48 protein-coding genes (1 of these 48 only partly in view) are annotated in these 57,025 nt (G+C 63.5%); 13 read left to right on the top strand and 35 right to left on the bottom strand.

The features are described 5' to 3' along the window. The 3 genes from B0919_RS15130 to B0919_RS15140 form a co-directional block, all read right to left on the bottom strand. A protein-coding gene (locus B0919_RS15130) for an FAD-dependent oxidoreductase (RefSeq protein ID WP_078013124.1) crosses the window boundary here: on the bottom strand, nt 1-230 show its 5' portion. 1,327 nt of this gene lie to the left of the window's left edge; the window shows 230 of its 1,557 coding nt (coding positions 1-230); the start codon lies at nt 228-230; its stop codon lies off the left edge, out of view. Between the two features lie 84 nt (nt 231-314). Beyond that, nucleotides 315-4,976: a PAS domain S-box protein gene (locus tag B0919_RS15135; protein WP_078013125.1), complete on the bottom strand. Its 4,662-nt coding sequence runs from the start codon at nt 4,974-4,976 to the stop codon at nt 315-317. Between the two features lie 189 nt (nt 4,977-5,165). After that, nucleotides 5,166-8,234: a CheR family methyltransferase gene (locus B0919_RS15140; protein ID WP_139362156.1), complete on the bottom strand. Its 3,069-nt coding sequence runs from the start codon at nt 8,232-8,234 to the stop codon at nt 5,166-5,168. 248 nt (nt 8,235-8,482) lie between these two features. On the opposite strand from B0919_RS15140, the gene B0919_RS15145 reads away from it, so the two are divergent. Then, nucleotides 8,483-9,532: a chemotaxis protein CheB gene (locus tag B0919_RS15145; protein WP_176133064.1), complete on the top strand. Its 1,050-nt coding sequence runs from the start codon at nt 8,483-8,485 to the stop codon at nt 9,530-9,532. A gap of 224 nt (nt 9,533-9,756) precedes the next feature. On the opposite strand, the gene B0919_RS15150 is transcribed toward B0919_RS15145, so the two are convergent. Continuing rightward, nucleotides 9,757-10,404, bottom strand: coding sequence for a response regulator (locus B0919_RS15150; RefSeq protein WP_078013128.1), 648 nt, complete (start codon nt 10,402-10,404; stop codon nt 9,757-9,759). Between the two features lie 309 nt (nt 10,405-10,713). Here B0919_RS15150 and B0919_RS15155 point away from each other — a divergent pair, with 309 nt between their 5' ends. After that, on the top strand, nt 10,714-11,034 hold the full coding sequence (locus tag B0919_RS15155) for an STAS domain-containing protein (RefSeq protein WP_078013129.1): 321 nt from the start codon (nt 10,714-10,716) through the stop codon (nt 11,032-11,034). A gap of 195 nt (nt 11,035-11,229) precedes the next feature. Next, the gene (locus B0919_RS15160) at nt 11,230-11,529 is read left to right on the top strand and encodes a KGG domain-containing protein (protein WP_078013130.1); all 300 of its coding nucleotides are present in this window, start codon (nt 11,230-11,232) and stop codon (nt 11,527-11,529) included. A gap of 140 nt (nt 11,530-11,669) precedes the next feature. On the opposite strand, the gene B0919_RS15165 is transcribed toward B0919_RS15160, so the two are convergent. From B0919_RS15165 to B0919_RS15175, 3 genes are all read right to left on the bottom strand, one after another. Continuing rightward, entirely contained in the window at nt 11,670-12,563 is an 894-nt protein-coding gene (locus B0919_RS15165; protein WP_078013131.1) for a cyanophycinase, read from the bottom strand. Nucleotides 12,564-13,038: 475 nt separating this feature from the next. Continuing rightward, the gene (locus B0919_RS15170) at nt 13,039-13,587 is read right to left on the bottom strand and encodes a hypothetical protein (protein WP_078013132.1); all 549 of its coding nucleotides are present in this window, start codon (nt 13,585-13,587) and stop codon (nt 13,039-13,041) included. A 32-nt stretch (nt 13,588-13,619) separates the two neighbouring features. After that, the gene (locus tag B0919_RS15175) at nt 13,620-14,063 is read right to left on the bottom strand and encodes a RidA family protein (protein ID WP_078013133.1); all 444 of its coding nucleotides are present in this window, start codon (nt 14,061-14,063) and stop codon (nt 13,620-13,622) included. Between the two features lie 100 nt (nt 14,064-14,163). On the opposite strand from B0919_RS15175, the gene B0919_RS15180 reads away from it, so the two are divergent. After that, nucleotides 14,164-14,961, top strand: a complete 798-nt coding sequence (locus B0919_RS15180) for an energy transducer TonB (protein WP_078013134.1) — start codon at nt 14,164-14,166, stop codon at nt 14,959-14,961. 85 nt (nt 14,962-15,046) lie between these two features. Next, nucleotides 15,047-16,591: a DNA integrity scanning protein DisA nucleotide-binding domain protein gene (locus B0919_RS15185; RefSeq protein WP_078013135.1), complete on the top strand. Its 1,545-nt coding sequence runs from the start codon at nt 15,047-15,049 to the stop codon at nt 16,589-16,591. A gap of 226 nt (nt 16,592-16,817) precedes the next feature. On the opposite strand, the gene B0919_RS15190 is transcribed toward B0919_RS15185, so the two are convergent. Both B0919_RS15190 and B0919_RS15195 read right to left on the bottom strand, forming a co-directional pair. Further along, nucleotides 16,818-17,822: an MBL fold metallo-hydrolase gene (locus B0919_RS15190; protein ID WP_078013136.1), complete on the bottom strand. Its 1,005-nt coding sequence runs from the start codon at nt 17,820-17,822 to the stop codon at nt 16,818-16,820. A gap of 75 nt (nt 17,823-17,897) precedes the next feature. Next, nucleotides 17,898-18,416 (bottom strand): DUF4442 domain-containing protein, encoded by a 519-nt coding sequence (locus B0919_RS15195; protein WP_078013137.1) that lies wholly within the window; start codon nt 18,414-18,416, stop codon nt 17,898-17,900. Between the two features lie 127 nt (nt 18,417-18,543). Here B0919_RS15195 and B0919_RS15200 point away from each other — a divergent pair, with 127 nt between their 5' ends. Continuing rightward, entirely contained in the window at nt 18,544-19,053 is a 510-nt protein-coding gene (locus B0919_RS15200) for a hypothetical protein (protein ID WP_078013138.1), read from the top strand. 2 nt (nt 19,054-19,055) lie between these two features. Here B0919_RS15200 and B0919_RS15205 read toward each other — a convergent pair whose 3' ends face one another. The 4 genes from B0919_RS15205 to B0919_RS15220 all read right to left on the bottom strand — a co-directional run bounded on the left by B0919_RS15205 (nt 19,056) and on the right by B0919_RS15220 (nt 22,412). After that, a complete protein-coding gene (locus B0919_RS15205; protein ID WP_254846590.1) occupies nt 19,056-19,538 on the bottom strand; it encodes a PPC domain-containing DNA-binding protein in 483 nt (160 codons plus the stop codon). 195 nt (nt 19,539-19,733) lie between these two features. After that, entirely contained in the window at nt 19,734-20,978 is a 1,245-nt protein-coding gene (locus B0919_RS15210; RefSeq protein ID WP_139362157.1) for a hypothetical protein, read from the bottom strand. 21 nt (nt 20,979-20,999) lie between these two features. Continuing rightward, nucleotides 21,000-21,755 carry a hypothetical protein gene (locus B0919_RS15215; RefSeq protein WP_078013141.1) on the bottom strand — a complete coding sequence of 252 codons (756 nt, stop codon included), beginning with the start codon at nt 21,753-21,755 and terminating at the stop codon, nt 21,000-21,002. 93 nt (nt 21,756-21,848) lie between these two features. After that, on the bottom strand, nt 21,849-22,412 hold the full coding sequence (locus tag B0919_RS15220; protein ID WP_078013142.1) for an RNA polymerase sigma factor: 564 nt from the start codon (nt 22,410-22,412) through the stop codon (nt 21,849-21,851). A gap of 213 nt (nt 22,413-22,625) precedes the next feature. Here B0919_RS15220 and B0919_RS15225 point away from each other — a divergent pair, with 213 nt between their 5' ends. Further along, nucleotides 22,626-23,351, top strand: a complete 726-nt coding sequence (locus B0919_RS15225; protein ID WP_078013143.1) for an FkbM family methyltransferase — start codon at nt 22,626-22,628, stop codon at nt 23,349-23,351. Nucleotides 23,352-23,362: 11 nt separating this feature from the next. Beyond that, nucleotides 23,363-23,923: a hypothetical protein gene (locus B0919_RS15230; RefSeq protein WP_078013144.1), complete on the top strand. Its 561-nt coding sequence runs from the start codon at nt 23,363-23,365 to the stop codon at nt 23,921-23,923. Between the two features lie 55 nt (nt 23,924-23,978). Here B0919_RS15230 and B0919_RS15235 read toward each other — a convergent pair whose 3' ends face one another. From B0919_RS15235 to B0919_RS15245, 3 genes are all read right to left on the bottom strand, one after another. Beyond that, entirely contained in the window at nt 23,979-25,577 is a 1,599-nt protein-coding gene (locus tag B0919_RS15235; protein ID WP_078013145.1) for an aldehyde dehydrogenase family protein, read from the bottom strand. Nucleotides 25,578-25,751: 174 nt separating this feature from the next. After that, nucleotides 25,752-29,336, bottom strand: coding sequence for a pectinesterase family protein (locus B0919_RS15240; protein WP_078013146.1), 3,585 nt, complete (start codon nt 29,334-29,336; stop codon nt 25,752-25,754). Between the two features lie 55 nt (nt 29,337-29,391). Next, nucleotides 29,392-31,140, bottom strand: coding sequence for a T9SS type A sorting domain-containing protein (locus B0919_RS15245; protein WP_078013147.1), 1,749 nt, complete (start codon nt 31,138-31,140; stop codon nt 29,392-29,394). 148 nt (nt 31,141-31,288) lie between these two features. Here B0919_RS15245 and B0919_RS25315 point away from each other — a divergent pair, with 148 nt between their 5' ends. Beyond that, the gene (locus B0919_RS25315) at nt 31,289-31,429 is read left to right on the top strand and encodes a hypothetical protein (RefSeq protein ID WP_176133065.1); all 141 of its coding nucleotides are present in this window, start codon (nt 31,289-31,291) and stop codon (nt 31,427-31,429) included. Nucleotides 31,430-31,434: 5 nt separating this feature from the next. On the opposite strand, the gene B0919_RS15250 is transcribed toward B0919_RS25315, so the two are convergent. From B0919_RS15250 to B0919_RS15320, 17 genes are all read right to left on the bottom strand, one after another. Continuing rightward, nucleotides 31,435-32,940, bottom strand: a complete 1,506-nt coding sequence (locus tag B0919_RS15250) for a Do family serine endopeptidase (protein ID WP_254846591.1) — start codon at nt 32,938-32,940, stop codon at nt 31,435-31,437. A gap of 202 nt (nt 32,941-33,142) precedes the next feature. Beyond that, nucleotides 33,143-33,586, bottom strand: a complete 444-nt coding sequence (locus B0919_RS15255) for an Hsp20/alpha crystallin family protein (protein ID WP_176133066.1) — start codon at nt 33,584-33,586, stop codon at nt 33,143-33,145. 411 nt (nt 33,587-33,997) lie between these two features. Further along, complete coding sequence (locus B0919_RS15260; protein ID WP_139362158.1) at nt 33,998-34,810, bottom strand: hypothetical protein; 813 nt, start codon at nt 34,808-34,810, stop codon at nt 33,998-34,000. 23 nt (nt 34,811-34,833) lie between these two features. Then, nucleotides 34,834-36,033: a M20 family metallopeptidase gene (locus tag B0919_RS15265; RefSeq protein WP_078013150.1), complete on the bottom strand. Its 1,200-nt coding sequence runs from the start codon at nt 36,031-36,033 to the stop codon at nt 34,834-34,836. A 221-nt stretch (nt 36,034-36,254) separates the two neighbouring features. Next, nucleotides 36,255-36,560, bottom strand: coding sequence for a hypothetical protein (locus tag B0919_RS24800; protein ID WP_139362159.1), 306 nt, complete (start codon nt 36,558-36,560; stop codon nt 36,255-36,257). Nucleotides 36,561-36,736: 176 nt separating this feature from the next. Beyond that, the gene (locus B0919_RS15270) at nt 36,737-37,132 is read right to left on the bottom strand and encodes a hypothetical protein (protein WP_078013151.1); all 396 of its coding nucleotides are present in this window, start codon (nt 37,130-37,132) and stop codon (nt 36,737-36,739) included. Nucleotides 37,133-37,136: 4 nt separating this feature from the next. After that, nucleotides 37,137-37,697: a sporulation protein gene (locus tag B0919_RS15275; protein ID WP_139362160.1), complete on the bottom strand. Its 561-nt coding sequence runs from the start codon at nt 37,695-37,697 to the stop codon at nt 37,137-37,139. After that, a complete protein-coding gene (gene deoC / locus B0919_RS15280) occupies nt 37,678-38,376 on the bottom strand; it encodes a deoxyribose-phosphate aldolase (RefSeq protein ID WP_078013153.1) in 699 nt (232 codons plus the stop codon). The genes B0919_RS15275 and deoC overlap by 20 nt, the downstream gene beginning before the upstream one ends. A gap of 226 nt (nt 38,377-38,602) precedes the next feature. Next, on the bottom strand, nt 38,603-42,004 hold the full coding sequence (secA, locus tag B0919_RS15285; RefSeq protein ID WP_078013154.1) for a preprotein translocase subunit SecA: 3,402 nt from the start codon (nt 42,002-42,004) through the stop codon (nt 38,603-38,605). A gap of 208 nt (nt 42,005-42,212) precedes the next feature. After that, nucleotides 42,213-43,124 carry a dTDP-4-dehydrorhamnose reductase gene (rfbD, locus tag B0919_RS25515; RefSeq protein ID WP_217701035.1) on the bottom strand — a complete coding sequence of 304 codons (912 nt, stop codon included), beginning with the start codon at nt 43,122-43,124 and terminating at the stop codon, nt 42,213-42,215. A gap of 11 nt (nt 43,125-43,135) precedes the next feature. Then, the gene (locus B0919_RS25520; RefSeq protein ID WP_217701036.1) at nt 43,136-44,425 is read right to left on the bottom strand and encodes a family 1 glycosylhydrolase; all 1,290 of its coding nucleotides are present in this window, start codon (nt 44,423-44,425) and stop codon (nt 43,136-43,138) included. A gap of 66 nt (nt 44,426-44,491) precedes the next feature. Next, nucleotides 44,492-45,679 (bottom strand): UDP-galactopyranose mutase, encoded by a 1,188-nt coding sequence (glf, locus tag B0919_RS15295; RefSeq protein WP_078013155.1) that lies wholly within the window; start codon nt 45,677-45,679, stop codon nt 44,492-44,494. A gap of 74 nt (nt 45,680-45,753) precedes the next feature. Then, entirely contained in the window at nt 45,754-46,989 is a 1,236-nt protein-coding gene (locus B0919_RS15300; RefSeq protein ID WP_078013156.1) for a glycosyltransferase family 1 protein, read from the bottom strand. 177 nt (nt 46,990-47,166) lie between these two features. After that, on the bottom strand, nt 47,167-47,694 hold the full coding sequence (locus B0919_RS15305; protein ID WP_078013157.1) for a GNAT family N-acetyltransferase: 528 nt from the start codon (nt 47,692-47,694) through the stop codon (nt 47,167-47,169). A 3-nt stretch (nt 47,695-47,697) separates the two neighbouring features. Further along, nucleotides 47,698-48,486, bottom strand: coding sequence for a diaminopimelate epimerase (dapF, locus tag B0919_RS15310; protein ID WP_078013158.1), 789 nt, complete (start codon nt 48,484-48,486; stop codon nt 47,698-47,700). 21 nt (nt 48,487-48,507) lie between these two features. After that, nucleotides 48,508-48,990 carry a DinB family protein gene (locus B0919_RS15315; RefSeq protein WP_078013159.1) on the bottom strand — a complete coding sequence of 161 codons (483 nt, stop codon included), beginning with the start codon at nt 48,988-48,990 and terminating at the stop codon, nt 48,508-48,510. A 24-nt stretch (nt 48,991-49,014) separates the two neighbouring features. Beyond that, nucleotides 49,015-49,266 (bottom strand): hypothetical protein, encoded by a 252-nt coding sequence (locus tag B0919_RS15320; protein ID WP_139362161.1) that lies wholly within the window; start codon nt 49,264-49,266, stop codon nt 49,015-49,017. Nucleotides 49,267-49,465: 199 nt separating this feature from the next. On the opposite strand from B0919_RS15320, the gene B0919_RS15325 reads away from it, so the two are divergent. The 3 genes from B0919_RS15325 to B0919_RS15335 all read left to right on the top strand — a co-directional run bounded on the left by B0919_RS15325 (nt 49,466) and on the right by B0919_RS15335 (nt 52,579). Then, entirely contained in the window at nt 49,466-50,359 is an 894-nt protein-coding gene (locus B0919_RS15325; RefSeq protein ID WP_078013161.1) for a class I SAM-dependent methyltransferase, read from the top strand. Nucleotides 50,360-50,456: 97 nt separating this feature from the next. Further along, nucleotides 50,457-51,410: a phosphatase gene (locus B0919_RS15330; RefSeq protein ID WP_254846592.1), complete on the top strand. Its 954-nt coding sequence runs from the start codon at nt 50,457-50,459 to the stop codon at nt 51,408-51,410. Nucleotides 51,411-51,517: 107 nt separating this feature from the next. Beyond that, the gene (locus B0919_RS15335; protein WP_078013162.1) at nt 51,518-52,579 is read left to right on the top strand and encodes an Ldh family oxidoreductase; all 1,062 of its coding nucleotides are present in this window, start codon (nt 51,518-51,520) and stop codon (nt 52,577-52,579) included. 106 nt (nt 52,580-52,685) lie between these two features. Here the strand turns inward: B0919_RS15335 and B0919_RS15340 are convergent, their stop codons facing one another. Next, nucleotides 52,686-53,528 carry a murein L,D-transpeptidase catalytic domain family protein gene (locus B0919_RS15340; RefSeq protein WP_078013163.1) on the bottom strand — a complete coding sequence of 281 codons (843 nt, stop codon included), beginning with the start codon at nt 53,526-53,528 and terminating at the stop codon, nt 52,686-52,688. Nucleotides 53,529-53,766: 238 nt separating this feature from the next. Here B0919_RS15340 and B0919_RS15345 point away from each other — a divergent pair, with 238 nt between their 5' ends. Beyond that, a complete protein-coding gene (locus B0919_RS15345) occupies nt 53,767-56,142 on the top strand; it encodes an alpha-amylase family glycosyl hydrolase (RefSeq protein ID WP_078013164.1) in 2,376 nt (791 codons plus the stop codon). A gap of 70 nt (nt 56,143-56,212) precedes the next feature. Here the strand turns inward: B0919_RS15345 and B0919_RS15350 are convergent, their stop codons facing one another. Then, nucleotides 56,213-56,866 (bottom strand): murein L,D-transpeptidase catalytic domain family protein, encoded by a 654-nt coding sequence (locus tag B0919_RS15350; protein WP_176133067.1) that lies wholly within the window; start codon nt 56,864-56,866, stop codon nt 56,213-56,215. Nucleotides 56,867-57,025 lie beyond the last annotated feature (159 nt).

The following is a 57,025-nucleotide window of genomic DNA, read 5'->3' on the forward strand; positions in this document are numbered from 1 at the left end:
TGCGCGGTGGTGCGGCCCGTTTCGCCCGACAGGATTTCGCCGTCTTCGAGCACCACCACGCTGCGGCCTTCGCGCGTGAGCAGGTAGGCCGTGGTGAGCCCGGCCAGCCCGGCACCCACCACCACCACGTCGGCGCTGGTGTTGTCGGTGAGCGGGGCAAAGGAAGGACGTTCAGCAGTGGCCAGCCACGAGGTTGTGTTGGCGCCGGAAGTTTGGTCAGGAGTCTGCATAGGCCGCGAGGAATTGGGTGAACGGCTTTTGCTTACGCCCGGCGGCGCGGCAGGTTCGTACGGCCGAGCTTGCCGGCCAGGGCCTTAACTCCCCTGGCCGGCTTCCGTGCCCAGCGGCAGCTCGATGACGATGGTGGTGCCGCGCCCCTGCATGGAGCGAATGGTGAGCTGCCCGCCCAGCAAACTCACGCGGTTGCGGATGCCCGTCAGGCCAATGCCGCCGCGCTTGCGGGTGGCCTCTTCCACGTCGAAGCCCACGCCGTCGTCCTCCACGCTCACGTGCAGCTGGTCGTCCTGCTGCTCCACGTATATGAAGGCCTCGCGGGCCTCGGCGTGCTTGATGACGTTGTTGAGCAACTCCTGCACGATGCGGTACACGGCCGTTTCGAGCAGACGCGCCAGGCCCGGCGGCAGCTCGCCCACGTTCAGGTGCACGTTCAGATTCTGCTTCGGGATGCGCTTGCAGAGCTCTTCCAAGGCCGTTTTCAGGCCAAAGTCCTCCAGGATGTTGGGCGTCAGCTCAAAGGAAATGGTGCGCGTGGCCTTGATGCCCTCGTTGAGCAGGCCCAGCGCGGCGGCGCGGTGCGCTTCTTCCACGGGCTGGTTGTAGAGGTGCAGCTTGGCCGCGTACAGCAGCTGGCCCACGCCGTTGTGCAGGGCCTCGGCAATGCGCTTCCGCTCGTCTTCCTGGGTGTGCATGATGGCGCTGAGCACCTCCTTCTCCCGCTGCAGCCGCAGCTTGGTGGCCTCTTCCATCAGGCGGTTGCGCTCGGTCACGTCGCGGATGACGCCGAGTACCCCGGCCACGGCCCCGGCCGCGTCGCGCAGGGGCACGAAGGCCGCGTCGAAGAAGCCCTCGCGCCGGCTGAAGGGAATGTTGTAGTAGGTCTGGGCCTCGCCGTCGAGCGTGCGCCGCAGAATGTCGCGGTAGCGCTGCTTATCGGCCACCGCCACCGCCTCGAAGATGTTGTGCCCGAGCACGGCGGCGCGCGCCACGTGCAGGTACTGCTCCATCAGGTAGTTCCACTCCGTCACGCGCAGATCGGTATCAAACACCATGATGCCCTCCTGGATGTTGGACACCAGCCCGTGTAGGAAGGCCGCGTCGGCGGCCAGCTTGGCGTTGGCCTGGTGCGTGTCGGTCACGTCGATGCCGAAGAGCACGCCCGTTTCCCGCTCCTCGTCGAAGAAGCCGTAGTTCTGGAAGTACACCTGCTCGCCGTCGCGGCGCGGCGGCTCGCCCACAAACTGCACCTTCTCCCCCATCAGCAGCCGCTGAATGTAGTCGGTGAGCTGCGGCCAGGCCTCGAACACGTTGCGGCCGTTCAGGGCGTTGTCGGCCACGCCAAGGCGGCGCAGGCCCGCGCCCACCACTTCCTGCAGGGTGCCGTCGGTGCCGATGCGCGAGAGTACCACGGGCATGGTGCTCAGGATGTGCTCGAGCAGGCGGTTTTTGTAGCCCAGCTCTTCCTGAGCCATGCGGCGCTCGGTCACGTCGCGGATGAGGCCGGCCAGGCGCTGGGGCTGGCCGGCGTCGTCGTACTGCACCTGCCCGCTGGCGGCCACGTAGCGCGTGGTGCCATCGGCCCACTGAATGCGGTGCTCCAGCTCGAAGGGCACGGCCTGGCGGATGGAGTGCGTGAGGGCCTCGGTGACGGCCGCCGCATCGGCCGGGTACAGCGCGTCGCGGATGGAATTGAAGCTCTGGCGACGGTCTTCGTAGGAGCGGCCGAAGATGGCCTGGGTGCGCTCGTCCCAAAACAGCTCATCGTTCTCGAAGCTCCACTCGAACACGCCGGTGGCGGTGGACTCCAGCGCCAGCCGCAGGCGCTCCTCGCTTTCGCGCAGGCGCTGCTCGGCCAAGATGCTTTCGGTCACGTCGCGGGCCACGCCGGCCACGCGGCTGGGGCGGTTCCGGTCGTCGTAGAGGCCCTGCCCGCTGATGCGCACGTGGCGCCACATGCCATCGGCAGGGCGCTGCACGCGCACGTTCAGGGAAAAGGCCAGGTGATTCTGCAGGCTGAGCCGGATTTGGGTTACCGCGCCGGGCAGGTCCTCGGGGTGCACGCGCTGGCTGAGCTCGGGGGCCGGGTAGCGCCCGGCGCCGGCCGCAAAGCCGAAGATTTCGGCCGTGCGCGCGTCGATGGTGACTTCGTGGGAGGCCGGCTCCCAGAGGCCCACGCCCATGTTGGCCGCGTTCAGGGCTGCGCGCAGCTGCTCCTCGCTCTCGCGCAGGCGCTGCTCGGCCAGGTGGCGCTCGGTCACGTCGCGCACCACGCCGCTCATGCGCACGGTGGTGCCATCCTCGCTGGCCATGAGCTGGCCGCTGGCGGCGATGTGGCGGATGGTGCCGCCGGGGTGCTGCACGCGCACTTCCACGTCGAGGGGCACGTTGCCGGTGGCGGCGTGCCACAGCGCGGTGCTGGCCAGCTCCACGTCGGGCGGATACACCACGTTCATCAGCTCGTCGAAGGTCAGCTCGCCGTTCTCCGGGGCTACGCCCAACATCTGACAGGCGCGCTTGTCCACGTAGAAGCGCTGGGTGTTGAAGTCCCAGATGCCGATGCCCATGTCGGCGGCCTCAATGGCATTTTTCAGGCGCGTTTCGCTTTCCTGCAGGCGCTGCTCGGCCAGCTTGGCGTCGGTCACGTCGTTCATCACCCCGGTGCGGCGCACGTACTGGCCGGTGACGTCGGGCAGGGGCGCGGCCACCGTTACCACGTGGCGCAGCTCGCCGTCGGGCCGCACCAGCCGGAACTCCACCTGCCGGGGCGAGGTGTCGGCTTGCTCGCTGGTGAGGGCCCCGAGCACCCGCGCCAGGTCGTCGGGGTGAATATTGGCCGCCACTTGGTCCAGCGGGATGGGGTTCTGCGTGTAGGGCCAGCCGTACATCTCGTGGATACGCTCGTCGAACAGGGCTGTGCCGTCGGACAGGTCCCACTCGCCCACGCCCAGGTGCGCGGCCTGCACGGCGTGGCGCAGGCGCTCCTCGCTCTGCTGCAGGCGCAGGCGCGAAAGGCGGCGCTCCGTCACGTCGCGCACCACGCCGGCGGCCTGGGTAAGCTGCCCGTGCTCGTCGGTAATCATCTGCCCGGCGGCCCGCACGTAGCGCACGGTGCCGTCGGCCCACAGCAGGCGAAAATCGGCGGAGAAGGGCTCCTTGGTTTCGCCGCAGCGCTGCAGGGTGCTGGTCAGCCCGTCGTAGTCGTCGGGGTGGGTGCAGGCAATGACGTCGTTGACGCTGAGCTGCACTTCCTCGGCCGGGTACCCGTAGATTTCGGCGGCGCGGGCGTCGAGGCGCACGGTCCAGCTCACAAAGTTCCACACGGCCAGGCCCATGCGGGCGGCGCTCATGGCCGAGCTGAACTGCTTCTGGCTTTCCTGCAGGCGCGTAACCATGCGCTGCTGCTCCGTCACGTCGCGCCACACGATGTGCATCAGGGGGGGCTGCTCGGCCACGGTGATGGGCGTGAGCACGGCCTCCACCCAGATGGGGCGGCCGTCGAAGTGCTCCATCTGGGCCATGCAGCGGAACGAGCCCTCGCGCAGGGCGGCGGCCGTGTTTTCGGCAAACCACTCGGCGGTGCGGCGGCCGTTGGGCTGCACCTCGGGCGTGCGTACCCAGGCCGGCTGGCCCAGCAGCTGCTCCCGGCTGGTGGCCCCGAGCAGGCGCAGGGCGGCCGCGTTGCAGTCGATGTAGGTGGTGCCCTGCATGAGCAGGGTGGCGTCGGTGCTCTGCTCGAAGATGGTGCGGAAGCGCGTTTCGCTTTCGCGCAGGCGCTGATCGAGCTGCTTCTGCTCGGTGATGTCGCGCCATACGGCGTGCATCAGCACCTCGCCCTCCACGCGCATGGGCGTGAGCACCACCTCCTGCCAGATGGCCGCGCCCGCAAAGCTCCGGCGCAGCCACTCGAAGCGGTAGGAGCCCCGGCGCTGGGCGGTGTCCTGGGCTTCGCGCATGCACTCGGCCGAGCGGGTGCCGTTGGGCTGGTACTCGGGGGTGAGCAGCAGCACCGACTCGCCCACCACCTGCTCGCGGCGGGCGGCGCCGAGCATGGCCAGGGCCGCGCGGTTGCAGTCGACAAAAACGGCGTCGCGCACGAGCACGGCTGCGTCGGCTGATTCCTCGAAGAGGGCCCGAAACTTCTGCTCGCTGGCGGCCAGCTTGCTGATGGCCTGGCGCCGGGCGGTGTCGTCGAAGAGGGCCAGGCGGCACTGATTCGCGCCCAGCTCCGCTTTCAGGCGCACGCCTTCGAGCAAAGCAAAGAAGGTGCTGCCGTCGGGGCGCTGCAGCTCCAGCTCGTGGCTCTGGGGCACATCGGAGGTGAGCACGCGCTGCAGAAAGGCGTAGAAGTGCGCCCGCTCGTCGCCGATGGGCACGAACTGGGCAAAGCGCCGGCTGAGCAGGTGGCTCCGCGGCGTGCCCAAAAACTGGCTGGCGCGCAGGTTGATCTGCACTATGGTGCCCAGCGCATCGAGGGTGCAGTAGCCGATGGGGGCAAACTCGAACAAGTCGACAAACTGCTGGTGCAGCACTTCGCGCTCGGCCTGGGTGGAGAGCAGCTCCTCGTACTGCATTTCCAGCTCGATCTGGTGCACCTGCAGGTCCTGCACCAGCCGGCGTACGTCGGCGGGCGTGAGGTTGGCCACGTCGGCCGTGACGAGGTTGCGGCGGTCCTCGGCCTTGGCGCGCAGCTCGTCCATGCGGCGGCGCAGGGCGTCTTCTTCGGCGGGAGTCTGCTCCATAGCGCGTCGGGGAAGTCGGGAAATGGGCCAGACGACGTGCGGCGGCGCGTCAGGTGGTTAAAGATACTGGATTAAAGCTGGGCAAGCCCGGACAAAAACAAGCTCCCCGGCCCTGTATACGAGGGCTCAGGCAAGTAACTGCGGCAGTAGCCTGGCAGCGTCCGGGCGGTAAGTGAGCCGGCGGCCCGGCTATTCGTCAATCCGCGTGACGCCCAGCAGCAGCTGGCCCGTGCGGGTGCCGCCGCTGACGATGTGGCGGCCGTAGAGCTGCAGGCGCCGCGGGCCCAGGCCGGGCAGGCGGGTGTGCACCGCCAGGTCGTCGAAGCCTTCGCCGGTTTCCAGGGTGTGGCGCAGGGCCTGCTGCAGCTCGGGCAGCTGCCAGGCCCCGCGGCTGAGCTGGGCCAGCGGTAGCCCCCTGGCCTGGTCGATATCGACCTGGAACACTTGGCCGAAGGCCCGGTTGAGGGCGAGTACCCGCCAGTCGCGGTCGAGCACCAGCAGCGGGTCGCGCAGGTTCTCGATGATGCTTTCGGCCAGGGCGCTGCTGGCCTGCAGCTGCTGCTCCAGGTTCTTGAGGGCGGTGATGTCGATGAAGGTGATGACGGCCCCGCTGATGTAGTTATCGAGGGTGCGGTAGGGCAGAATGCGCATGGCAAACCACTCGCCGCTGTGGGTCTGGATGTTCGTCTCGATGCTCACCAGGCGGCTGAGCACCTGGCGCACGTCGTCGACCAAGCCCTGGTAGCGCAGGTTGGAGGCGAAGTGCGTGAGGGGCCGGCCCAGGTCGGTGGGCAGCAGGCTGATGATGCGCGACACCGGCGGGGTGAAGCGCTTGATGCACATGTCGTTATCGAGGAAGATGGTGGCAATGTCGGTGGCATCGAGCAGGTTCTTCATGTCGTTGGCCGCCTGGCTTAGCTCCTCTGTCTTGCTCAGGTACTGCACGTTCAGGGTCATCAGCTCCTCGTTCAGGCTCTGCATTTCCTCCTTGTTGGTCATGGCCTCCTCGTTGGTGCTCTGCAGCTCCTCGTTGGCCGATTGCAGCTCCTCGTTGGTGCTCTTGAGCTCCTCCAGGGAGGATTCCATTTCCTCCACCGTGGTTTGCAGCCGGTTCTTGGTGTACTGCAGCTCCTTTTCCAGGGCGGCCACCACCGAGTCGCGGGTGAGGCTTTCCGGCTGCGGCCCCTGCTTGCGCTGCCGGCGCGAGGTGGGCATGTCCTCGAAAGCCACCAGCAGCAGGCCGGCCAAATCGTCGGGCGCGTCGAGGTACTTCACCGTGAGGCGCACCAGCTGAAAGCCGCCCTCCACGCGCAGCTTCACGTTGTCGACCACCACGTCCTCGTGGTGCAGGTGGGCGCGGTGCACGGCCCCGCTCAGCTCGAAGCCCATTTCCTCGCGGGCCATTTCGAACACGTTCATGCCGCCCAGGCCGGGGGCCGGCTCCAGGTAGCGCCCGGTGCGCCCGTTCACGAACAGGATTTCGCCCTTCTGATTTATCACCACCGCCGGCGGCGTGAAGGTGCGCAGCAGCATTTTCTGGATCAGGGTCACAAACTGGCTTTCCTTGCGCGGCGGGGTGGTGTGCATGGCGGGCGGGGTGCTGATGATGGGCGCCGTGGTGGCCCGGTGCGAAAGCGAAAACGAGAAGTTGGAGATGCGCGCCAGCGAGTAGGCTACGTCGTTGCGGCGCGAGATTTTCCACTTCATGTCCAGCGGCGTAAACAGCGACTGGAAGCCCGTCATGTTCTCGGAGGGGCCGAGGAACAGCAGGCCCTCGGGGTTCAGGGCGTAGTGAAACACGGGCAGCAGGTTGCGCTGCAGCTCGCTGCTGAGGTAGATGAGCAGGTTGCGGCACACCAGCAGGTCCAGCTTGATGAAGGGCGCGTCCTTGTTGATGTTGTGCAGGGCGAAGACGACCACGTCGCGCACGTCCTTGCGGATCTGGTAGCCGCCCTCCACCTTGGTGAAGAAGCGCTGCAGCCGCGCCGGGCTCACGTCGGCCTCGATGTTGGGGGGGTACACCCCGGCCCGCGCGTAGTCGATGGCGTCGCTGTTGATGTCGGTGGCAAAAATCTGCAGCTTCAGGTACTTGGCCGGCAGCTCATCGAGGCACTCCTGCAGCACCATGGCCAGGGTGTAGGCCTCCTCGCCGGTGGAGCAGCCGGGGGCCCACACCCGCACCAGCGCATCCACGGGCTTGTCGCGCAGCAGCGGCAGCAGGTAGCTTTTCAGCGCGTCGAAGGCCTCGAAGTCCCGGAAAAACTTGGTCACCCCGATGAGCAGCTCCTTGAACAGCAGCTCCACCTCGTGGGCGTTTTCCTGCAGCAGGCGCACGTACTGGGCAAAGTCGCGGATCTGGTGCGCGTTCATGCGCCGGTCGATGCGCCGGAACACGGTGTTGCGCTTGTAGAGGGAGAAGTCGTGCCCGGTCTGGGTGCGGATCAGCAGGAAGATCTTCTGCAGCGCGTTGGTGGGCTTACTGTCGCTGACGCGGCTGGCGGCATTGGGGCGCTCCTGCGGCGGCTGGCGCACGTATTCCAGCAGCTTGGCCGGCAGCTCCTCGGCCGGCAGCACGAAATCGACAAACTCGGTGGCCACGGCGGCGCGGGGCATGGCGTCGTACTCGGCCGAGAGCGGGTCCTGTGCCATGATCATCCCGAAGTTTTCCATCACCATCTTCAGGCCCACCGCCCCGTCGGAGCCCATGCCGGAGAGGATGACAGCCACGGCGCGCGCGCGCGCGTCCTTGGCCAGGCTCTGCAGAAAATAGTCGATGGGCAGGCGGTGGCCCGGGGCCTGGCCCGGCGGCAGCAGCAGCAGCTGCCCGCTGAGCAGGCTCAGGTCGCGGTCGGGCGGCAGCACGTACACCGTGTTGGGCTGCAGGCGCATCCCGTCCTCGATTTCGTACACCAGCATGTTGGTGAACTGCTGCACCACCTCGGGCAGGTGACTGCGCTGCCCGTGCATCAGGTGCACCACCACCACGAAGGCCATGTCGGAAACCGCCGGCATGTGCTGAAAAAACCGCTCCAGGGCCTCGATGGAGCCTGCCGAGCCGCACAGCGCCACGATGGGAAACCGCTCCGCCGCCTGGGGCAAGGTGACCAGCAGGGCGCCGGCGTATTCTTCGCTCAGGCTGTCGTCGTCCTGGGTGATGAGCGGCTCCGAGGCCGCGGGCCCCTGGCCGGGGCCGGGCAGGGCCGGGCCGTTGGGGTCCGGGAGTTGGTCGGGGGCTGAATCGGGAGCGGAGTGGGCCATGGCACGCAAAAAGGACCAGCCGGTAAGCAGGGCCGCGAAAAGGGGTAAGCTGAAGTAGGAGCCCGGCAGCAACCACAGGCACTCCTTCAAAGGTACTTTCTTGGCCACGAAGTTGGCGCGGGGCAGGCGGGCAGATGATTTGCGGGGCTGCAGCAGCTACTTTTCCCGGACCACGTATAGAAGAATGGCCGCCGGCTTTTGCCGCGCTCCGGCGCCCACAGTTGCTTCTTACCTCCTTCCTTCTTCCTGTGGACGTACACCCCAGCATCATCGTCATCGGCACCTCGGCCGGGGGCATGCCCGCCCTGACGCGCCTGGTGGCCCAGCTGCCCGCCGGGCTGCCCGCGGCGGTGCTCGTGGTGCAGCACCTGGCCGTCGATTCGTCGGGCGAGTTTCTGGTGGCGCGCCTGGCTCAGCACACCGCGCTCCGGTGCCACCTCGGCACGCATCACCAGCACCTGCAGCCCGGGCACCTGTACCTGGCCCCGGCCGACCGCCACATGCTCGTTAAGGGTGAGCACCTGCTCATCACCAAGGGCCCGCACGAAAACCACTACCGCCCAGCCGCCGACGCGCTGTTTCGCTCCGCGGCGGCCTCGCACGGCGGCCGCGTCATCGGCGTGGTGCTCACGGGCATGCTCCACGACGGCACGGCCGGGCTGGACTTTATCCGGCGGGCCGGCGGCACCACGGTGGTGCAGGACCCGCACGATGCCGAATTCCCGAGCATGCCCGAAAGCGCCCTGCGCAACGTCTCGGTCGATTACAAGGTCCGCCTCGACGAGATGGGGGCGCTGCTGCTGCAGCTGGTGCAACGCCAGCACGCGGCCCCGACGAACATTCCCGACGACATTATTTTGGAAGCCTCAATTGCGGAACGCGTGGTGGGAACGGTAGAAGATGTTAATCAGCTCGGGCACCAGGTGCCCATGACCTGCCCCGACTGCGGGGGCAACCTCTGGGAAATGGCGCACGGCGAGGTACACCGCTACCGCTGCCACACCGGGCACACCTTCACGGCCGCCGCCCTGCTCGACTCTACCCAGCACCAACTGGAAGAAAGCATGTGGGTGGCCCTGCGCATGCTGGAGGAGCGCAAAAACCTGCTCAACAACATGGCCTCCCGCGGCGAGGCGCCGGGCGCCAAGCTGCAGGAACAGCGCGTGGAAGAGCTGAAAACGCACATCGACCGGCTACGGCAGTTTCTGCTCAACGGCTCCATCGGTGGCCCCCGCACCCATGAGCGCAACACCACGGTGCAGGATGGCCCCACGGAACAAGGCAACGGGCTGCAGTAAGGCGCCAGTCACCGAAGCAGCCGCTATGGCGCTGGGCTACGTCTGAAAAGTCGTTTGAAACCCACTGACCGTCATGCTTCGACTGCGCTCAGCATGACGGTCAGTGGGTTTTCAGCCATGCGGGAAGAGACAAGGTCCTTTTCGGACACGGCCCGATACCAGCGCGGCCCCGGCTACTGATAGCCGGGGCCGCGCTGGTATCGGGCCGGTAAGTTCTGTGCAGCTCAGGCCAGCAGGCCGTTTTCCATGGCGTACTTGATGAGCGCGGCCGTGTTTTTGGCCTGGGTTTTCTCGATGATGTTCTGCCGGTGCGTCTCGATGGTACGCTTGCTGGTGAAGAGCTTGTCGGCAATTTCGGCGTTGGTGAGGCCCTCGGCAATGAGCTTGAGCACCTCGGTTTCGCGGTTGGAGAGGTCGGAGGGCCGCTTGGCGCCCGGCGGCGGGCTCACCGGGCCCTGCACCAGCTTATTCAGCATACCGATGCCGACTTCGGTGCACAGGAAGGCCTTGCCGCCCGCCACCATCCGAATGGCGTGCACGATTTCCTCCTTGCTGGCATTCTTGAGCACGTAGCCCAGCGCACCGGCTTCCAGCACCTGGTGCACGTATTTCTCGTGGTCGAGCATGCTCAGGATGAGGATACGCACGTCGGGGAACTGGGCGCGCAGCAGCGGAATGGCCTCGAACCCGGACATTTCGGGCATGTTCAGGTCCATCAGCACCACGTCGGCCGGCGTATCGGGGAGCGTATCCAGCAGCTCGCGGCCGTTGCGCGCCTGGCCCACCACCTGAAAATCAGGTATGTCGGCTAGCAGGGCCTGAATACCATCGCGGATGATGGTGTGGTCGTCAACGAGCATCAGGCGAATCATAGGCACAGGTAGTTAAGAGTCAGCGAACGGCTATGCGGGTTCAACATTAACGCCAAACATTGGCGAATGGCCTGCCTGCGGCGAAGATTCAGCAGTTGCACGGAACATGGTTTGTCAAATTACGGACCAGTCAGTATTTATACCTAGCCGGTAAAATAGGGGTTTACCCGGGGCGCGGGTTCAGATAAGCTCGGTAATTTTGATGTACCCCGTTGCACAAAACTCAGCCAACAAAGTGTAAATTGGCCGTTATCAGCTTTTTGTGCTGCGCGAGTATTTCCTGCCCCTCTCTCCACTACCACTGAAAACATGCTTAACAACCCCTCCTCACCCCAGGTAACTGGCGCCGTGCACTTCGATGTCAACGTCGCCGACCCCGTGCAGCTGGCCCGCCGCCTTACCCGCACCGCCCCCGCTCACCAGCCGCCCGTGCTGCTCATCGACTGCCGCGACGTGGCCTGCCTGCGCACCCGCGGCGTGGGCCACTTTGTGGCGCTGCTGCTGCTCATCCAGCGCACGGGCGCCCGCCTGCTGCTCCAAAATGTGGGCACGCCGCTGGCCCAACTGCTGCGCCTGCTCCGCCTCGACGACGCCTTCGGCGTGGGCCGCGCCGCCCGCGTATCCGCCTAAGCTCGGCGCCTCCCTATTTGTACGTACTCTCCCGAACCTAAACAGGCGAGGCTCATCCGTACAAAGGCGTAAAATGACTTATTCCGACATTTTTTAGGCCGATTACCTCGGCTTTTATTCCCACCCAGCCGTTAGAGCCGGGAGGGAAACGCAGCTTCTCGTTCTCCTTTCCACAACCAACCATCTTTTTTAGCTATGGCAGCGAACAACCAAAACACGCGCGGCGGCTCATCGGCCCAACACGCACAAGCCGGCCGCATGGGCGCCGAAGCCCGCAACACCCAACAAAGCAGCAACCAGAGCCGCACGCAGAGCAACACCAGCAAGCGCGGCTTTGCTTCCATGGACCCGGAAGAGCAGCGCCGCATCGCCTCGGAAGGCGGCAAGGCCTCGCACGCCAGCGGCCGCGGCCACGAGTGGACCTCCGCCGAAGCCCGCGAAGCCGGCCGCAAGGGCGGCCAGAGCAGCAACCGCACCAAGGCTCAGCAGAAGTAACCGCCCGCTAACGGGTGTATCCAGATTGCTCCACCAGGCAACCTTACCCCTACGGTTCACTTGCTGAGCTATGAAAACAGACGGCCCCCGGAGACTACTCTCCGGGGGCCGTTTTGCTTGGGGCGCGCAGCGCCGGGCGGTTAGGAGTACATCTGCTCCAGCACCGGAATGACGTAGCGCTGCCCGCGGGCCAGCAGGTGCAGGTGCAGGTCGCGGATAGAAAACACTTCGCCGGGCTTGATTTCGTGGATGGTGTTGCCGTTGCAGTGCAGCCCGTCTACCACCACAACCAGGCCGTTGCCCACCACTTCTATGTCCTTGCCGTTGGTCACCACGATGCCCGTGTCCTCTTCCAGCCCAATGCCGATGCAGCCGGGGTTGGTGGCAATGATCTGGGCCATGCGCACGATGCGCCCGCGCTTCACAAAGTGCGTATCGATGGCCACGTCGTGCATGAACTGCAGGCCGGTGGTGATGTGGATTTCGTCTTTCTGGTAGCCGGCGTCGTTGCGGCCCTGGTAAATCATGGGCGTCGACATGGCGGCCGCTCCCGCGCTGGTCCCGCCGATAACGAAGTGGCTTTCGGTGTAGCGCTGCTTGATGCGCTTCAGAAATTCCGTGCCACCCAGAATGGCGGTGAGGCGCAGCTGGTCGCCGCCGGTAAACATCATCCCGGCCGCTTCATCGAGCAGGCGCAGGTTTTCCTCGGTGTCTACCTCGTCGCGGGAGCGGATGTCGAGCACTTCCACCCGCTTCAGGCCCAGGTCGGTGAACACCTTCACGTAGTCCTGACCCGATTCCACGGGCTCTTCCGAGGCCGTCGGAATTACCAGTACCGGCCCGTCGCCGCGCAGCTCGTCCACGAAGCGCTGTAGTATGATGTCGGAGGCAAACTCGTCGTATTCGCTTTCTTCCTGGGACTTCTTGTTAACGTCCTTTTGCTCGTGGCCGCCGATGGCAATAAGCACCCCTTTGGGCGGGGGGCAGCTGCTGGCCCCGCTGTGCGACGAGGAGCCTTTTTCTCCGTTTGACATCCTGGATTTCTTCTTGGTAGGCATACCTGATTATGGCAGATGTGTAGCGGCAGTAATTAGTACGCCCATTGGCGGGGCGCGGATGTAAGCCGCCGGCACTTCTGTTCTACGCTAAGCCCACGTATTTAGTCAGCTAATAATTTGTACTCAACGAGTTATTTACCGGCGCGAGGCAACGAAATAACGCCTGACAATTTAATCGGATATAAAAATTACGTGTTTTAACCACGCGGTATTTCCGTATTTACCACTGCCCACCGCCAGCCGCTTGCACGTTAAAGACAGCGAGTCCGATGCCCTTTCATCGAGTTGCGGCGGGGTACTACTCCTTACCTCAAGGGGCATCCGGGCTAAGCCTGCGGCCTTGTGCCAGGGCTTCCCGCCGTGGGTTGTGGGTACTCGTCATGGTACCAAACAAAAGACAGGGCCCCGGCACTATGCTGGTGGCCCTGCTTTGTTTTCTGGCGGCTACGATTCAGCAACCCGGATAATAGCTCAGCCGCTCGTAATCCTCTCGTTCAAGCTTCAGGACTTGCATACGGCCGCTGGTTAGTTCAGCCCGAGTAAAATAGCAGCGAAAAGCATCATCTACTGCTTGGCCTGCAAGGCGCGGAAACACATTACCGCCGCCGTTGGGATGCCGTTTGCCCAAGTTCTGATACGTAGAGTTGCAGACAAAATACCGCATCTTCTTGGTGCGCTCTGCGGTAAGCTTTTGGGCCTGCAGAAATTCAGCTAACCGCTTTTTTTCCTCTTCGCTCAGATGAGGATTATCGGTTACGAAGTGCTTTATCTCCGCCGGCACTGACGGATCAAATATCAAAAACTTACTGATCCGACAGAGGTAGCGCATCGAGCCGTTGCGGTTACGAGCCACGATGTAGCGAACCATCCGGTACTTGTAAGTATCACTGGCGGGAAACTCATAGACTCGGTGGTTCTGCAAGGAGTCCTCGCCGCCTTGATTACCAGGCACTGATATGACTAACTCATTTTCTTCTAATTCCAGGGTAGCTAGGCACATGTTGTAGCAGTTAAGTTGAGCCTTATGACATTCTACCGCTCCCCTACCCAGGCCACGCACTTCAGCTCGATGGCAATGGGCGTGGGCAGGCAGTTGATTTCGACGGTGGTGCGGCAGGGCTGGTTGGTGGCGAAATACTGGGCGTACAGGCGGTTGTAGGTGGCGAAGTCGTCCTTCATGTTGGTCAGGAACACGGTCACGTCCACCAGGTCTTCCCAGCGGGCCCCGGCCTCCTCCACGATGTAGCGCACGTTCTGAAACACGGCGTGGCACTGGCTTTCGAAGTCGTAGCGCAGGATGTTGCCGTCCTCGTCCAGCTCCACGCCGGGAATGGCTTTCTGCCCGCGCTGGCGCGGGCCCACGCCCGAGAGGAAAAGCAGGTTGCCCACGCGGCGGGCATGCGGGTAGAGGCCCACTGGCTCGGGGGCGCGCGAAGAGTTCAGGGCCGACGGATCGGTAGTGGCGGGAGAGGTCATGGGCCGAAAATAGCCGCTTTTTCCTAGCTTCGGCTGAACCAGTACGCCGCGTGGTCCGGTTGTTGAGAGCAGGCCCGCGCTTCACCTTACGCTGCTTTCTATGCTCCGCTCCGCACGCCTGGCCCTCGTAGTGGCCGCCCTCGGCCTGGCCGCCGCCCCCGCTGCCGAGGCGCAGAAAACCAAGCTGAAGTACCCCAAGCAGTCGGCACCCGACGTGTACGACGCCACCGAAAAGCCCGCCGAACCAGTGGGCGGCGCGCAAGCGTACGCCGATTACCTCGGCGACAAGCTCAACTACCCCACCGCCGCGCTGCGGGCCGGCGTGCAAGGCACCGTGGAAATTACCATGGTGGTAGAAAAAACCGGCGCTACCTCCAACTGGCAGGTGACCAAAAGCCTCTCGCCCGAGTGCGACGCCGAGGCCCTGCGGCTGGTAAAAGCCGGCCCGCGCTGGAAACCCGCCGAGCACAAGGGCGGCGTGGTGCGCCAGCGCGTGACCTTGCCCGTTACATTCCAGATTCCGGCCGGTAGCGAAGGCGCCAGCGCCGCCACCCAGCCCGGGGCCGCCCCGGCCGCCGACGCCGGCCCCCAAACCGTGTCGCCCGATGAGCCGGCCCGCCCCGTCGGCGGCACCGATGCGTGGTTTGAGTGGGTACAGAAGGAGCAGAAGTACCCGGCCCAGGCCCGGCAGCGCAAGGTGGAAGGCAAGGTGCTGATGGAGTTTTTCATCGAGAAAGACGGCTCGCTTTCCAACATCAAACCCGTTAAGCGTCTGGGCTCTGGCCTCGATGAAGAAGCCATCCGCATCGTAAAAGCCAGCCCAAAATGGGAGCCGGCAAAATATAAGGGGCAGCCTATCCGTCAGAAGATGGTACTACCCATCCTCTTTCAGCTTTAGGTAGTCCCTGCTCGCTGTATTCGCCGAAACATTTCGGGGCGCGGCGGGTACTTGTAGCACCATTCCGCCCCTATACCGCCGCGCCATGTTCAGCCCCCTGCCCGTCGTCTCGCCGCACGCCATCATTGTGCCGGCAGCCGCCGAATATACCATCTGGCCTTATCAGCACCGCTTTCAGCAGGCGGCCCAGCACATGGCGGAGGGCATTTTCGACGACCTCGACGCCGAGTTGCAGCCCCAGGTGCTGCTCATCGGCATTCCGCTGGAGGGCGGCGCGGCCGTGTGCCTGGAGCCCGACACCTGCGGCCTGCCGCCGGAGGCTTTCAACGGCGTGGTGGCGCGCGGGCAGTACCTGCGCCGCACTGAGTCGGATACCTGGCCTTCGCGCGAGGGCGACACAGCCGAAATCCGGCGGCGGCGGCACGAGTTCAAGGGCATCAAAATGGCCGTGCAGGAAGTGCTCGACGAGCTGACGCCCCGCAACGGCGCCCGGCGCTCCTTCTCGGGCTGGCCGGTGCTCATCGGCGACTTTTTCGTGGTGACGGTGCTGCAGGTGCGCCGCAAGGCCCTGCGCCACCACCCCGCCCTGAAGCCTTACCGCTACTACACCGACGGCCGCCCGCTGGCTTCCTCGCTGATCGAAGCCGCCATTGCGCGCTTCAACGAGGAATGCATCAAGGCCCTCACGGAGCCTGAGCCCGGCGCCGGCCTGCTCACCCGCCCGCGCGACACCGACGAAATCGTGCGCGGCGCCGGCAAGTTTCTGATGGACACGCCCGCCCAGGCCTTGGGCCTCGACCCGGCCGGGGCCAAGCTGTTCAACGTGCTGAACACGGTGTCATCCTTGCGCTACGAGGGTACGGCCGGCGTGGGCCAGATGGTGCTGGCCCGCCGCGGCCACCCCAACGTGCAGGAAATCTTTGCCCTCACCTGCCCCACCCCGCTCAGCGACTACCGCGCCGTGCGCAAGCTTTTGCAGATGTCGACGGCCGACGTGAGCCTGCTCTCCGACGGCGAAAACGTGTACGCCCTGGGCCGCACCGTGGGCCAGTACGACGCCAGCCGCGAGGATATGTTCATCATCAGCTTCCTGCACCACTATGTGTGGGAGCTGCGCCACGACGGACAGGTGCTGGTGCGCTCCTCGTACGGGCAGCCCAGCCTGCCGCAGTCGCGCCTGAGCCGCTCGGAGTTTCGGCGGGGCCTGCGCCACACCTTCGGGGTGAACGAACCTGAGAAAGTAGAGCGCCTCTGGGACGTGCTGCTCGAAGCCAGCCGCCAGAAGCACGGCACGCTGGTGGTCATCACCACCGAAGCCCTGGCCGAAGCCGACCGCCTGAAGCTGCAGTGCACGCTCATCGAGCCGGTGCCGCTCACGCCGCTTATCACGCGCTTGGTCACCGCCATCGATGGGGCCGTGCTCATCGACCCGGAGGCGTACTGCTATTCCATCGGCGTGATTCTGGACGGCAAGGCCTCGGGCCGGGGCTCCAGCACCCGCGGGGCCCGCTACAACTCCGCCCTGCGCTACGTGGAAAGCTCGCCCTACCCCTGCATGGCCATTGTGGTCAGTGAAGACGGTCTGGTCGACATCCTGACCAAGGACACGCTGCCAAACCGACACGAGTAAGCAGCCTCCGAAGCGGAGAGTGTGCGGCGGATTTAGACTCAGGTACTGCCCGATCCGCCGTCCGCTCACCGCAGCCTCTCTACCGCTTCGTCTGCTACTGTTCAACGAAGCGGTAGAGAGGCTGCGGCGAGGCTCAGCATGACCGACCGTTCTGGAGTTTTCAGATACGTCCTGGCAGCATTTCTGGCGCCATCCACGCACGCTCTTAGCGCCCGCTGCTACCCGGCTACCGCTCCCACCAGCGGGAACTGAAGCCCGTAGGTGCTACCTCTGTAGGCGCGCCAGGCGTGGGCAGCAGTAACGAAATGCCCGCATCCTCGGCCAACCGCTGGACCTGCTCTACCGGCTCGCGCCAGCTGTGGAAAGCCAGGTTGAACGTGCCCCAGTGCAACGGCAACATTACCCGCCCCTGCAGTGCCCGATGCGTCGCCAGAGCGTGCGCGGGGCCCATGTGAATATCCGGCCAGTTAGCGCCGTACGCCCCGATTTCCAGCATCGTCAGGTCGAAAGGGCCGTATGTGGCACCGATTTCGGCAAAAACGGCCGGCATCGGGCCGGAGTCGCCACCGAAGAACACGCGGTGCCGGGGCCCCTGCAGCACGTAAGCTGCCCACAGCGTTTCGTTGCGGTTGGTGATGCCCCGCCCGGCAAAGTGCCGCGCCGGTACCGCCGTGATGGTCATATCAGCTGCCAGCGGTACCGAATCGGTCCAGTTCAGCTCGTGAATCAGGGGCGGGGCAAACCCGGCACCGGCAAAGTACCGGCCCACGCCCAGCGGGCAGAACACCGGCACGGTAGGCTGTAGGCGAGCCAGCTGGCGCAGGGTGGCCGGGTCGAGGTGGTCGTAATGGTCGTGCGACTGCACAATGGCGTCGAGCGGCGGCAAATCGGCCAGGGCCAGCGGCACCGGAAAAAAGCGTTTGCCAAAGCCCAAGGGCATGGGCGAGGCGTACGGGGCCCACATGGGGTCGGTGAGGATGCGGCGGCCATCAAGCTCTAGCAATACCGTGGAGTGGCCCAGCCACGTCACGCGCAGGCCGCTGGGCGGGGGCGTCCGGTACGCGGCCGTATCGCCGCGAAACGGCGGCAGGGCTGGCTTGGGCACCCGCTCCTCGGGACCAGTGAGCAGCTGACGCAGCGTGGAAAAGGTGCTACCTTCCAGGCCAACGGCCGTGGGTACAGGATTGACAAACTTGAGGCCGTCGCGGCGGGCGCGCTGAAGCAGAGACATGGCAGCGGATGTGGTAAAACGCAAGTAGCCGGGCTACTCACGCGCTGACGCTCAAGCTACCGAAATACTTTGCCGCTAGGCCCGGTTTTTAGCCCGAAACGACCACGTGATGTGAAACACGGCCACCACATCGCCGCTGGCGTCGCGGCCGGTGCTGGTGGCGCGTACGGTGCGGCCCTCGCCGGTGGCCCGGCTTTCGGCAATGGCCTGCGCAATGACCTCACCGTCGGTGCACTCGAAGGCTACGCGCGTCACGGCTTTCTTGTGAAACGAGGCCTCCATACCCACAACCAGCATGGACACGGGCGCGCCGGTGCTGGTGTGCATCATGGCCAGCACGCCGGAAGCCATTTCGGCGGCCATGCTCTGGCAGGCGAAGTAGATGCTGCGGAAGGGATTCTTAGTGAGAAACTTAAACGGAACCGTAACCGTGGCCGCGCCAAACGAAAGCTGCTGCACGCGCACGCCGGCCAGACCGGCTGCCGGCAACTGGCTCAGCAGGAACACCCGCTGCTTAAGCGGATCGAGCAGACGGCGCCGGAAAGCGGCCAGCTGCGGAGTATCGGCGGGGGCGTTGGCGGCGGGTTGGGACATGGCAGTAGCGCAGGAAGGATGAGGCGGCCTAAAGTAGCGGAAATAGTCGGCATGCCGACTACCTTATTCCCGCGTTCCGCATTTTGCGTTACCTTTCGTGGAGCTGCTGTTCCTTAGTTCCTTGCCGATGTTTTCCTTGTTTCGCTCCAAATCCGCGGCGGTTGATACAGCGCTGGTAGATCAGCTGATTGCTTTCGTGCGCGGCACGGGCCTGGAGGTACGCGAAGCTCCTACCCCCGCTGATACCTTTTTGCCGGGCCTACTGATTGAGCAGGGCCAGTTGGTGGTCGACCGTCGCCGGCTGCGCTATCCTGGCGACATTCTGCACGAGGCTGGCCACCTGGCTGTGGTGCCCGCGGCCGAGCGGGCCGGTTTGGGCAGCAACATCGCGCATTACCGCACCGAGAGCGAGGCGCAAGGCGACGAAATTGCTGCGCAACTCTGGAGCTACGCCGCCATCCTGGCTATTGGCCTGCCCGCCACCGTGGTATTTCACTCCGAGGGCTACCACGGGCACAGCGAATGGCTGACGGGCTCTTACGCAAGCGGCGTGTATCCAGGCTTGCCGCTGCTGGTGTGGATGGGCCTGACGACTGCCGAGAGCTTTCCGCAAATGACGCGCTGGCTGCGGGCCTGAGGCTACTTACCGGGCTTGCGCCGGGCTGCAGGCTTCTGCGGCACCGCCGGGTACACGGTCAATTCGCGGTAGCCAAACGTGGGGTCTTCTTCGCGCCGAAACTCTACATCTTCCAACACGCCCAGCACTATTTCGGCCGTGGTGTACACCAGGTTGCCATCGAGCAGGTGGCCGCCAATGGTACGCCCGGTGGAATCGGCCACGGACAGGTGCAGGTGGCTACCGCTTTCGGCCAGCGTACCCACCAGCGACACGATTTCGAAGTGGCCGCGGTACACGGTCGGTCCTTCCTGATTGGCTAGGCGCAGCGTTAGCTGCGTGAGGCTGCCGACGCAGGTGAGCACGGCCGCGGCGCGTAAGTGCTGGGCCTGCACCACGGCGATGAGCTGCTGCCGCAGGTCCTGGCCCGGCTTCAGGCGTAGCGTGAGCGTGTGCATGCGCGAGGGCTGAACGGCGACGGAGGGCACTACAGGCGGGGTACTCATGGAAGACGATTGGGCCCGGGCGGCGCCCGCAACTAACAACGCAGCGGCCAGTAACAAAAAACGCATGGGCCAAAGATAGCCGCTGCTACCTGCTCCAAAACCAGAAAAAGCCGGTTGCAGCCGGCTTTTTCCCTTCACTCCGGTCCTCCCCATCGTTGCAGCGATGCTCGGTCCGGCAAAATCGTATGGGTAGCGTTAGCGGTTGAAGCTCACGCTGCTGTAACGGGTTTTGATGTTCACGTTGCCGGCCGGTCGGGCCTGCACCGCTCCGTATTGGCCCTGCATTTCGGTAAGCGAAGGGCTGCTTTCCTCGCTGCGCACCTTCACCAGCCGCTTATCAATCAGCAGCTTGCCGTTGGCTGAGTTCACGTCGAAGTTGAAGCCCGCGTTGTCGGGGAAATTCAGCAGGATGGTGCTGTACCCGCCGTCGAGGTTGATGCGGCGGAAGTTCGGGCCGGTGGTGCGCACCTCGAAGGCGGGGCAGTATTGCACCTTCATGTCGAGCTGCTCGGCCACTTTATCGATGCTGAAGCGCGAGTAGCCGGTGGAGCCTTGCAGGGTGTACACGGTGCCCACGTTCACGTCGCCGTACTTGCTGGCCACGGCCAGGCTCTGCACCGTACCCAGGTCGATGTCGGAACCGTTGTTGCGCAAATCCACCGTCTGGCCTTCTTCCAGGCGCAGGCGTGAATGGTTGGCCTCGATGGTGGCCTGCCGGGCATACTGCACGGCGGCGGCCCCGTTGTTGATGCGCACGCTGTTGCGCGGGCCTTCCAAGCGGCCGGTGCGCAGGCTACCGTAGCACACGCTCAGGTCGGCGGCGCCGGCCAGGTCGCCGGTCACGCTCACGTCCCCGAAGGAATTTTTCACCTTCAGCGGCGTATTGGCCGGCATCCAGATGGTGTAGTTGATTTCGTAGAGACGCTGGCGGCCCCAGCACTCCCGCGGCATCTGGCCTAGCTTGGTCTGCATCAGTACGCCGCCCTCGGGGGCCGGTTGCTCCTGCAGCAGCACCTGGATCATGTCCAGCAGTTGCTGGGCCTTGCCGTCCTCGTCGGCGCGGGCCACGATGTCCACCTCGGCTTTGATTTCACGGCGGCTCCAGGTGTTGATCTGCACGCGGCCGTAGCGCGTGTCCACCGTGAGCGGGCGGCCGTTGGCTGCTTTGAAGGAGCGGGTAATCCGGCGCGTCTTTTCCGCCGCCAGCGTACTGCTGCTTGGCTCGGGTTGGGCGGTGGTCTGCTGCCCGTCCTGCTGCTGTTGCTGGAAGCGCGGATCGGTGGTCTGGTCCCAGTAATAGTCGGCCTCGGGGCAAGGCTGCGCGTACCTACCGGCCGGCTGGGCGACGCGGCGCTGGGCCGCGGCCGGACCCACTGCAGCAGCCAGCAGCGCTGACAGCGTCAGCGCGCCGTGCATCAGGTGACGAATAGGGGAAGACATAGCGGGTGGGAAAAGCAAGGGTTACTTGTCTTCGGCGAGCGTGTAGGCGTCGTCGTGGTACTGCCGGATCTGCTCGCGGGTGCGCAGCTGCTGATTCAGAATATCCAGGCGGATTTGCAGGTTGCGGTTCATGGCATCGAGCACGGCGTCCGGATCGGGGTTCTGGTACAGCTCGGTGCGCAGCTGCCGGTAGGTGGAGTCCAGGGCTACCAGTTCCTGCTTCCAGTCGGCGGCCTTGGGCATGGTGCCGGGAACCGCGGCGGCGTCCACCTGCTTCAGTTCGTGCTGTTTTTCCACGATTTGCGAGGCGTAGTAGGCCTCCATACGGCGCACGGCCCCGGCCAGGCGGCGGGCCGCCGCGTTGCTCGATACGGGCATGGCGTCGGGCGAGCCGAGCATATCGGCTACGGCTGCGGGCTGCTGCTGCAGCGCGGTGGAGAGTTCCGTGGCGGCCACCGGCGCCGAAGCGGCGGTTTGGTCGGCACGGCGCAGGCCGTAGCCGCCGGCTACCAGCAGCAGGGCTACCGCAGCGGCCGCGGCGTAGCGCTGCCAGCCGAAAATGGAGGTGGCGGGGGCGCTGCCTTCGGGAACAATAGTAGTGGAGGCGGGTGCAACAACCGGGTTCAGCGGCAAGACGTGGGTGGGCGTCTCGTCCTCGTCGGCCGGCGCATCCAGGCGGGCTTCGATGGCGTCCCAGAGGTCGGGGCGCGGCTCGAAGGCGTCGAAGTCGGCGCGGTGGCGCTCGACAAAGGCCTCAAGTCCGGAGTTGGGTTTCATAACAGTCATGATCTTTCGCACGGGGCTTCCCGCGGCCGGAGCGCTGATTGGGTGGGGCGCTGCCAAGGGGCCGCTACTGATGAAATTCGGTAATTACAGTCCTTGCTCGTGGGCCAGCTCCAATAGCTTTTTGCGGGCCCGGCTGTACTGCGACTTGGAGGTGGATTCGGTGATGCCGAGGATGGTGGCTATTTCGCCGTGGTCGTAGCCTTCGAGCAGGTACAGGGTCAGCACGAGGCGGTAGCCGTCGGGCAGCTCCTGAATGCAGCGGCGCAGCACGTCGGCCCGCCACTGTACGTCGTCCTGCTCGCCGGGGGTTACGGCGTCTTCCGAGGCGGCGCCGTCGTGCTGCTCGGCCAGGGGCACCAGCTGCAGGCGGCGGTTGCGCAGGCAATTGATGCTCTTGTTGATGACGATGCGCTTGAGCCACGAGCCGAACGAGGAGTCGCCCTTGTAGGTGTGCAGTTCGCGGAAGGCGCTCAAGAACGACTCCTGGAGCACGTCTTCGGCCTCGGCGTAGTCGCCGGTGATGCGCAGCGAGGCGTTGAACATGGCTTTGGCGTAGCGCTTGTAAATCTCGGCCTGGGCGCGCCGGTCGCCGAGGCGGCAGCGCTCCACCAGCGGAGCATTGATATCAACGTAAGCAACGGCTTCCATAGGCGCAGCAGTTGGAGAGGTCAGCGAATCACTAACGGTGGAGGGGGGCGGATAAAGTTCAGACATCGGCGGCAGATTTTCTACTCCTCTGACCATTAGCACCTCAAAGACCCGGGCCCTTATAGCAGGGTTGCACGGCAGGCCAACACCGCAGAAGCGGCGGCTTTTTACCAACTTTAGAGCCGTTTTGCTTTTGCCCCCTGCCGCCCGGCCATGAAAGAAGTGCTCAAAGCCATTATCAAGCGTCTGCCCATCGCCTTTACCAAGAATCAGCAGTACGACGAGCAGACCCGCGCCGTGATTAAGCGCGTGTGCCGCCCCGAGTCGACGTGCATCGACATCGGCTGCCACAAGGGCGAGGTGCTGGACCTGATGCTGGCCGCGGCTCCGCAAGGGCGTCATTTCGGCTTTGAGCCCCTCCCCGACCTATACGCCGAGTTGAAGCGTCGCTACGCCGACACGGGCAAGGCCCAGATCCTGAATGTAGCGCTGAGCAACGCTACCGGCACGGCTACTTTCAACTACGTCATCAGCAACCCCGCCTACAGCGGCCTGCAGAAGCGCACCTACGACAAGCCCGACGAGCAGGACACCACCATCGAGGTGCAGACCGATTTGATGGACCGCGTCATTGCCGACACCCAGCGCGTGGATCTGATTAAAATCGACGTGGAAGGCGCCGAGCTGCAGGTACTGGAAGGCGCCGTGGAAACGCTGCGCCGCACGCGGCCAGTTGTCATCTTCGAGCACGGCCTGGGCGCCGCCGACTGCTACGGCACCCGCCCCGAGCAGGTGTACGACCTGCTGACGGAGAAGGCCGGCCTGCGCGTATCGCTGATGAAGCGCTGGCTGCGTCAGGAGGCGCCGTTTACCCGTCAGGAGTTCGTGCAGCAGTTCGAGCAGGGCAAGAACTATTATTTCATTGCCTACCCGGCCTAACTATCCTAGACATGAACCGTGTATTTCGCGCGGCTACGCTGATGGCAATGCTCCTGGGCGCAGGCCTGAGTAGCTGCAACAAAATCGACTTTGGCCCCGACGAGGGCTACACCGAGAAGGACTCGTCCAACCAAAGCACCGGCGCGGTGGATAACTCCGACTGGACCAGTGACAAAGACTGGAAGAAGGAGGAAAAAGAGCTGTTCAAGGATAGCGGCGTAGATTTGAGCCAAGGCCAGCAGGGCGGTGTGGGCACCCTTAGCTTCTACCCCAATGCCTGCGCAAGCGTCGGGGCTTTTACCATCCAGAGCGTGTCCGTTCCCCTGCCGCCGGTGTTACCGCTGCCGCCGGTGTACTCGCTGCACGGCCGCCTGGCCGTTGTTGATAAAAAGTACCAGGTCCTCTCCTCTTCAAACTTCGAGCTGCAAACCGACCGGCCCCTAATGCTCCGCCTCGACTTCAGCGACGGCAAGTTCAAATCCGGCACGCTGTACCGCATGTACTACATCCTGTACGACGACAGCAAAACGCTTTTCCTGAAAGGCCACGGCGACATCAAGATTAAGAAATAAGAAAACGCCCCGCAGCTAGTAGCCGCGGGGCGTTTTGCTTAGGCATCGGCCCGGCTTAGATATCGAATTTGATGCCTTGCGCCAGCGGCAGCGCGGTGCCGTAGTTCATGGTGTTGGTTTGCCGGCGCATGTACACTTTCCAGGCATCAGAGCCGGATTCGCGGCCGCCACCGGTTTCCTTTTCACCGCCGAAGGCCCCGCCGATTTCGGCGCCCGAGGTGCCGATGTTCACGTTGGCAATGCCGCAGTCGGAGCCGGTCTGCGAGAGGAAGGCTTCCGTCTCGCGCATGTTCAGCGAGAAGATGGCCGAGGACAGGCCCTGGCGCACGCCGTTTTGCAGCTCAATGGCATTGTCGACCGTGCCCGAGTACTTAATCAGGTACAGGATGGGCGCGAAGGTTTCTTCCTGCACGGTGTGGTAGTCATTCCGAGCCTCTACCAGGGCGGGCTGCACGTAGGTGCCCGTTTCGTAGCCCGGACCGCTGAGCACCTCACCGCCGGTGAGCAGCGTGCCGCCTTCCTGCTGCACGGCTTCCAGCGCCTTGGTGAAGCCCTGCACGGCGTCGGTGTCGATGAGCGGGCCGACGAGGTTGCCCTCCTGCAGCGGGTGACCAACCGGCAGCTTGGGGTAGGCCGAAAGCAAGCGCTGCTTCACGTCCTCGTACACATCTTCGTGCACGATGAGGCGGCGCGTGGTGGTGCAGCGCTGGCCCGCGGTGCCCACGGCCCCGAAGAGCACGGCGCGGATGGCCATGTCGAGGTCGGCGTGGGGAGTGATGATGATGGCGTTGTTGCCGCCCAGCTCCAGCAGGGCCTTGCCGAGGCGGGCCCCCACCACGGCGCCTACTTTCTTGCCCATGCGCGTGGAGCCCGTGGCCGATACCAGCGCCACGCGCTCATCGGCGGCCATCAGCCCACCGATTTCCGCGTCGCCCACGATGACGTTGAACACGCCTTCGGGCAGCTCGTTTTCGCGCAGCACGTCCTTGATGATGTGCTGCACGGCTACGGCCACCAGCGGGGTTTTCTCCGAGGGCTTCCAGATGCTCACGTCGCCGCACACGGCCGCGAGCATGGCGTTCCAGCTCCACACGGCCACGGGGAAGTTGAAGGCCGAAATGATGCCTACCAACCCCAGCGGGTGGTACTGCTCGTACATGCGGTGCGCCGGACGCTCGGAGTGCATCGTCAGGCCGTGCAACTGGCGCGAGAGGCCCACGGCAAAGTCGCAGATGTCAATCATTTCCTGCACTTCGCCCAGACCTTCCTGCAGGATTTTGCCCATTTCGTAGCTCACCAGCTTGCCCAGCGGCTCCTTGTACTCGCGCAGCTTGTTGCCGATCTGGCGCACGATTTCGCCGCGCTTGGGCGCGGGCACCAGGCGCCAGGTTTTGAAGGCCTCCTGCGCCGTGATGACTACCTGCTCGTAGTCCTGGGCCGTGGCCATGCGCACCTGAGCAATGAGCTTGCCGTCGGTAGGCGACGAGATGCGGCGTACCTGCCCGTTATCAGCGCCGCCCCACTGCAAACCGGTGCTGTAGGCCGCGTTGGTGTCCTGAATGCCCAGCTCGCGCAGCACCTCACGGATGCCGTGATGGTCGTGGTCCTGTACGTCGGTGCCGGTGGCGGTAGCTTCTTCGATGGCTAGTTTCATGGGTGGGAGTATTGGGGGATGAAAGCAAGGCACTTGCCGGATGGCAAAGCTAGCGAATTAGGTGAGTGGGCGCGTGCCGCCGCGCAGCCGGTGCCCAGGCCGTAAATACAAAACCCGCCCCGCTGGCCAAGCCAACGGAGCGGGTTTTGGGTAAGCCCAATCGGCCGAAGCCTTTTACTGGCGCACGATGCGGCGCGTGTCGGTGCCGCCCTCCGTAACGGCGCGCAGCACGTACACGCCGGCGGGCAGCTGGCGCAGATCAAGCGCCTGCCGCGTGGTGCCCGCTGCCACAGTGCGGCGCGCTACCACCTGGCCCACGGCGTTGAGCACGGTCAGCTCCACGGCTTTGTGGTAGCCGCTCAGCTCCAGCGTGAGCTGGCCATCGGGCGTGGGGTTGGGGTACACCGTCAGCGAGGAGCTGGCCAGCGGCTTGCTGGTGGCCGTCACCGTCAGCGTAACCGACGCCTGCGAGGCGCAGCCGCCAGCGCCCGTCACCACTACGGTGTAGGCGCCGGGTTGCGTGTTGCCGTTGGCCGTGTAGGTCTGGCCCGTAGCGCCGCTGATGGCCGTACCATTCAGGTACCACTGATTACCCGTAGCCGACGAGCTGGTCACGACTACCACGCCGGGCGTGGTATAGGCTACGCTCACCGTCGGCCGTACCGGTGTTGGGTTAATCGTTACCGTGGCGGTGCTCGTCACGGCGGCGCACGCGCCGCTGGCGGCCACCGTGTTGGTCACGGTGTAGGTACCAGCGGTGGAAGTGCTCAGGTTGATGGCACCCGTAGCAGCGTCAATGGTCAATCCTGTGGTCGAGGAGAAGGCACCAGCCGTGGCACCCGTAGTCAGCGCAGGCGTTACCGTGCCGGTGGTGCCCGCGCAGTAAGAGGCAGTGGCCGGGTAGCTGAAACCAGCCGTAGCCGGCGCCGTGATGGTTACGGTAAACGTGCCCGTAACGGCCGCGCACGCGCCGCTGGCCGCTACCGTATTCGTCACGGTGTAAGTGCCCGGCGTGCTCAGGCTCGGCGAGATGATGCCGGTCAGCGCGTTGATGACCAGGCCCGAAGTCGAGGAGAACATGCCGGTGCTGGCGCCCGACGCCATGACCGGTGCCACAGCGGTAATCTGCGAGGTGCAGTAGCTGGCACTGGGGTAGCTCAAGCCGGCCGTAGCGGGGGCCGTGATGGTCACCGTGGCCGTGCTGCTGCAGGTAGCACCGGCGGTGTAGGTCACGGTGTAGGTGCCGGGCGTCGAGGCGGCCAGGTTGATGGCGCCCGTGGTGGCATCCAGAGTCAGGCCCGTGGTCGAGGCGAAGGTACCGCCCGTGGTGCCCGTTACCGTGGGCGTGGGGTTGGTGCCTGATTGACAGAACGCGGCGGGCGCGTAGCTGAAGGCAGCGTTGCAGGCCACCGGCGTTACGTCCTCGCCCTTGAACATCACGTCCTTGAGCAGGGCGTAGCGGCCCGGGCTGCTGGTGCCCGCACCGAAGTACACGCGTACCGTCAGCGTTTGGCCTGCGGTCAGGGTGAGGCCGCTGGTGCCGGTGCTCAACGGGAAACGGTACACCGTGGTGGGTCCGCCGGTCTGGTTGTTCAGAATGACGGGCGCATTGAAGGCGCCGTAGTTGGCGGCCGGCAGAGAAGCCGAACCGACTTTGCCGCCCGTGGGAATGTTGGTGGAGTCAGCCGTGGTGAAGCCCGTGAGCGAGGTCACCAGCGCCATGCGGCCGTTGGAAGAGTTGTAGAAGGCGGCCGTCATCTGCAGCGTATCGAGGCGCAGCGTGCGCCCGGCCGCGGCCGTGATGGTAAACTGCTCGTAGAAGCGGCGGTCGAGGCTGGCGCCCACCGTTACCGGGGCCGCCGGCGTGGCCGCCGTCGACCAGGAGCCGGCCGCAATCGGGGCCGAGGCCTGCCCGAACTTGCTGGAGTAGCCGCGGATGGCCGCTACCGTGGAAGCATCCGATACGGCCAGACGGTGCAACAAGGTGGTGCTGGGCACTACGCCCGCCGCGCGCACGGCGGCGCTGTCCTGGGCCGACAGCTTGAAGGGCCACCACTGCAGCGGCGCCGTCACCACCTGCATGGCATTGGTCTTGGTGCCCGTCACAGTTACTGCTACGGCGGTAGCGCCAGCGCTGGTGTGGGTGATATCACCGGAGTAGGTCCCGACGGCGGCGGCATTCAGCCGCACGCTGATGGTGGTAGCGCCCAGCGTGTTGTTGGCCGGCGTCAGCACCAGCGGGGCGGCGCTGGTGTACCAGTTCGTGCCGTTGTTGGCCGATACTTCGTAGCCCGCGGGCGGCGTCACGGTCACGTTGTCGGTCAGGTTCACGCCCGACAACGTGTAGGTCTGCACGGCCGAAGCCCCCACCTGATACTGGGCAAATGCCCCCAGGCTGGCCGGAGCCGTAACGGTGGGCACGCTCGATACCTGAATAGTTTCGGTGGTGTGCGTGGTCAGGCCGTTTTTGGAGGCACGCAGGTAGTAGTAATACGCCGTGCCGGCGGCCGGCAGCGCGTCGGTGGTCTGGAAGTTGACGAGCGAGTCGGTGGCAGCCGTCGTCTCGTAGACTTTGCTGAAAGTTGTGTTATCCGAGGAGCGGAACAGCTCGTACTTGATCTGCTCCATGGCCCAGCTGATGTTCCAGCTGATGCTGCTCTGCGAAGCGCCCTTCACGGCGCGGAAGTTCGATACGGCAATGTCCGGCGTGGTCGTGGTGCAGAAGCCCGTGGCCACGGCGCAGGGGTCCCAGGTGCCGAAGAGGTTGGTGCGCGAATACGCCACCGTATCGGCCGCCGCCAGCTGCCGCGACCAGCTCACGCGCTGCGTGGTGGGCATCAGGTTGCCGCTGAAGTATTTGCTCTGGAATTCGGCGTAGGTAATCAGGCTGGTGTTGGTGCCCGCGTCCCAGGTTGTCCATCCGGCCGGCTGCAGCAGCCCCGCGCCCACCGTGCTGCTGATGAACACGGTTTTGTTGGCCGCCAGCGGCGAGGAGCCGGTGGAGTTTTGCCAGGGCCGGCCCAGGAAATACTGCGTGCCGCCGGTATTGGCCGGCAGCTTGGTTTTCTTGAACACGTAGCCGAAAGTCTGGCCTGCGGGCGTGTTGGCGGCGGTGATAAACGAGCTGCCGGTGCTGGTACGCGCCTTGGCGTACACCACGCAGTTCTCAAACAAGGCCACCGACGAGCCGAAGATGAAGTCGACGTTGCCGTCGATGTAGCAGTCCTTGAAGTAGTGGCGCGGCGTACCGTTGCCCTTGGTGTACACCGTATCCTGGTTGCCCAGGAAGCGGCAGTTCTTAAACGCTGCGCGGTCGGCATTCACCAGCACCGCCACGGCCTGCGAGCCGTCGCCGAAGGAGTTTTCGAAGGTGATGTTCAGGGCCGAAAAGTCGTCGGCGCTGATGCTGAAGCTGGCCGAGTTCTGCGTGCCCAGCGTGCCGCCGCCCTGCGCCGGCGTGCTAGCGCCGTCGTCGTAGGTCAGAATGGTGTTGGCCACGCTCTCCCCTACGAGTTGCAGGAAGGGCTTGGAGCTGGGCACGGAGATTTTCTCCTTGTAGCGGCCGTTCTTGATGAAGATGGTGTAGGTCGCGGTGCGCCCAGAAGGCGCCGCGTTGATGGCAGCCTGCACCGTGGTAAAGTTGCCGCTGCCGTCTTTGGCCACCACCGCATCGTAGGCGAAGGCGCGGCCGCCGAGCAAGCTCAGCAGCATCAGACAACAAAGGGTGAGCCAGGCTCGGGGGGTAAACAAGTGGGGCATAGAGTGGGAATGAGTAGTGGGAAAGCGGAAGCAGAGTAAAGAGGGCGGCAGTGAATTACTGCCGCCCGATGCGCGTGGTCAAGTGCGTGGCCCCGTCGGCGTAGCGCAGCAGGTAGCTGCCCGGTGCCAGCGTAGCCGTCGAGAGCTGCGTTTCCACGGTGCCGGGCGTTACGGCCACGGTGTGCACCACCTGGCCCAGGGAGTTGTACACCTGCACCAGGGCGCCGCGCTGCGCTGCCGGGTGCACCAGCGTCAGCTGATCGGAGGTTGGGTTCGGGTAAGCCTGTAGCGCGGCCACGGCGGGCGTGGCGGCGGGCGTAGCGGCCAGCACCACGGCGCTGGTCAGGCTGTTGAGGTACTCTTCCAGCGCGGTGTAGCCCGAGGACCCGCGGGTGGCGCGGTCAGCAGCGTTGTTAGGGTCCAGGCCACGAGCCGTTTCCCAGGTGTCGGGCATGCCGTCGTGGTCGGTGTCGGTGGGCGCGGGCAGTGAGTTCAGCACCGGCCAGGCGGCCTGCGAGGTGCTGTAGGGCGTGCCGTGCGCGTAGCCGCCCTGCACGTCGATGAGGCTGCCGGTGCGGTTTATCACGTCCTGCACGATGCGCTGGTCCAGCGCATCACGCGTGGGAAGCACGCAGCCGGCGCGCTGTAGCACGGCGGTGTAGGCATCCTGCGCGCTCTGGGTGTTGATAGCGGGCAGCGGGAAGGGCGCCGTCACTTTGGCTACGGCCGTGTCGGCCCGGGTGCCGCCATTCATCACCACGCCCAGCCAGTTGCGGTTGGTCACGGCAGGCGAGCTTTCCACGTAGTTGCCGGCGAGGTAAAACTTGCCGTAGGGCAGCACCGGCGAGGAATTTTGCTTGTAGGGCGTCAGCACTTCGGCGCGCACCGGCACCCCGCCCGACGAGCCCGTGCCCGTGTTCGGGCCGTACTTGTAGTAGTTGTTGACGATGTTGTAATTGCCGCCCTCGCCGCCGTTCACGTTGTAGCTGGCCCAGTTGTAGACGACGTTGTTGCGGAAGTCGGCGTTTTCCTGGCCGGCGGTGTTGGGCGAGAGGTTGCGGCTGCCGTCGAAGCGGGGCATGCGGCCGCGCATGTGGGCCAGCAGATTGTGATGAAACGAAGCCGTGCGCCCACCCCAGATGCCGCCGTAGGCGTGCCGCTCGTAGTCGGAGTCGCCCGTTTCGAAGTGGTAGGAGTAGTCCAGCGGCTCGCTGATGATGTTCCACTGCAGCGTGGTGCTGTCGCCGCGGTACACTGTGCACGCCTCGTCCGACGACCAGCTCATCGTGCAGTGGTCCACCATGATGTTTTTGCGGCCCAGCCCGCCGAAGGCGTCGCCGTCGCCGCTGCCGTTCACCTTGCCTTTGTCCTGGTTTTTGTCGCCCAGGCGGCAGCGGATGAAGCGAATGATGACGTTGTCGGCGCTGACGGTAACCGGGAAATCAGCCAGGCAGATACCGTCGCCGGGCGCCGTCTGGCCGGCAATGGTGGTATTGGCCCGCGTGATGCGCAGCTCGGAAGTCAAGTGAATGGTACCGGACACCCGAAACACCACCGTGCGGTACGCAGCGGCCGTGGTCAGGGCGTAACGCAGGGAGCCGGGCTGGCCGTCGTCGTTGAGGTCGGTGACTTCAAATACCGTGGTAGGCGTGGTGGCCGTGCCGCGGCCCCCGGAAGTAAACCGGCCGGCACCTTCGGCACCGGGAAACGAAATCAACTGTGCCTGGGCACCGGCGGTCAGCAACAGAAAGGATGCTGCCAGAGCGCCATGCCGGGCAACGCGAGCCAGGTAAAAAGAGGCCATAAAGGGGTAAGCAGTTGGGTGGGAATCCTTTCGGCAATGTGCTTGCCGGTCAGAGGGCTACCCCCTGCCGGCAGCGCACAATAAGCCGAACGTCCACGATGTTAGGCGGTTCCCGCTCCGCTTCTGGCTTCCTTCCTATTCTTTATTTGTGCAAACGTTGTCGGCAACGTTGCCGGAAACCATTCCCGCAGCGCCCTTTGCCAGCTTATTGAGGCTAGCAAACAGCGGCTTCGCCATCAACAAAAAAGCCCCCGCTGAACAGCGGGGGCTTTTGCTTGCGCAGAGCTAGTCCAATTAGTCGGCCTGCCCGATGGGGTAGTACGCCTTGCGGCCGTCGGGGTACACGCCTTCTACCAGCGCGCCCTGGCTTTGCTTGGCGGCCTCCAGGTAACGCTTCACGTCCTGGGGCTTGCTCACCTTGTTCTTGTCGATGCGGGTGATGATGAACCCGTCGCCGATGCCGGTTTCGCGGAAGTTGGAGCTGCGCACGTCGCTGATTTTGGCGCCGCCGTCGAGGTCCAGCTTGTTCATTTCCTGCCGGCTCAGCGGCGCAAACTTGGCGCCTTCGTACTCGATGGCCGCGGCCGTTTCCTCGCGCACAATATCGGTAGTACCCGAGGCGTTACGCAGCGTAGCGCTGGCCGTGCGGCGGTCGTCGCCGCGCAGGTAGCTCACCTTAATCTTGTCGCCGGGGCGGAAGCGGGCCACCTGCTCCTGCAGCTGCGAGGAGGTGTTCACCTTCACCCCGTTGATTTCGGTGATGATGTCGCCTTCCTTCAGGCCGGCTTCGGCGGCGGCGCTGGTTTTGCCCATGCCCACCACGTACACGCCATCCAGCGTCTTGAGCTTCTTCTCCGAGGCCAGTGTGGCGTCCACTTCGCGGATGTTCACGCCCAGCAGGGCGCGCTGCACTACTTTATACTTCAGCAGGTCGTCGATTACCTTGCTCACGATGGAGGAGGGCACCGCAAACGAGTAGCCTTCAAACGAGCCCGTGTGCGAAGCAATGGCCGAGTTGATGCCGATCAGGTCCCCGTTCAGGTTCACCAGGGCACCGCCCGAGTTGCCGGGGTTCACCACCGCGTCGGTCTGCAGAAACGACTCAATACCCATGCGGTCCTCGCGGGCCAAGATGTTGATATTACGCCCCTTGGCGGAAATGATGCCGGCCGTAACGGTCGAGTTCAGGTTGAAGGGGTTGCCCACGGCCAGTACCCACTCCCCTACTTTCACGTTGTCGGAGTTGCCGTAACGCACGTAGGGCAGGTTGTCGGCATTGACCTTCAGCAGGGCCAGGTCGGTGGTGGGGTCGGCGCCCACCAGCGTCGCGGAGTACTTGCGCTTGTCGTCGAGCACGACCTCAATCTTGTCGGCCTTGTCGATAACGTGGTTGTTGGTGACGATGTAGCCGTTGGCGGCGATAATCACCCCCGAGCCCGAGCCTACCTGCGGCCCCGACTGCTGCCGGCGCATGCCGCCATCGAAGTCGTCGCCGAAGAACTGGCGTAAGAACGGGTCCATGCGAATCTGGTCGTTCTGCGCCATTTTCGGCGCGTATTCGGTCATTACGTGCACTACGGCCGGCGTCACGGCCGATGCGGCGGCCACGAAGTTCAAGCCCTCAGGCACGTTGTAAGTAGAGTTACGCAGCGCGCTGGTGTAACGCACGTTGGGGTCGGCGGCCACGGCCTGCGGCGCATCGGTGCGCGCGGGTTCCAGCAGCTTGTACCCTCCCACGGCCACGCTCCCGCCCAGTACGGCGGAGCCAAGGAGGCCGAGCATCATTTGTTTGGCTTGCATGGGTATGATAAAGGAGAAAAGAGGTGTGAGACCGAGGTTAAAGTACGAAGTCTTTCGTGAAGGTGCAATGAACCAACGCGGGCTTTAACGCTAGATACCCACTTGGCCATATACCGTTGCATCGCACGGCTAGTATAGCAACACGCGCGCCAACAAAAAAGGCACCACATAGAGGTGCCTTTTTTGCAGTCCGGACTGACAGCTAGCGCACTTCGATCAAGCGCTTGGCCGTCTTCTCGGTGTCGAAGGGGAGCGTCAGGCGCAACACCCCGTCGGTGAGGTTGGCCTCGATGGCGTTGTGGTTAACGTTGTCGGGCAGGCGGAATTTGCGCGAGAACGTGCCGTAGCTAGACTCAGCACGGCGCACTTTCACGGCGTTTTCGCCTTCCATGACGGGGGCTTTCCGCTCGCCGCTCACGGTGAGAGTGCCTTCGTGCACATCGATGGTCAGCGCATCTTTGAGCACGCCCGGCAGCGTCAGTTGCAACTCAAAGCCGTTGGCGGTTTCGAGCACGTCGGCGGCGGGCAGGAAGCCGGTATTAGCGGCCGTGAAGCCGGGCAGGGTATCGTTAAACAACTGGTTGAACACAGCGTCGAAGGGACGTACAGCGCGGCGGGCCGGCAGGGTGTTGAACAAGGTTGCCATGATGTTATTACGTTTGGTTGGTTTCGATTTCAGAGGAGGTCCTGCATTCAGCGGGACGACTACCCTATTATCAATTTCGTACCAATCACCAGAATAAGACATAATGACACAAATCAATTAAACAACTGCTTAAATCAATTCATGCCTTCTGTCAAAAGCTCACATTAAAGCCCTACAGCAGTGTTTAAGCCACCAAATAACAACTGACAAAATAACATTAAAAGCACTACAACACTCAACAATTGCCTGTCATCATCAAGTCGTTTAGGCGAATAATGATGCTTACATAAGATCCTAATGTCCGGCTGGGCGTTGTCGCAGCATCCTATCCAGTTCCGTTGAACTGAAAGGTGCAGCGACAATGCCCAGCCGGACATTAGGATCAATTTGGGTAGCTTCTCAGCCCGCCGATTAGTGCTGCGTTGGCAACGGCAGCCATTCCGCAGGCAGTTGATTCTTAAAGAGCGTAAAGCGCAAATCCACCCCGATTACCGGCGTACGCACGTTGGTGCGGCCGCCGGACGTCACGTTGCCGTCGGCATCAAACTGGAACAGGAAAAACCGGTAGTCCGATTGGCGGGCGACGTAGGGCGTCAGGTCAAAGTGGTCGGACAGGCGTACGCCCACTTCGGCGCGCCAGATGCCCTGCTCGAGGGTGCGCTCTTCCGGAGCATCGTCGGGCGGCTGCAGCCGGATGTTGGCCGCGGCCTCGTAGGCTACGCGCGGGCGCAGCTTCAGCCGCTCCCCTACGGGAATAACGCGCTCCAGATCCAGGCGCAAGCGGGCCGTACCCAGGTTACGCTCCTCCTGAAACAGGTACTCCGCACTCAGGCGCTGCCCGAAGGTAAGCCCGAGCACCTGACTACGGTGGCGCAGCAGCAATTCGGGCCGGAAGTAGGCGCGCAGCCGGCTTATGTCGCCACCGTTCAGCTCCTCTACCACATACAGGCGGGCATTGGCGCCGCCGCTCCAGTGCTGGGACCAGAAATGCTCGTAGCCCACTTGTCCCCAATTGAGGGCAAACGACTCGGCATAATCCTGCAGGCGGTGGTCGGCGTGCAGGCTTCCCCACCAAAAGTCGCCGTCGGGACGCACGTATTCCAGCTGCGCCTCCGTGCGCAACTCTAAGCCATTGGACAGCTTGCGTTGGCCCTGAGCCGCATAGGTAGTCAGCAGCCCCAGCAGGGTACTCGTCAGCAATCCGCGGAATACTCGGTTTATCATAGGTAGCGGCTTAGATAGGCTATTTATTCGGTGCCGGTGGCCAGTTCCTGCAGTGCCAGCCAGACCATCAGGCCCGGCCCCACCGTCAGGGCGTGGGCCTCCACGTCGAAGGTAGGCGTGTGTACGGAGGAGGCGTAGCGGCCGTCGAGGGCGCGGGTACCGAGGCGGTAAAAGCAGCTCGGGGCGGCCTGGGAGAAGAAAGCAAAGTCTTCGGAGGCCATCCACTGGTCAATGTCGACCACGTTGTCGGCGCCGAGGTAATCGACCATGGCGGCGCGCACGCGGGCGGTTACGGTCGGGTCGTTGTCGAGGCAGGGGTAGCCGCGGCGGATTTCCAGCTCGCAGGTGGCGCCCATAGCAGCGGCCAGTCCTTCGCAGAGCTGGCGCAGGTGCACGTGGGCCTGCTCGCGCCACTGCTCATCCATGGTGCGGAAAGTACCCTCGATGTACACCTCGTTCGGAATGACGTTGGTAGCGCCGTTGGCAATGACTTTGCCGAAGGACAGCACCGAGGGAATCTTGGGGTTGGCGCGGCGGCTTACCAGTTGCTGGGCGGCCACAATCAGGTTGGCCGCCACCAGCACGGTGTCGATGTTCAGGTCAGGCATGGCGCCGTGGCCGCCCTTTCCGCGCACGGTGAGGTATAGCTCGTCGGCCGAGGCCATGTAGCGGCCCGAGTGGATGCCCACCTTGCCGGCCGGTAGCTGCGGAAACACGTGCTGACCCAGCACCGTCTGGGGCGCGGGATTGTCGAGCACGCCTTCCTTGATCATGATGGACGCCCCGCCGGGCACCAGCTCCTCGCCGGGCTGAAACATCAGCTTCACGGTGCCCTCGAATTCGTCGCGCAGCTGCACCAGAATGCGTGCTACGCCGAGCAGGGACGAGGTGTGCACGTCGTGGCCGCAGGCGTGCATCACGCCGGGGTTCTGTGAGCGGTACGGCACGTCGTTCTGCTCCTGAATGGGCAACGCGTCCATATCGGCGCGCAGGGCCACGGTGCGCTTGCCGGGGTTACGCCCTTCGATGAGGGCCACAAGGCCGGTAGTGGCAATGGGCTGCGGGTCGAGGCCGAGCTGGTGCAGCTCGGCCGCCACGTACTTCGCGGTTTCGAATTCCTTGAACGACAGCTCGGGGTGAGCGTGCAAGTGGTGGCGCAGGCCCACAACCTGCTCGGCTTGGGCGGCGGCCAGTTCCTGGATGCGGGAAAGCAAGTGCTGCATACGCCGCAAGGTACGACGCCCGCGGCGCACTAGATTAGTTCAGTGGCACGACGCGGCTTAGCGCCCGCCGGAAACAACAGTAGTCGAGCACACCTTTGCTGACCTTCTTCCGCCGCCTCGTCATGGGGTACCATTGCACCCCGGGAAGCCAGCCGCTTGGCTTATCTGGGCCAACGTTACGCTTTTGCCTTAGCCGGCTACATTGGTTTCAAAGCAAGCTTCTATTCAGAGGGGCTGAATAATTTCCGACCAATGAAAGTAGACAAAGTACCACCCAGTAGGATAGCTACTAAAAGCGTTACCAGATAACCAATAACCGCTGCTGAGGAATGCAGGCGCCGGTTTTCATCGGCGAAAATCCAGGTATAGATGAGAGACGAGCATATTGCCGCCGGGAAAGAGCCGACGACAAACAAGGTGATATTAGTTGAGGTAAGCTTCCACCTGGGGTGAACAACAATGACCGCCGCTCCGAGAATAGAACTCATCACAACTCCGAAAGCAAGTCCAATTAAGGCTAAAAGCATAGTGTCAAATCATAAGTAACATGTGCGCTGAGGCAAGAAAGGTCAATCCTGTTAATGAAATTACCAACTAGCATTAATTCGAAGAGCCTTTTTGAACTGATGCTGCAAATGCCTTGTGCAGGTCATACTTCGACAAGCTCAATATGACCCAAAGCTAAAAGTCCAAAACACGTAGCTTACTCAAACAGCACGCTTACGTGCGGCTTCATGGCCACCAGCATGGTGCGCCCCAGCAGATTGGGGCTGAAAGCGGCTTCGGCCTGCTCCTCGGTCAGGGCCACGCGGCTGACCAGCACGCAGTCGGCAAACTCCAGGTACTCGCCGCGCTTGTCGTTGTTGTAGCGGATGCGGCCACGCACGGCCACCGTCAGGTCCAGCAGCACGGCCTCGGTGACCGACTGCACCAGCGTCACGTCCACCACGCCCAGGTAAGGCCAGAGTGAGACGAGTAGCAGCAGGCCGTCGTGGCGCACGCGGTAGTGCGTGCCGCCGTTGTCGTCTTCCACCGGAATGGCTTCGAGGCCCTGCAGCAGGTCCAGTTCGTCCCACTGCAGCTGGCGAATCAGCGGCACGGGGCTAGAAGCGCGTTTTGTTGATGAGCACCTGCGCCGGCTGCAGCTCGGCCTTAGGCGCCAGCGGCTTGATGCGCAGCATAGCCCGCTCGGCATCCAGGCGGTTGGAGTAGTCGCCGATGAACAGGCGGTAAATCGGCTGCTTGAACACTACGTAGTCCGTTTCCTCCGGGTAGCGGCTGATGACGGAGCGGCGGATGCTCATGGCTTGGTCACGCTCCAGACCCACGTAAGCCAGGATGCGGAAGCCCGAGGTGTACTTCACGTTCTGGTTGGTGTAGGCCTGGTCGCGCAGCCGCTGGTCGATGAGGGCATTGACCGAAGCCGTGGGCGTTACGAAGGTTTTGGGGGGGGCCGCCTTGGGCGCGGGCACGGTAAACTTCGGCCGGTACTTGCTCAGGTCCTCCGCCGGTTGGCCTTTTTTGGCGGCCGCAGTGGCCGTGGCCGGCCGGGTAGTATCGGGCGCGGTGGTGCTAGCCGATGGCGCGGCCGGCCCCGAGGCGGCGCAGGCAGCTAAGGTCAGCGAGACAAACAGCACGGGCACGTTAGTAAGCAGTCGGTTCATGGGTGGAGGCGTCGTCAGCGGCAGGCGTAAGCAGGGCGAGGCCGGCGGAGGCCCCAAGGCGGTCGGCTCCGGCTTCTACCAGAGCCACGGCCTGCGCGTGGGTCCGGATACCACCGGAGGCTTTAATACGGATGTGCTCGGGCAGGTGGCTACGCATCAGCCGGATGTCCTCCACCGAAGCGCCGCGGCTGGCGAAGCCCGTTGAGGTTTTCACGAAGTCGGCACCGGCGGCCGCGCACAGGTCGCAGGCCTGCCGGATTTCGTCGGGCGTGAGCAGCGCCGTTTCGATGATGACTTTCAGGATGGCCCCAGAAGCATGGCAAAGCGCCGACAGCTGCCGGATATCCTGCTCCACCACGGTGTACTCCCCCGACTTGAAGGCGGCATTGTTCATCACCATATCCAGCTCTTCGGCGCCGTTGCGCAGCGCGTCCTCGGCTTCGGCCAGCTTGGCGGCGGAGGTAGCGTAGCCCAGCGGAAAGCCGATGACCGTGCACACCTTCACGCCGGAGCCCTGCAACGCCGCGGCGGCCACGCTCACGTAATGCGGCGGCACGCACACGCTGGCAAACTGCGCCTCGCGCGCCTCGGCGCACAGCCACTCAATCTGCGCCCGCGTAGCCTCGGGCTTCAGTAGCGTATGGTCGATGCGGGCGGCGAGGTTGTCGGTGGAAAGCATAAGGCAAAGATAAATCACGGATTTAGACGGATTTTTCGGATTCCACGGATTTTGTGGACGATTACCCGCCAACTGCCGTCGACTTCCTGTTCGGGCGGTTTATGGTTGCCGTGTTCCACCTACGTTTAAACGGCGGTAAACGAAGGAGCCGAAGCTGCAAAGCTTCGGCTCCTGAATCGTCGTCCACAAAATCCGTGGAATCCGAAAAATCCGTCTAAATCCGTGATTAGTCGATGATGACGGCGCGGTTGTTCAGTACGTCTTCTTCCACGCTCTTGAACTTCACGTCGCGCAGGATGCGGCCGTCCATGTACTGCACGCTCACCTTGTCGTTGCGGTTGGCAATTTTCTGCGAGCGAACCGGCTCCTGCCGCTCCGCGATGGTTTCGGCGTTGTCGTCCTCGGCAGCGAAGCCCGACTCCAGCTGCGAGTGCACCTGCTCCTTCTCGGCCCGCACGCGGGGCTGCGACACGCGCGGCAGCGCGGCAGCTTCCTCGAAGTGAATTTCGGGCTCCTCGCCCGCGCCCTGCACCGTGGCCGGAATGTCGGCGTGGAACAGGAAGGTCACCGTCTCCTCGTTCACCTTGCTGATCATGCGCTTGAACAGCTCGAACGATTCAAACTTGTACACCAGCAGCGGGTCCTTCTGCTCGTACACGGCGTTCTGCACCACCTGCTTCAGGTCGTCCATGCCGCGCAGGTGCTGGGTCCAGGCCTCGTCGATGAGCGACAGCACCACCACTTTTTCCATGGCGCGGATCAGCTCCTGCCCGTTCGAGGCCTGAGCGCGGCGTAGGTTGGCCACGGCCGTCACCTGCTTGCGCTGGTCGCTAAAGGGCACCGCGATGTTTTCGAACGGCGCGTTCTGCGAAATCAGGTCGTTCACGAGCGGCAGGGCCGACTCGCCGATGACCTCGTTCTTGGAGTGGTAGTAGCCCAGGGCCTCGTCGTACAGACGCTGCACCAGTAGCGGCGCCTGCTGCGCGGCAAACTCACCTGCCGTGATGTGCGTGTCGTAGCCAAAGACGCGGATGATGGCCAGCTGGAAGTCGTCGTAGTTGCCGCTGATCTTGTGACCCGCCACAATGTCCTCCGACACTTCGTAGATCATGTTCCATACGTCCAGCTCCAGACGCTCGCCGAAGAGGGCATTGCGGCGGCGACGGTACACCACCTCGCGCTGGGCATTCATCACGTCGTCGTACTCCAGCAGACGCTTGCGCATGCCGAAGTTGTTTTCCTCCACCTTCTTCTGAGCGCGTTCGATGCTTGACGTAATCATCGAGTGCTGAATCACCTCGCCTTCCTCCAGGCCCATGCGGTCCATGAGGCGGGCAATGCGGTCGGAGCCGAACAGGCGCATCAGGTTGTCTTCGAGCGAAACGAAGAACTGCGAGGTGCCCGGGTCGCCCTGGCGGCCGGCACGGCCGCGCAGCTGCCGGTCCACGCGGCGGGATTCGTGGCGCTCCGTGCCGATGATGGCCAGACCGCCCGCTTCCTTCGACGTCTCCTTCAGCTTGATGTCGGTACCACGGCCGGCCATGTTGGTGGCAATGGTCACGGTGCCGGGGTAACCGGCGTTGGCCACAATTTCAGCTTCGCGCTGGTTCTGCTTGGCGTTCAGCACCTGGTGCGGAATCTTGCGCAGCTGCAGCAGGCGGCTGATGATTTCGGAGTTTTCTACGGTGGTAGTACCCACCAGTACCGGGCGGCCGGCTTTCACCAGCTCCTGGATTTCCTCGGCCACGGCGTTGTACTTCTCGCGCGTGGTTTTGTACACTTTGTCGTGCTGGTCTTTGCGGGCGATGCCGCGGTTGGTGGGGATAACCACCACGTCCAGCTTGTAGATCTGCCAGAATTCGCCCGCTTCCGTTTCGGCCGTACCGGTCATGCCGGCCAGCTTGTGGTACATGCGGAAGTAGTTCTGCAGCGTCACCGTGGCGTAGGTCTGCGTGGCGTCTTCGATGCGCACGTTTTCCTTGGCCTCGATGGCTTGGTGCAGGCCGTCGGAGTAGCGGCGACCTTCCATCACGCGGCCGGTCTGCTCGTCTACAATCTTCACCTTGTTGTCCTCGCTCACGATGTACTGGTCGTTGAGTTCGAACAAGGTGTAGGCCTTCAGCAGCTGGTTGACGGTATGGATGCGCTCTGACTTCTCCTGAAAGTCCTGCATCAGGTGCTCCTTCTGATGGAGGCGCTCCTCGGCCGTCAGGGCCTTGTTGTTTTCGATAACGGCCAAGTCGGTGCCGATATCGGGCATGATGAAGAAGTGCGGGTCTTCGCCCTGGCCGGTAATTAGGTCGATGCCCTTTTCCGTCAGCTCAATCTGGTTGTTCTTCTCATCGATGGTGAAAAACAGCGGCGCGTCGGCCTGCGGCATCTGGCGCGAGTTGTCGGCCAGGTAGAAGTTTTCGGTCTTCTGCAGGATAGCGCGGTTGCCGGTTTCCGAGAGGAACTTGATCAGCGGCTTGCTCTTCGGCAGACCGCGGAACGCGCGGAACAGCGCGAGGCCGCCCTCCCCTTCTTTGGCGCCGTCCTTGCCTTCCTTGATCAGGCGCTTGGCGTCGAGCAGGTATTGCTGAATGAGCCGCTTCTGCTCGTTCACCAGGCGCTCGATGCGGGGCTTCAGCACGAGGAACTCGTGCACGTCGCCGCGCGGCACCGGGCCCGAAATGATGAGCGGGGTACGGGCGTCGTCGATGAGCACCGAGTCCACTTCGTCGACCATGGCGTAGTGGTGCTTGCGCTGCACCAGTTCTTCCGGGTCGCGCGCCATGTTGTCGCGCAGATAGTCGAAGCCAAATTCGTTGTTGGTGCCGTAGGTGATGTCGGCCAGGTAGGCCTGCCGGCGGGCGTCGGTGTTGGGCTGGTGCTTGTCAATGCAGTCACAACGCATGTTGTGAAACTCGAACAGCGGAGCCATCCACTCCGAGTCACGCTTGGCCAGGTAGTCGTTTACCGTTACCACGTGCACGCCCCGACGGGCCAGTGCGTTCAGGAACGCGGGCAGCGTGGCCACCAGCGTCTTGCCTTCACCCGTGGCCATTTCGGCGATTTTGCCCTGGTGCAGCACGATGCCGCCGATGAGCTGCACGTCGTAGTGCACCATCTCCCAGGTGAGTTCGGAGCCCCCAGCGACCCACTTATTCGGCCAGATGGCCTTGTCGCCTTCGAAGCGAATGTGCGGGCGGATGCGCGACAAGCTGCGGTCGTGCTCGGTGGCGGTTACCACCAGCTGGCTGTTTTCCTTGTAGCGGCGCGCCGTCTCCTTCACAATGGCGAAGGCCCGCGGCATGATTTCCATCAGAACCTCTTCCAGCTGCACGTTACGCTGCTTTTCCAGCGCGTCGATCTGGTCGAAGATCTGCTCCTTTTCCTGAATGTCGAGGTTGGGCTGGTCGTTGATACGCTGGTGCAGGCCGCCGATCTGGGCGTCTACGGCTTGCAGGCGCTCATCGATGATGGCGCGCAGCTCGTTGGACTGGCCGCGCAACTCGTCATCGGAGATGCCTGCCAGTTTGGCGTATTCGGCGTTGATGGTCGCCACGTAGGGGATGATGCCTTTCAAGTCCCGCTCCGACTTGGTGCCGAAGACTTTCGTGACGGCCTTCCCGATAAAATCGAACATGCTGTGTAGGAAAATGTACTGAATGCGCTGGGGCGCACCTCAAAAATACGTGGTTTAGGCCAAATGCCCCAGACGCGTTCCAAGATGTCCCAGAAAAGACAAACCCCGCTCCCTCAAAAAGAGTGCGGGGTTGGTCGGGAAAGAAGTATTGGCAGAGTTGCAGGCAGTTCGGCCCGGCTCAGGTGCCAAAGTTGCCGGAGCCGCCTGTCTACGAAGCTTCGCGTAGCGCTTCGCCCCTGAGCGAGCATTCCTCGGCGCCGATATCGTGCAGGTAGCGGCCTAAGCCGTCCTCCACGGTGGGCAACACGATGCCGCGGCCGCTGCTCAGGGCGCTGAAGGCCGGGCGCGGTGCCGGCCAGCGAAACTCGGCCGCCGGGCGCGGACGCACCAGCGCCGTATTGAGGCCGGCGGCTTCGGAGGCCATTTGGGCGAGTTGGGCCCAGGTGCAGGTGCCGCGGTTGGCAATGTGCCAGATGCCGCATTCCTCGTCGATGAGCAAATCCAGCGCGGTGTTCACCAAATCGGGCACGTAGGTCGGGGAAATCTGCAGGTCGGCAGCGGCTTCGAATACGCGGCCGCCGCGCATGGCCTGCAGGGCATAGTGCACGAAGTTGTATTCGTCCCAGGGACCGAAAAAGGCGCTGGTACGCACTACCAGGGCTTGCGGCAGCGTCGTCAGCACGTCGCGCTCGGCGAGGCTCTTGCTGCGGCCATACACGTTGAGTGGCCGTTTGGCGTCGTCCTCGGTGTAAGGCACCGACTGCTGCCCATCGAACACTAGGTCCGAAGAGAAAGTCAGCAGCTGGATGTCGCGGTGGGCGCAGGCTTCGGCCAGCACCTTCGGGCCGGTGGTATTCACGCGGTAGCATACGGCCGCATCGTTTTCAGCCTCGTCCACGCGCACGTAGCCGGCCGCGTTGACGATGGCCCAGGGGTTGTAGCGCTGCAGAGCCAGCTCTACGGCCACCGGATCGGCAATGTCAAGCTCCTCTCGGTTGAGGCAAACGGTGTGGAGGTTGCGGACCTCGCAGACGCGCTGAAACGCCCGGCCCAGGGTACCGTGGGCGCCGGTAATCAGCAGCGGCTGCGGCCCAGTCGCGGTTGACTGAATGGCATTCATAGCTAGGTGGGTTAGGCGGATTGGAAGTGGCGGTAGGCAAAGCGGTTGGGCCGTTGCCACCAACCAGCGCCTTCCAGGACGGGGTGATGGTAAGGAAGGTTATTGGCCAGGTGCTGCACCATTTTGAACAAGGCCGTGCGGCGGGGCTGCCCGCTGCGCACGTCGAAGACGCCCGTTTCGTAGGTACCGTCGCGGGTGAGCAGGGTATCCCAGTTGAAGGCGCCGAACAAAGCCCACACAGTTACGGCGCGCATATCGGCACCTGTTTCCTGCACGGCGTTGGCGGCATCCCAGGCCTGCTGCAGCCAGCGCATTTGTTCCTCGCGGGTGCAGGCCAGCTGTACTTCCGTAATGGCCAGCGGGATTTGGTAGCGTTGCCAGGCTTCCAGCAGCAGCGTGCGCAGGCCGGCCAGCTCCAGCGGCTCCACCCGTACGGCCTCCACGTCGGCATAACGGTCGACCTCATTGCTGCCTATGCTGTGCGAGGGGTATTGCTCTACTCGTTCGTCAAGAAACCGCTCGCTGGTCACGTAGTAGTTGATGCCCAGAATGTCGGGCGGCAACGGTACCTGCACCAATGCGCTCAGCTCTTCTGCGGTAGCCCCGTGCTCCATGAGGTAGCTATACAGCATATGCTTGGGCGTTACGCGGCCGCAGAGCAAATCGTAGCTGAGCCAGCGCCGCTGGTTTTCGAAGTCGGCTTGGTACACCAGCTGCGGCGTGCTGTAAATCTTGCCCAGGTCCTCGGTCTGCACCAGCCTGGCCTCTGGATTCACTTCCCGAATGGCCAGCATGGCTTCCTTAGTGGCCTGAACCTGATGCAATAACATGCGCACAAAGGCGTTATCACCGTGGCTGTGCGGATACCACAGGCCGTACAGGCCGCTGAAGCGGGCCGTGGTCAGCGGTTCGTTTACGGGCGTGTAGTGCGTCACCCAAGGGTAACGCTCGGCCACCATCCGCGCGAAGCGGGCCAATCCCGTCACGAAGCTGGGTTGGTCCATGGCCGTGTAGCGCGGTCCGCTGCCGTGGTGCACCAGCCCTACGATGGGGTCGATGCCCAACTCACGTAGGCGGTGCATCCGCTCATCGGTCCACGACCAGTCTGGGTTGTCCAGGGTTTCGGGCGCGACGTTTTCCCAAAGCACGGGGTAGCGCAGCTTACGCACCCCGAGCTCGGCAATTTCGTCTAAGTCCGACAGGCGCGTGCGGTGCCCGCTTAGGCGGGTCTGGTCGGAAAAATCATCTTGCACGCGTCGAATGCTGCACTCGACGCCGCCCCACATTTCCAGTTTTGCCATGCGCAATAAAAAGCCGCGGGGTGTAGCAAGCACGGCAAACTGCTACACCCCGCGGGTTAAGTGAAATTAAGCTTTCTTCTTGTCCGGGTCGCGGGGGAGCAGCTTTTCCATCAAGCTGGCCGAGCCGGTAATAGTCGGTTTTTTGGGTTGCTGAGCCTCTTCGGATTTCTCCGTAAGCTTCTTGTACAGCGTCAGCGCCTGGGCCACTACCTGGTCCATGTTGTAGTACTTGTAGGTGGCCAAGCGGCCTACGAAGTGCACGTTGGGCGTTTCGTCAGCCAGCTTCTTGTACTTGTTGTACAGTTCGGCGTTTTCCGGCTTCGGAATCGGGTAGTACGGGTCGCCCTCGGCCTTCGGAAACTCATACACGAGGCTGGTCTTGGGGTGCTGCTGCCCCGTCAGCGCCTTGAACTCCGTGATGCGGGTGTACAGGTGCTCGTTGGGGTAGTTTACCACCGGGGCTTCCAGATGCTGCTCCTTGTTCAAGGTCTCGTGCTTGAACTCCAGTGAGCGGTAAGGCAGCTTGCCGAACTTGTAGTCGAAGTACTCATCCACGGGACCGGTGAAGATCATTTCCTTGAACGGAATGACATTCACGATTTCGTGGTAATCCGTGTTGAGCATCACCTTGATGTTCGGGTGGTCGAGCATCTTCTCGAACATCTTGGTGTAGCCGTGCAGGGGCATGGCCTGGTAGGTGTCGGTGAAGTAGCGCCGGTCGCGGTTGGTGCGGGTAGGCACGCGCGAGGTCACCGACTTATCCAGCTCCGAAGGGTCGAGGCCCCACTGCTTGCGGGTGTAGTTGCGGAAGAACTTCTCGTACAGCTCGCGGCCCACTTTGCTCACCACCACGTCTTCCGACGTCTTGATGACCGGCACTTCCTCGGCTTGCGACTCGAAGAAGGCATCGACCTCGAAGGAGGTCATGTTGGTGCCGTACAGCTTGTTGATGGTGTCCAGGTTGATCGGAATCGGCACGTGCTGTCCATCCACCGAGGCCAGTACCCAGTGCTCGTAGGGGCGCCAATCGGTGAAGTTGGAGAGGTATTCGAATACCTCTTTGGAGTTCGTGTGGAAGATGTGCGGTCCGTACTTGTGCACGAGGATGCCTTCCTCGTTGTAGTGGTCGAAAGCGTTGCCAGCCATGTGGTTGCGCTTGTCGATGATCAGCACTTTTTTGTTCGAACGCGTGGCCAACCGCTCGGCTAGTACGCTGCCGGCAAAGCCGGCCCCGACGATCAGATAGTCAAACATAGCTCCGGGGGAAGGTGGTGATTTGGATGTGTGAAGTCTTGGCGGCGGCGGTAGCAGCGCGCGGAAAGTTTGGGTTAGGCCTTGGCCTTTTTAAGCTCAGCTTGCATCAGGTCGACCATGTTCTGCCAGGTTTGGTCCCAGGAAATGGTGCTCAGGTATTCGTCCACGCCGGGCAGCCAGTTGGGGTCGGCTTCGTCCTGCAGGGCTTTTTCGATGCCTTGTTCGAATGATTGGGCATCGGCGGCGATGTGCACGAGGCCCAGTTCACCGTAGGGGCGCACCACATCGCGGATGGGCGTGCTCACCACGGGGCGGCCGGCAGCCAGGTACTCGGGCGTCTTGGTCGGTGAGATGAACTTGGTGCTTTCGTTGTCGGCGAAGAGCAGCGTGGCCACATCCCAGCCTTTGAGATAAGAAGGCAGCTCCTTGTAGTCTTTGCCACCGAGGTAGTGGATGTTGGCACCCTGCGGCAGCGTGGCCGGGTCGATTTTCACAACCGGGCCGATGATGACGAACTGCCAATCGGGGCGAGCAGTGGCCAGCTGGCGCACCAGCTCGATATCGAGGCGCTCATCCACCACGCCGAAGAAGCCAACGCGTGGGTGCGGAATCGAAGCCTGGTCTGCGGGGTCCTTCATCTGCGGGTCGCGGGCCTGCCCGAAGTGGGCTTTGTCGATGCTGCTCGGGAAGGCATGTGCACTGTGGTGCTGCTTGGTCTTGGCTTCGTACAAGCTTTGGCCGCCGGTGAAAACCAGCTGCGCTTTTTTGAACAATTCCTGCTCGCGGCTGCGCAATTCCGGGTGGGCGCCCTTGAAGCTGGCCAGCTCGTCCATGCAGTCGTAGATGGTCAGCGCGGGCTTAAACTGCCGCGACTTGGCCAGGAACATGGGCGAGTAGTACCAGGCAATGAAATCTTTGATGTTTTCCTTCTCGAAGTATTCGTTCAGGATGTCAGCCTGCGTTTGGTCGGCGGCTTCTTCGGCCAGGCCTTCGGGCAGGTGTACCACCACGATTTTCAAGCGGCCTTCCTCGCGGTCCTTGATTTCGAGCCAGGGCTGCATGCTTTTGTCGCCCCAGTGCGTGCACGGTTCCTCTACATAAAACACCCGCGTGTGCTTGGCAAAACGCGAGAGCAAGTGCTGCGGGCGCTGCCACACAAAGTCCCAATGCAAGTGCGCGAAACACACCAGGTCGGGCAGCTGACCGTTCGTGGCGGCATTGTCGTTGGTGGTAGAATCGGCAACCGCTGAGGACTCAGGCGAGGTGTTGGGTGTCGCCGACGGATAAGTCGGGGCATCGAGTAGGGACATGCGAATCAGGCGTCAAAAGTTTTGGCGATAGGTGCGGTCTAAAAATGTTGGTCGGCTCGGTTACACGGCCCTTCTCAACCAAGCGCGGCATATAGGCATACGCAGCTGCTTCCAAAAAGGATACTACCCGTCGAATGTTCTCAGCGCCGGAGGCGCGAACGGCATAAAAAAGCGGGCCTATCGGCCCGCTAACACGCACTGCATTTCCACGGCATCTTCCCAGCCCACATCCGTACTAAGCCACTGATGGCGAAGCCCTACGCGACGAAAACCGACCTTCCGAAAGAGCTGCAAACTAGCCCGATTACTGGCGGCCACGGTGCAATAGATCTGATGTAAATGCAACGTACGTCGCGCATAATTCAACGTCAGGTGCAGGGCTTCGTCGGCGTAACCCTGGCGCCGCTCCCCGCGCAGCACCATAATGCCCACGGCCGCGCGACGGTGGTGCGGCTCGAAGTTGAACAAGTCTACGGTGCCCACGGCCGCGTTGTCGCTCTGCCGGCAGATGACCAAGCGCAACTGCCGCACTTCGTAAAAATCGGCGGCGGCGTGCTCCAGGTAGCGCTGCAGCGAAAACAGCGAAATCGGCGTGAGCGTGTCGCTGGCCAGGCCCCATACGCTCGCGTCGTTTTCGATCTGGTAGAGGAATTTCAGGTCCTCGACTTCGAGGGCGCGCAGGTAAATCGTGTCGCCGCGCAGCATAGCTTACAGCGCAATGTTGCCCTCGAATACGAACTCCGCCGGACCATTCAGGTACACGTCGACGAACGAGCCATCGGCCTGCAGGGCAAACGAAACGGACAAGTCGCCGCCGATGGTGCGCAGCGGCACGGGGCTCACAGCACCGCGGCGTGCGGCAGCCAGCGCTACGGCCGTCACGCCGGTGCCGCAGGAGAAAGTTTCGTCCTCCACGCCACGCTCGTAGGTGCGCACCTGCCAAGGCTGGCCGGTCTGCTGCGGCTCCTCCACGAAGTTGACGTTGGTGCCGCCCCGCTCGCGGAAATGCTCGCCGAAGCGCACGGCCCGGCCTTCGGCGTACACGTTGTGCTCAGCCAAAGTGCTAGCAGGCAAAAAGCGGACGATGTGTGGGGAGCCGGTATTAAGAAATATGCCATCGGGCATTTCCTGCTGGCCGGCCACGTCAATCATGCGCAGGCGCACCAGTCCGTCGGCATCCACGCTGGCTTCGTGGGGGCCGTCGGCAGCGAGGAAGCGGGCTTGGTTCTGAATCACGCCGAGCTGCTTGGCAAAAGCCACCGTGCAACGGCCGCCGTTCCCGCACATCGAGCCCACGTAGCCGTCGGCGTTGTAGTACACCATTTCGAAGTCGAAATCGGGTAGGGTACGCAGTAGGATAAGGCCGTCGGCCCCGATGCCGCGGCGCCGGTCGCAGAGGCGACGCACGAGGGCGTAATCGTCGGCAGGAAAGGTGCGGCTGCGGTCGTCAATCATGACGAAGTCGTTGCCGGTGCCCTGGTATTTGTAGAAACGCATGACTAAGCGAGGAAAAAGCTGTCAGACTAGTTTGCGCAGCAGCGCCACTTGCCCGGCGTGGTAGAGATAGTGCTGCGCGAGGCCGTGCAACAATACATAAATCGAAACACCCGTTCCATCGGCGCGGTTGCGCTCCGCGCCGAGAACTTCGTCGAGGTCTTTTTCGTGCAGGGCCTGCACGGCCGTCAGCAGCCGTTCGTGCGCTTTGGCGAGGTCAGTCTGAGTTTGTTGCCAGACGGCTTCGTCGGCCAGCAGCGGCACGGCGGGCCAGTCTTCGCCCTCGATGGGCACGTGGTAGCGCTGCTCCAGCCGCACGCGCCCGGTGTCTACCCAAGTACGCAGGTGCAGCACGATTTCCCAGATACTGTGCGCCGGCGGGATGGGCCGGGCAGCTGCCTGCGCGGCGGAAAGACCAATCAGCGTAGCCAGCAACGACGGACCCGACCAAGCGTCGCCGTCGAAGGCGCGTTCGAGTTGATCGAGGATGCGGGGTAGTTCAGCCATAACGGTTTGTCATTGTAAAACCACTCACTGGAAAAAAAGCAGCCCCAACAGGCCAACGAAAGCCAGCAAGACATAAGCCGAGGCCCAAGGCATCAGGGCGGCCATGCGCGGCCGCCGATACAATTCATAGAACTCCCCTACTGCGTCGCGGCGCCAATACACCAGCAGATAATTCAGCAGCAGGCCCAGCACCCCGATGCCGGCCAATACTTCCTCCTCGCCCAAGCCTCCTGCGTTGCGGCTCGTGTAGCAGTGGCGCAGTAGCAAGGGAGCCATGGCATGAAGCGTAAGCAGGCACGTGGCCGCCATAAAGGTGTTGTGCTTGTCTTTAGAAGCATCTACCCACCACCGCTCCATAAAACAGTAAATAATGGCGTTCAGCCAGACCAAAGGAGTGCGCATCTTCCTCGATGACGCTTCCTGACTTGAAGCGTACCTTTGCCGGCCCGCTCGGCGGGTACACCAAAGGTAGCGCATGTACTCTTTCCTGACCACCAGTCCCTGGCCCGACTACGAGCTGCTTGACAGCGGCAACTTCCAAAAGCTGGAGCGCTTCGGCCGCTACGTGCTCAGCCGCCCCGAGCCGCAGGCCGTGTGGGACCCGCACCTGCCCAAGAGCGAGTGGGACCGGGCGCACGCCACGTTTACCCGCGAAAAGGGCGCCAACGCCGCCACCGAAAAGGGCCAGTGGCGCCTCAAGCCGGGCATGGCCGAGCAGTGGGTTATCAGCTACGAGCGGCCCGACGGGCTGAAGCTGCGCTTCCGCCTTGGTTTGTCGTCGTTTAAGCACGTGGGCCTGTTTCCGGAGCAGGACCCGAACTGGCAATTCATCTACGAGCAGACGCAAAAGCGCCGCGCCGAAAAGCCGCGGGTGCTGAACCTGTTTGCCTACACCGGCGCGGCCACGCTGGCTGCCCGCGCTGCCGGCGCCGACGTCACCCACCTTGACTCGGTGAAGCAGGTGAACTTCTGGGCCCGCGACAACATGGAAGCCTCCGGCCTCGACGGGGTACGCTGGCTGGTGGAAGACGCCTTCAAGTACGTGCAGCGCGAAGTAAAGCGCGGCAACAAATACCAGGGCCTTATCCTCGACCCGCCCGCTTACGGCCGCGGCCCCACCGGCGAGAAGTGGCAGCTGGAAGACCAGCTCAACGAGATGCTCAAGCTGTGCCGCGAGCTGCTCGATCCGCAGGACCACTTCTACGTCATCAACCTGTACTCCATCGGCTACTCGGCGCTGATTCTGGATAACCTGATCGACACGATTTACGCGCCCTACGGCCGGCAGCGCGAAATCGGGGAAATCTACCTGCACGACAAGGGCCAGCGCAAGCTGCCGCTCGGCACATTCTGCCGGTTTGCCACGTAGGGCGTAATTCCGCCTCGACGCTCCGGCATCTTATCTTGCCCCTCGTCGGGCGGCCCGCCGCCTGCTTTCTGCTCACCTGCCACTTGTAATCCGTCACGTGTCGCTTCACCATCCTCACCACCAGCGCCTCGCCCTCATCGACATGGGCACCAACACCTTTCACCTGCTGATCGTGGAGCTGCCCGAGCGGCGCGGCGACGAGCCGCGCGTGCTGCTGCGCACCAAGGTGGGCGTGAAGCTGGGCGAAGGCGGCATCAGCCAAGGCGAAATTGTGCCGGCGGCTTTCGACCGCGCCCTGCACACGCTACAGGCGTTTCAGGAGGAAATTGAGCTGCACCAGGTGACGCAGGTGCGCGCCACGGCCACCAGCGCCATGCGCGTGGCCCGCAACGGTCCGGAGCTGGTCAAGGCCATCTTCGAGCAGACGGGCATTCAAGTGGAAGTCATTGCCGGCGCCCGCGAGGCCGAGCTGATTTGCCTGGGCATCCGCCAAGCCGTGCGTCTCGGGCAGGAGCCGCACCTACTGATGGATATCGGCGGCGGCTCGGTGGAGTTTATTATTGCCAACGCCGACACCATCTTCTGGAAGCAGAGCTTCGAAATCGGGGCGCAGCGGTTGCTGGACCAGTTTTTCCGCCACGACCCCATGCACGCCGACGACGTGCGCGCTGAGCAGGAATACCTGCGCTCAGTGCTGGTTCCGATGCTAAGCGCCGCCGAGCATTTCCGCCCCATCAGCCTTGTGGGTGCCTCGGGCTCGTTCGATACGCTCGGGGATTTGCAGGCCGCGCGCCAAGGCGAGCCGCTGACGCAACAACCACCTGCCCGCGACATTTCCCTCGACAGCTTCTACCACAGCTACGACCAGCTGCTCTCCACCACCCACGCCGAACGCGTGGCAATGCCGGGCATGACGCCCATGCGCGCCGACATGATTGTGGTGGCCTGCGTGCTCATTGATTTCGTGCTGAAGGCCTGTCGGCTGACGCACATCACCTCCTCGGCCTACGCTCTGAAGGAAGGGCTGCTGGCCGAAATGCTCGCTCAGTAACCCGGCACCTCCCTCCTGCTGCCGCTCTTTCGCTTTCCATTCTTACCCCGCGGGTTCCGCTGCGGCAGCCGTTGCCACAGCCTCCGCGCACTTAGCCGCACGTCGTTTTGACTTTCGCCTACCACCGCCTGTTTGCTTTTGCCGAAGGTGTATTTCGGGCCATGGGCTGCCCCGAAGAAGACGCCCGCCAAGCCACTGAAACCCTGCTGTCCGCCGATTTGCGCGGCGTCGATTCGCACGGCGTAGCCCGCCTGAGCGGCTACGTGCGCCTGTGGGAAGCCCAGCGCATCAATGCGGCGGCGCGCATCGGGGTGGTGCACGAGACGCCCAGCACCGCCGTCATCGACGGCGACGCGGGCCTTGGGCTGGTGGTGGCCCCGCATGCCATGCGCCTGGCCATCGAGAAGGCGCGGGTAGCGGGTACGGGTTGGATAGCCGTGCGCAACTCCAACCACTTCGGTATTGCTGGCTACCACGCCATGCTGGCCCTGCCCCACGACATGATTGGCATTGCCCTCACCAACGCCTCGCCGTTGGTAGCGCCTACTTATTCGCTGGAACGGCTGCTGGGCACCAACCCGATTTCCGTGGCCATTCCGGCCGGCGAGCAGCCGCCTTTCGTGCTGGACATGGCCACCACCACGGCCGCGCAGGGCAAGATGGAAATCCTGGAACGCAAGGGCCTACCCGCGCCCGCCGGCTGGATTCAGGATAAGGACGGCAACCCCAGCAGTAACCCTACCGAGACGCGCAACGGCGGTGCACTGGTGCCGCTGGGTGGCGAAACCGGCTCGCACAAGGGCTACGGCCTCGGTGCTACCGTCGACATTCTGTCGGCTGTGCTGTCGGGTGCCAACTACGGGCCGTGGGTACCGCCCTTCGTGGCCTTTCTGCAACCGCCCTCCGACCCAGTGGGTCAGGGCATCGGCCACTTTTTCGGCGTCATGCGCGTGGATGCTTTCCGCCCCGCCGCCGAGTTCAAGGCCCACATGGATAAGTGGATCGAAACGTTCCGCCAGGCCCGTAGCGTACCCGGCCAGCAGGTGCTCATCCCCGGCGACCCGGAGCGCCGCATGACGGAGGAGCGGCTGCTCAATGGCATTCCGCTGCTGCAGAAAGTGGTGGACGACTTGCAGACTGTGGGCGAGAAATTCGGCGTGACGCTGTAGCCGCTACTCATCGTTCAGCCAGATGCAAAAAGCCCTGCCGACTGCGTCGGCAGGGCTTTTCCCTCTTTTCACATTTATCAACGCGTAAACATCCGATTAGGCGAAATCAGACCTGTTGCACGGTCGGGTCGGCCAAAAACTCCTGCATGGCCATGTTAGCGTCCAAGTAGTGCGACTGGTAGCTCGGGTCGTTGCCATTCAGGAACAGGCAGCTGCCTTTGCCCAGCGTGTCGATGATTTGGGCGTATTGGTCCATGGGCAGGGCCGGGCAGCCGAGGCTGCGGCCCAGACGGCCAAACTGCTTGATGAAGTCTTCGCTTACGTAGTCGGCGCCGTGCATTACCACGGCCCGCTCGCGGGCGTTGTCGTTGAAGCCCAGGTCCACGCCATCCAGCTTAAGCGAACGGCCGTGCTTGCCGGTATACTCCGCGTCGGTGACGTAGAAGCCAAGGCTGCTCATGTTGGACTCGTTCTGGTTGGAGAAGGTGGTGGCTACGTTCTCGCCCGAGTTGTGCCCGTGGGCCACCAGGGTGTGAAACAGCACCTGCTTCGAAGCCAGATCCAGCACCCACAGGCGCTTTTCGGTCGAAGGCAGGGTGAAGTCAGCTACGGTCAGCAGCTGGCGCGCAGGGTCAAGCTTGCCTTCCGCACGCATGTTCAGGTAACCGGTGTAGGCTTTCTCGAACACGGCTAAATCCAGGCCCTGCTGCTCCAGCCCCAGGTCGTCGTAGAGGCGGCGCGTGCTTTGGGCAAACAGCGCAGCCTGCACGGCCTGCGAGGTCGGGAGCTTCTGAACCGTCTGGTGGCCGTGCGCCTGGGATGAGCGCACGGGACCGGCCAGCGGCGTCGCCAGGAACAGCGACGCAACGAAGGGCAGCGTCCGGCGGGCAATGCGGCGGGCGTGGGCTTTCAGGCGAAGGCGGCGGACGACGTTATTGTGCTTTTCCATTGCAAGTTCGTTTCGGCAGCTAAAGGCTTGAGGCCTTGTATTACCTGTATACGAGGCGCATCCCATATAGGCTACGACAGATATTCAACAGGCGCGGGCGCCGGATGATTCCCTCCGGAAATTAAAACCGCGCCGACAATTGACGTAGCTAAATAAATTCCACAACTTACTTACCCGGCCCGGCGTATGCCGCCCCGGTTTCGTCCTTTTTCCCTTACCCATTCCCACAACTCTACTCATGCTAAAAATCTGGCGTACCGCGTCCCGTCTGGGGGCGCTGGCCGCAGTCGGCTTGGCCCTGCTGCTGGGCCCGGCCGCCCAGGCACAATCCAAAGTCGTCCTCCAGGGCTTCTGGTGGGACTACTGGAACTCCAACTACCCCAACGGCTGGGCTAACTACCTGGCCGAGCTGGCCCCGCGCCTGAAAGCCATGGGCGTGGATGCCGTCTGGATTCCGCCGAGCATCAAAAACGGCAATCAGGGCAACGGCTACTCCCCGTTTGACCAGTACGACCTCGGCGACAAATACCAGAAGGGCTTCGTGGGCACGCGCCTCGGCACCAAAGACGAGCTGTTGCGCATGGTAGCGGTGCTGCACGCCAACGGCATCGAAGTGGTGCAGGACGTGGTACTCAACCACGTTGATGGCGCCGGCTCGGCATCCGGCGCAGGCGGCCAGGACCCCGCCGCCTGGGAGGACTACAGCACGAGCAAGTACAAAAACTTCCGATACGTATCCTATAACACTCCAGCGTCGGCGGAGGATGCCACAAACTACCTCTCCCGCTCGGGGCGCTGGCCCAAGAACTGGCAGAACTTTAACCCCAACCCCGGAAATAATTCAACTTCCGGTGACTGGAACGCGGTGTATTTCGGGCCCGATGTGAGCTACTATTCCGGCTCCTACGGCACCTCCTCCAACGCCACGTACAACCCCGCTCAGACCTCGGACTACATGCGCGCCCAGGCCCGCAACTGGCTGATCTGGTACAAGAAGCAGGTGGGTTTCGATGGCGTGCGCCTCGACGCGGTGAAGCACTTCCCGGACTTCGCCACCGAGGACTTCCTCTATAACCTGCAGAGCAACGCCGGCTGGGCTTCGGGTGGTGCCGGCATGTTTGCCGTGGGCGAATGGGTAGGCGGCGGCAGCCAGCTCGACCAGTGGTGCACCAATGTGCAGAACCGCGCCGGCACGTTCGATTTCGGCCTGCGCAACGGGCTGTACAACATCATCAGCGGCGGCGGCAACTTCGATATCGGCACCCTGCCCGGTTACCAGCAGGGCACGCGGGTGGTCAACATCAACGGCGCGTACGTGCACCGCACGGTGCCCTTCGTGAACAACCACGACACCTTCCGCCCGCAGACAAGCAGCACCGGCAACTACACCGGCTGGAACACCGGCTCGGAGCTGGCCCCGCACATCGACCCGTTCGACCCGCGCCTCTCGGCCGCCTACGCCGCGGCGCTGGCCCTCGACGGTTCGCCGCAAATCTTCTTCGAAGACCTGTTCAACGTGGGCAACACCGGGAAGCGCTTCTCGCACCGGCCCACCAGCACCGCCGACCTGCCCACGCGCTCGGACCTGGAAAACCTGATCTGGTGCCACCAGAACCTGCGCTTCAAGGACGGCGCGTACAAGGTGCGCTACCAGGCCGCCGACCACCTCGTCATCGAACGCAGCTCCAAAGCCCTTATCGGTATCAACGACAACTACTCCAGCTGGCAGAACAATATCGTCTCCTGCGACTTCGCCCCGGGCACCGTGCTGAAGGACTACTCCGGCGCCAATGGCACGACTACCGTGACGGTGAGCAGCGCGCAGACGGTGGCCATCAACACCCCGCCCTGCAACGGCACCGCTTCGGGCGGACGCCGCGGCTACTCGGTGTGGGCCCCGGTGAACATCGGCACGAACTACGTGCGCGCCGCCATGAGCACCACGCAGGAGTGGGAGCTGGCCGACGACCTCGGCGACCGGGACAGCCGCTCCCTGGGCCAAGGCGGACAGCTGCCGGCTGCTTCCACGGCTTGGCGCACGGCGGGCCGCATTTATGTGGGCGCTGGCAAGACAGTAAGCTATAATCTGTTCCCGTCCGATGGCACCCGCTCGTTGGTGGTGGCCCTGTTCAACGCGGCCGGTACGCAGGTTAGCAGCGCTTCGGGCACCGGCACGCTCACGGGCTCGTACACGCCCACGGCCGATGGCTGGATTACGCTGAAAGCCCGCCAGAACAGCACGGCCAACCCCGCGCAGAAGGCTTTCGTGAAGGCTACATATACCGCGCCGGCCACTATCAACACCGCCACCGCCGGCCGCAGCGCCACTGTTACGGCAGGCACCGAGGCCAAGCTGGCTCTCGATGCCGATCTGCAGATCTACCCGAACCCGGTTAGCGCCGACCGCATCGAAATGACCTTGGTCTCGCCGCAGGAGCAGCCCGTGACCGTGCGCCTGCACGACCTCACCGGCCGCCTCGTGCACCAGCAGGCCCTGAAGCTCTACCCCGGCTCAACGACCACGCGCCTGCAACCGGCCCAGCAGCTGCCGGCCGGCGTGTACACGGTCAGCGTGCCTGAGCTGCACCTCACGCGCAAGCTGGTGGTGAAATAACGCAAGGCCCCGCACAATCAAAAAAGCCGCTTCCGAGTATCGGAAGCGGCTTTTTTAATAATGAAGTGGCTCAGGGAGTCAGGTAGGCCGACTGATAAGCCGGATCGGGGCCGTAGATGAACAGGCAGCTCCCGGCTTTCAGGCTGCCGATGATGGCGCGGTACTGCGTAGGCGGCAGCGCCGGGCAGCCGCGGCTGTTGCCCAGCTCGCCGTGCTGCTGCAAATACGCTGCGCTGGCGTAGTCTGCCGCGTGCAGCACCACGTAGCGGTCCAGGGCGTTGCTGTTCTGGCCCTTGTCCAGCCCGTGCAGCCGCCGCGACAGGCCGTGCTTCCCCTGATACGTGTCGCCGGTGCGGTAGAAGCCCAGCGCCGTGCAGGCCGATTTCAGCCGGTTGGAGAAGCGCCGGGCGCGCAGTGCACCCGAGCCGCGCCCGTGCGTGACGTGGCTGTGCTGCAGCAGGCGGCCTTGCTTGACGTCGATAACCCACAGCCGCGGCTCCGACGACGGCAACTCCATATCGGCCACGGCCAGCACCGGCGGGCCGCTGAGCCGCCGCAGCCGGCGCAGGCGCTGAAAGCCCACGTAAGCCCGCTCTAGCACCGCCGGACGCAGGGTAGCGGCCTCGGTGCCCAGCGCAGCGTGCAGGCGCTGCACCTCGCGCCGCAGCGAGTCCGGTACGCCCGCTAGCGGCGTCAGCGGCTGCGGCTGCAACGAATCGGGCAAGCCCGGCAATAGCTTCGGCGGGACCGGCTGCGTACTAGCTACTGGGGCCGCGGTGGCCTGCGCAGGGGCCGGACCGCTGCGGCTCACTTCCGATGTAGCCGGCGGCTGGCAGCCCGGCAGCACGCCGATCAGCAGTCCGCATAACCCGAGCCCTAGTGT

It is taken from the genome of Hymenobacter sp. CRA2, assembly GCF_002007105.1.
Classification (GTDB): Bacteria; Bacteroidota; Bacteroidia; order Cytophagales; family Hymenobacteraceae; genus Solirubrum.

Bases quoted from the DNA above. Each gene is read 5' to 3' on its own strand.
- B0919_RS15135 (WP_078013125.1), bottom strand. From the start codon at position 4,976: ATGGAGCAGACTCCCGCCGAAGAAGACGCCCTGCGCCGCCGCATGGAC.
- B0919_RS15140 (WP_139362156.1), bottom strand. From the start codon at position 8,234: ATGGCCCACTCCGCTCCCGATTCAGCCCCCGACCAACTCCCGGACCCC.
- B0919_RS15150 (WP_078013128.1), bottom strand. From the start codon at position 10,404: ATGATTCGCCTGATGCTCGTTGACGACCACACCATCATCCGCGATGGT.
- B0919_RS15155 (WP_078013129.1), top strand. From the start codon at position 10,714: ATGCTTAACAACCCCTCCTCACCCCAGGTAACTGGCGCCGTGCACTTC.
- B0919_RS15160 (WP_078013130.1), top strand. From the start codon at position 11,230: ATGGCAGCGAACAACCAAAACACGCGCGGCGGCTCATCGGCCCAACAC.
- B0919_RS15165 (WP_078013131.1), bottom strand. From the start codon at position 12,563: ATGTCAAACGGAGAAAAAGGCTCCTCGTCGCACAGCGGGGCCAGCAGC.
- B0919_RS15170 (WP_078013132.1), bottom strand. From the start codon at position 13,587: ATGTGCCTAGCTACCCTGGAATTAGAAGAAAATGAGTTAGTCATATCA.
- B0919_RS15175 (WP_078013133.1), bottom strand. From the start codon at position 14,063: ATGACCTCTCCCGCCACTACCGATCCGTCGGCCCTGAACTCTTCGCGC.
- B0919_RS15180 (WP_078013134.1), top strand. From the start codon at position 14,164: ATGCTCCGCTCCGCACGCCTGGCCCTCGTAGTGGCCGCCCTCGGCCTG.
- B0919_RS15185 (WP_078013135.1), top strand. From the start codon at position 15,047: ATGTTCAGCCCCCTGCCCGTCGTCTCGCCGCACGCCATCATTGTGCCG.
- B0919_RS15190 (WP_078013136.1), bottom strand. From the start codon at position 17,822: ATGTCTCTGCTTCAGCGCGCCCGCCGCGACGGCCTCAAGTTTGTCAAT.
- B0919_RS15195 (WP_078013137.1), bottom strand. From the start codon at position 18,416: ATGTCCCAACCCGCCGCCAACGCCCCCGCCGATACTCCGCAGCTGGCC.
- B0919_RS15200 (WP_078013138.1), top strand. From the start codon at position 18,544: ATGTTTTCCTTGTTTCGCTCCAAATCCGCGGCGGTTGATACAGCGCTG.
- B0919_RS15205 (WP_254846590.1), bottom strand. From the start codon at position 19,538: ATGAGTACCCCGCCTGTAGTGCCCTCCGTCGCCGTTCAGCCCTCGCGC.
- B0919_RS15210 (WP_139362157.1), bottom strand. From the start codon at position 20,978: ATGTCTTCCCCTATTCGTCACCTGATGCACGGCGCGCTGACGCTGTCA.
- B0919_RS15215 (WP_078013141.1), bottom strand. From the start codon at position 21,755: ATGAAACCCAACTCCGGACTTGAGGCCTTTGTCGAGCGCCACCGCGCC.
- B0919_RS15220 (WP_078013142.1), bottom strand. From the start codon at position 22,412: ATGGAAGCCGTTGCTTACGTTGATATCAATGCTCCGCTGGTGGAGCGC.
- B0919_RS15225 (WP_078013143.1), top strand. From the start codon at position 22,626: ATGAAAGAAGTGCTCAAAGCCATTATCAAGCGTCTGCCCATCGCCTTT.
- B0919_RS15230 (WP_078013144.1), top strand. From the start codon at position 23,363: ATGAACCGTGTATTTCGCGCGGCTACGCTGATGGCAATGCTCCTGGGC.
- B0919_RS15235 (WP_078013145.1), bottom strand. From the start codon at position 25,577: ATGAAACTAGCCATCGAAGAAGCTACCGCCACCGGCACCGACGTACAG.
- B0919_RS15240 (WP_078013146.1), bottom strand. From the start codon at position 29,336: ATGCCCCACTTGTTTACCCCCCGAGCCTGGCTCACCCTTTGTTGTCTG.
- B0919_RS15245 (WP_078013147.1), bottom strand. From the start codon at position 31,140: ATGGCCTCTTTTTACCTGGCTCGCGTTGCCCGGCATGGCGCTCTGGCA.
- B0919_RS15250 (WP_254846591.1), bottom strand. From the start codon at position 32,940: ATGCAAGCCAAACAAATGATGCTCGGCCTCCTTGGCTCCGCCGTACTG.
- B0919_RS15255 (WP_176133066.1), bottom strand. From the start codon at position 33,586: ATGGCAACCTTGTTCAACACCCTGCCGGCCCGCCGCGCTGTACGTCCC.
- B0919_RS15260 (WP_139362158.1), bottom strand. From the start codon at position 34,810: ATGATAAACCGAGTATTCCGCGGATTGCTGACGAGTACCCTGCTGGGG.
- B0919_RS15265 (WP_078013150.1), bottom strand. From the start codon at position 36,033: ATGCAGCACTTGCTTTCCCGCATCCAGGAACTGGCCGCCGCCCAAGCC.
- B0919_RS24800 (WP_139362159.1), bottom strand. From the start codon at position 36,560: ATGCTTTTAGCCTTAATTGGACTTGCTTTCGGAGTTGTGATGAGTTCT.
- B0919_RS15275 (WP_139362160.1), bottom strand. From the start codon at position 37,697: ATGAACCGACTGCTTACTAACGTGCCCGTGCTGTTTGTCTCGCTGACC.
- deoC (WP_078013153.1), bottom strand. From the start codon at position 38,376: ATGCTTTCCACCGACAACCTCGCCGCCCGCATCGACCATACGCTACTG.
- secA (WP_078013154.1), bottom strand. From the start codon at position 42,004: ATGTTCGATTTTATCGGGAAGGCCGTCACGAAAGTCTTCGGCACCAAG.
- rfbD (WP_217701035.1), bottom strand. From the start codon at position 43,124: ATGAATGCCATTCAGTCAACCGCGACTGGGCCGCAGCCGCTGCTGATT.
- B0919_RS25520 (WP_217701036.1), bottom strand. From the start codon at position 44,425: ATGGCAAAACTGGAAATGTGGGGCGGCGTCGAGTGCAGCATTCGACGC.
- glf (WP_078013155.1), bottom strand. From the start codon at position 45,679: ATGTTTGACTATCTGATCGTCGGGGCCGGCTTTGCCGGCAGCGTACTA.
- B0919_RS15300 (WP_078013156.1), bottom strand. From the start codon at position 46,989: ATGTCCCTACTCGATGCCCCGACTTATCCGTCGGCGACACCCAACACC.
- B0919_RS15305 (WP_078013157.1), bottom strand. From the start codon at position 47,694: ATGCTGCGCGGCGACACGATTTACCTGCGCGCCCTCGAAGTCGAGGAC.
- dapF (WP_078013158.1), bottom strand. From the start codon at position 48,486: ATGCGTTTCTACAAATACCAGGGCACCGGCAACGACTTCGTCATGATT.
- B0919_RS15315 (WP_078013159.1), bottom strand. From the start codon at position 48,990: ATGGCTGAACTACCCCGCATCCTCGATCAACTCGAACGCGCCTTCGAC.
- B0919_RS15320 (WP_139362161.1), bottom strand. From the start codon at position 49,266: ATGGCTCCCTTGCTACTGCGCCACTGCTACACGAGCCGCAACGCAGGA.
- B0919_RS15325 (WP_078013161.1), top strand. From the start codon at position 49,466: ATGTACTCTTTCCTGACCACCAGTCCCTGGCCCGACTACGAGCTGCTT.
- B0919_RS15340 (WP_078013163.1), bottom strand. From the start codon at position 53,528: ATGGAAAAGCACAATAACGTCGTCCGCCGCCTTCGCCTGAAAGCCCAC.
- B0919_RS15345 (WP_078013164.1), top strand. From the start codon at position 53,767: ATGCTAAAAATCTGGCGTACCGCGTCCCGTCTGGGGGCGCTGGCCGCA.